62 protein-coding genes and 1 other RNA gene (1 of these 63 only partly in view) are annotated in these 57,671 nt (G+C 40.2%); 30 read left to right on the forward strand and 33 right to left on the reverse strand.

Going from position 1 to position 57,671, the window contains the following annotated elements:
* The 11 genes from HII17_RS05670 to HII17_RS05720 all read left to right on the forward strand — a co-directional run.
* A partial coding sequence (locus tag HII17_RS05670) for a thrombospondin type 3 repeat-containing protein (RefSeq protein WP_211185266.1) occupies nt 1-462 on the forward strand: 462 nt, incomplete at its 5' end.
* A gap of 120 nt (nt 463-582) precedes the next feature.
* Complete coding sequence (locus HII17_RS05675) at nt 583-852, forward strand: hypothetical protein (RefSeq protein ID WP_169074393.1); 270 nt, start codon at nt 583-585, stop codon at nt 850-852.
* 272 nt (nt 853-1,124) lie between these two features.
* Nucleotides 1,125-1,382 carry a hypothetical protein gene (locus tag HII17_RS05680; RefSeq protein ID WP_169074394.1) on the forward strand — a complete coding sequence of 86 codons (258 nt, stop codon included), beginning with the start codon at nt 1,125-1,127 and terminating at the stop codon, nt 1,380-1,382.
* Nucleotides 1,383-1,493: 111 nt separating this feature from the next.
* Complete coding sequence (locus HII17_RS05685) at nt 1,494-1,694, forward strand: hypothetical protein (protein WP_169074395.1); 201 nt, start codon at nt 1,494-1,496, stop codon at nt 1,692-1,694.
* A gap of 134 nt (nt 1,695-1,828) precedes the next feature.
* Nucleotides 1,829-2,350 (forward strand): hypothetical protein, encoded by a 522-nt coding sequence (locus HII17_RS05690; RefSeq protein WP_211185267.1) that lies wholly within the window; start codon nt 1,829-1,831, stop codon nt 2,348-2,350.
* Between the two features lie 120 nt (nt 2,351-2,470).
* Nucleotides 2,471-2,926, forward strand: coding sequence for a hypothetical protein (locus HII17_RS05695; RefSeq protein WP_169074396.1), 456 nt, complete (start codon nt 2,471-2,473; stop codon nt 2,924-2,926).
* A 126-nt stretch (nt 2,927-3,052) separates the two neighbouring features.
* Nucleotides 3,053-3,322: a hypothetical protein gene (locus HII17_RS05700; protein ID WP_169074397.1), complete on the forward strand. Its 270-nt coding sequence runs from the start codon at nt 3,053-3,055 to the stop codon at nt 3,320-3,322.
* Nucleotides 3,323-3,377: 55 nt separating this feature from the next.
* Complete coding sequence (locus HII17_RS05705) at nt 3,378-4,163, forward strand: DUF2071 domain-containing protein (RefSeq protein WP_169074398.1); 786 nt, start codon at nt 3,378-3,380, stop codon at nt 4,161-4,163.
* A 114-nt stretch (nt 4,164-4,277) separates the two neighbouring features.
* Nucleotides 4,278-4,898 carry a LysE family translocator gene (locus HII17_RS05710; protein WP_169074399.1) on the forward strand — a complete coding sequence of 207 codons (621 nt, stop codon included), beginning with the start codon at nt 4,278-4,280 and terminating at the stop codon, nt 4,896-4,898.
* Nucleotides 4,899-5,012: 114 nt separating this feature from the next.
* The gene (locus tag HII17_RS05715) at nt 5,013-5,588 is read left to right on the forward strand and encodes a hypothetical protein (RefSeq protein WP_169074400.1); all 576 of its coding nucleotides are present in this window, start codon (nt 5,013-5,015) and stop codon (nt 5,586-5,588) included.
* Between the two features lie 132 nt (nt 5,589-5,720).
* Nucleotides 5,721-6,509: a trypsin-like serine protease gene (locus tag HII17_RS05720; protein WP_169074401.1), complete on the forward strand. Its 789-nt coding sequence runs from the start codon at nt 5,721-5,723 to the stop codon at nt 6,507-6,509.
* 47 nt (nt 6,510-6,556) lie between these two features.
* Here the strand turns inward: HII17_RS05720 and HII17_RS05725 are convergent, their stop codons facing one another.
* From HII17_RS05725 to HII17_RS05740, 4 genes are read right to left on the reverse strand one after another with little or no spacing between them, the layout of a single operon-like run.
* Nucleotides 6,557-6,991 carry a DUF3291 domain-containing protein gene (locus tag HII17_RS05725; protein WP_169074402.1) on the reverse strand — a complete coding sequence of 145 codons (435 nt, stop codon included), beginning with the start codon at nt 6,989-6,991 and terminating at the stop codon, nt 6,557-6,559.
* Between the two features lie 33 nt (nt 6,992-7,024).
* Nucleotides 7,025-7,318, reverse strand: a complete 294-nt coding sequence (locus HII17_RS05730; protein ID WP_169074403.1) for an antibiotic biosynthesis monooxygenase family protein — start codon at nt 7,316-7,318, stop codon at nt 7,025-7,027.
* Nucleotides 7,315-7,710, reverse strand: a complete 396-nt coding sequence (locus tag HII17_RS05735; protein ID WP_169074404.1) for a DUF4019 domain-containing protein — start codon at nt 7,708-7,710, stop codon at nt 7,315-7,317. Before HII17_RS05735 ends, HII17_RS05730 begins: the two co-directional genes overlap by 4 nt.
* Nucleotides 7,711-7,727: 17 nt before the next feature.
* Entirely contained in the window at nt 7,728-8,288 is a 561-nt protein-coding gene (locus tag HII17_RS05740; RefSeq protein WP_169074405.1) for a GNAT family N-acetyltransferase, read from the reverse strand.
* Nucleotides 8,289-8,346: 58 nt separating this feature from the next.
* Here HII17_RS05740 and HII17_RS05745 point away from each other — a divergent pair, with 58 nt between their 5' ends.
* Both HII17_RS05745 and HII17_RS05750 read left to right on the forward strand, forming a co-directional pair.
* Complete coding sequence (locus HII17_RS05745) at nt 8,347-9,012, forward strand: SDR family oxidoreductase (RefSeq protein WP_169074406.1); 666 nt, start codon at nt 8,347-8,349, stop codon at nt 9,010-9,012.
* A gap of 16 nt (nt 9,013-9,028) precedes the next feature.
* Nucleotides 9,029-9,379 carry an MGMT family protein gene (locus HII17_RS05750; RefSeq protein ID WP_169074407.1) on the forward strand — a complete coding sequence of 117 codons (351 nt, stop codon included), beginning with the start codon at nt 9,029-9,031 and terminating at the stop codon, nt 9,377-9,379.
* An 18-nt stretch (nt 9,380-9,397) separates the two neighbouring features.
* On the opposite strand, the gene HII17_RS05755 is transcribed toward HII17_RS05750, so the two are convergent.
* The 7 genes from HII17_RS05755 to HII17_RS05785 all read right to left on the reverse strand — a co-directional run bounded on the left by HII17_RS05755 (nt 9,398) and on the right by HII17_RS05785 (nt 16,353).
* Nucleotides 9,398-10,747 (reverse strand): FAD-dependent oxidoreductase, encoded by a 1,350-nt coding sequence (locus HII17_RS05755; protein ID WP_169074408.1) that lies wholly within the window; start codon nt 10,745-10,747, stop codon nt 9,398-9,400.
* On the reverse strand, nt 10,744-12,021 hold the full coding sequence (gene kynU, locus HII17_RS05760) for a kynureninase (protein ID WP_169074409.1): 1,278 nt from the start codon (nt 12,019-12,021) through the stop codon (nt 10,744-10,746). The genes HII17_RS05755 and kynU overlap by 4 nt, the downstream gene beginning before the upstream one ends.
* Before the next feature lie 11 nt (nt 12,022-12,032).
* A complete protein-coding gene (locus HII17_RS05765; protein WP_169074410.1) occupies nt 12,033-12,872 on the reverse strand; it encodes a cyclase family protein in 840 nt (279 codons plus the stop codon).
* 6 nt (nt 12,873-12,878) lie between these two features.
* Complete coding sequence (locus HII17_RS05770) at nt 12,879-13,391, reverse strand: 3-hydroxyanthranilate 3,4-dioxygenase (protein ID WP_169074411.1); 513 nt, start codon at nt 13,389-13,391, stop codon at nt 12,879-12,881.
* Nucleotides 13,392-13,405: 14 nt separating this feature from the next.
* Nucleotides 13,406-13,834: a RidA family protein gene (locus HII17_RS05775; protein ID WP_169074412.1), complete on the reverse strand. Its 429-nt coding sequence runs from the start codon at nt 13,832-13,834 to the stop codon at nt 13,406-13,408.
* A gap of 267 nt (nt 13,835-14,101) precedes the next feature.
* Nucleotides 14,102-15,553 (reverse strand): aldehyde dehydrogenase, encoded by a 1,452-nt coding sequence (locus HII17_RS05780; protein ID WP_169074413.1) that lies wholly within the window; start codon nt 15,551-15,553, stop codon nt 14,102-14,104.
* Between the two features lie 11 nt (nt 15,554-15,564).
* Nucleotides 15,565-16,353 (reverse strand): SDR family oxidoreductase, encoded by a 789-nt coding sequence (locus HII17_RS05785; protein ID WP_169074414.1) that lies wholly within the window; start codon nt 16,351-16,353, stop codon nt 15,565-15,567.
* 193 nt (nt 16,354-16,546) lie between these two features.
* On the opposite strand from HII17_RS05785, the gene HII17_RS05790 reads away from it, so the two are divergent.
* Nucleotides 16,547-17,320 carry an alpha/beta fold hydrolase gene (locus HII17_RS05790; protein WP_169074415.1) on the forward strand — a complete coding sequence of 258 codons (774 nt, stop codon included), beginning with the start codon at nt 16,547-16,549 and terminating at the stop codon, nt 17,318-17,320.
* 28 nt (nt 17,321-17,348) lie between these two features.
* Entirely contained in the window at nt 17,349-18,290 is a 942-nt protein-coding gene (locus HII17_RS05795; RefSeq protein ID WP_169074416.1) for a tetratricopeptide repeat protein, read from the forward strand.
* A 79-nt stretch (nt 18,291-18,369) separates the two neighbouring features.
* Here the strand turns inward: HII17_RS05795 and purL are convergent, their stop codons facing one another.
* Complete coding sequence (purL, locus tag HII17_RS05800; RefSeq protein ID WP_408033877.1) at nt 18,370-22,296, reverse strand: phosphoribosylformylglycinamidine synthase; 3,927 nt, start codon at nt 22,294-22,296, stop codon at nt 18,370-18,372.
* A gap of 216 nt (nt 22,297-22,512) precedes the next feature.
* Here purL and mltF point away from each other — a divergent pair, with 216 nt between their 5' ends.
* Nucleotides 22,513-23,928, forward strand: a complete 1,416-nt coding sequence (gene mltF / locus HII17_RS05805) for a membrane-bound lytic murein transglycosylase MltF (protein WP_169074417.1) — start codon at nt 22,513-22,515, stop codon at nt 23,926-23,928.
* 98 nt (nt 23,929-24,026) lie between these two features.
* Entirely contained in the window at nt 24,027-24,149 is a 123-nt protein-coding gene (locus tag HII17_RS19185) for a hypothetical protein (protein ID WP_268969134.1), read from the forward strand.
* Nucleotides 24,150-24,184: 35 nt separating this feature from the next.
* On the opposite strand, the gene HII17_RS05810 is transcribed toward HII17_RS19185, so the two are convergent.
* The 5 genes from HII17_RS05810 to HII17_RS05830 all read right to left on the reverse strand — a co-directional run bounded on the left by HII17_RS05810 (nt 24,185) and on the right by HII17_RS05830 (nt 28,900).
* Complete coding sequence (locus HII17_RS05810) at nt 24,185-25,858, reverse strand: YHYH protein (RefSeq protein WP_169074418.1); 1,674 nt, start codon at nt 25,856-25,858, stop codon at nt 24,185-24,187.
* Between the two features lie 178 nt (nt 25,859-26,036).
* Nucleotides 26,037-26,519 carry an arginine repressor gene (locus tag HII17_RS05815; protein ID WP_169074419.1) on the reverse strand — a complete coding sequence of 161 codons (483 nt, stop codon included), beginning with the start codon at nt 26,517-26,519 and terminating at the stop codon, nt 26,037-26,039.
* A 100-nt stretch (nt 26,520-26,619) separates the two neighbouring features.
* The gene (tadA, locus tag HII17_RS05820; protein ID WP_169074420.1) at nt 26,620-27,147 is read right to left on the reverse strand and encodes a tRNA adenosine(34) deaminase TadA; all 528 of its coding nucleotides are present in this window, start codon (nt 27,145-27,147) and stop codon (nt 26,620-26,622) included.
* A gap of 2 nt (nt 27,148-27,149) precedes the next feature.
* Nucleotides 27,150-28,301, reverse strand: coding sequence for a radical SAM family heme chaperone HemW (gene hemW / locus HII17_RS05825; protein ID WP_169074421.1), 1,152 nt, complete (start codon nt 28,299-28,301; stop codon nt 27,150-27,152).
* A 14-nt stretch (nt 28,302-28,315) separates the two neighbouring features.
* Complete coding sequence (locus HII17_RS05830; RefSeq protein ID WP_169074422.1) at nt 28,316-28,900, reverse strand: XTP/dITP diphosphatase; 585 nt, start codon at nt 28,898-28,900, stop codon at nt 28,316-28,318.
* Between the two features lie 180 nt (nt 28,901-29,080).
* Here HII17_RS05830 and HII17_RS05835 point away from each other — a divergent pair, with 180 nt between their 5' ends.
* Nucleotides 29,081-30,001, forward strand: coding sequence for an EamA family transporter (locus HII17_RS05835; protein ID WP_169074423.1), 921 nt, complete (start codon nt 29,081-29,083; stop codon nt 29,999-30,001).
* 498 nt (nt 30,002-30,499) lie between these two features.
* Here the strand turns inward: HII17_RS05835 and HII17_RS05845 are convergent, their stop codons facing one another.
* The 4 genes from HII17_RS05845 to HII17_RS05860 form a co-directional block, all read right to left on the reverse strand.
* Nucleotides 30,500-30,952, reverse strand: a complete 453-nt coding sequence (locus HII17_RS05845; protein ID WP_235938661.1) for a DUF4426 domain-containing protein — start codon at nt 30,950-30,952, stop codon at nt 30,500-30,502.
* A 58-nt stretch (nt 30,953-31,010) separates the two neighbouring features.
* Nucleotides 31,011-31,559, reverse strand: coding sequence for a YggT family protein (locus tag HII17_RS05850; RefSeq protein ID WP_169074425.1), 549 nt, complete (start codon nt 31,557-31,559; stop codon nt 31,011-31,013).
* A gap of 96 nt (nt 31,560-31,655) precedes the next feature.
* Nucleotides 31,656-32,465 carry a pyrroline-5-carboxylate reductase gene (gene proC / locus HII17_RS05855; RefSeq protein ID WP_169074426.1) on the reverse strand — a complete coding sequence of 270 codons (810 nt, stop codon included), beginning with the start codon at nt 32,463-32,465 and terminating at the stop codon, nt 31,656-31,658.
* A gap of 27 nt (nt 32,466-32,492) precedes the next feature.
* Complete coding sequence (locus HII17_RS05860; protein WP_169074427.1) at nt 32,493-33,164, reverse strand: YggS family pyridoxal phosphate-dependent enzyme; 672 nt, start codon at nt 33,162-33,164, stop codon at nt 32,493-32,495.
* Between the two features lie 39 nt (nt 33,165-33,203).
* Here HII17_RS05860 and HII17_RS05865 point away from each other — a divergent pair, with 39 nt between their 5' ends.
* The 3 genes from HII17_RS05865 to HII17_RS05875 all read left to right on the forward strand — a co-directional run bounded on the left by HII17_RS05865 (nt 33,204) and on the right by HII17_RS05875 (nt 36,138).
* Nucleotides 33,204-34,247 (forward strand): type IV pilus twitching motility protein PilT, encoded by a 1,044-nt coding sequence (locus tag HII17_RS05865; protein WP_169074428.1) that lies wholly within the window; start codon nt 33,204-33,206, stop codon nt 34,245-34,247.
* An 89-nt stretch (nt 34,248-34,336) separates the two neighbouring features.
* The gene (locus tag HII17_RS05870; protein ID WP_169074429.1) at nt 34,337-35,476 is read left to right on the forward strand and encodes a PilT/PilU family type 4a pilus ATPase; all 1,140 of its coding nucleotides are present in this window, start codon (nt 34,337-34,339) and stop codon (nt 35,474-35,476) included.
* 119 nt (nt 35,477-35,595) lie between these two features.
* Nucleotides 35,596-36,138 carry a DsrE family protein gene (locus tag HII17_RS05875; RefSeq protein ID WP_235938662.1) on the forward strand — a complete coding sequence of 181 codons (543 nt, stop codon included), beginning with the start codon at nt 35,596-35,598 and terminating at the stop codon, nt 36,136-36,138.
* Nucleotides 36,139-36,165: 27 nt separating this feature from the next.
* On the opposite strand, the gene HII17_RS05880 is transcribed toward HII17_RS05875, so the two are convergent.
* The 7 genes from HII17_RS05880 to HII17_RS05910 all read right to left on the reverse strand — a co-directional run bounded on the left by HII17_RS05880 (nt 36,166) and on the right by HII17_RS05910 (nt 42,716).
* A complete protein-coding gene (locus HII17_RS05880; protein WP_169074430.1) occupies nt 36,166-37,107 on the reverse strand; it encodes an AEC family transporter in 942 nt (313 codons plus the stop codon).
* Between the two features lie 21 nt (nt 37,108-37,128).
* Nucleotides 37,129-37,572, reverse strand: coding sequence for a Holliday junction resolvase RuvX (gene ruvX / locus HII17_RS05885; protein WP_211185268.1), 444 nt, complete (start codon nt 37,570-37,572; stop codon nt 37,129-37,131).
* A 23-nt stretch (nt 37,573-37,595) separates the two neighbouring features.
* Nucleotides 37,596-38,150 (reverse strand): YqgE/AlgH family protein, encoded by a 555-nt coding sequence (locus HII17_RS05890; protein ID WP_169074431.1) that lies wholly within the window; start codon nt 38,148-38,150, stop codon nt 37,596-37,598.
* Between the two features lie 18 nt (nt 38,151-38,168).
* Entirely contained in the window at nt 38,169-39,125 is a 957-nt protein-coding gene (gshB, locus tag HII17_RS05895) for a glutathione synthase (protein WP_169074432.1), read from the reverse strand.
* An 8-nt stretch (nt 39,126-39,133) separates the two neighbouring features.
* Complete coding sequence (gene rsmE / locus HII17_RS05900) at nt 39,134-39,862, reverse strand: 16S rRNA (uracil(1498)-N(3))-methyltransferase (protein WP_169074433.1); 729 nt, start codon at nt 39,860-39,862, stop codon at nt 39,134-39,136.
* 105 nt (nt 39,863-39,967) lie between these two features.
* A complete protein-coding gene (locus HII17_RS05905) occupies nt 39,968-41,320 on the reverse strand; it encodes a sensor histidine kinase (RefSeq protein WP_169074434.1) in 1,353 nt (450 codons plus the stop codon).
* A complete protein-coding gene (locus HII17_RS05910; protein ID WP_169074435.1) occupies nt 41,310-42,716 on the reverse strand; it encodes a sigma-54-dependent transcriptional regulator in 1,407 nt (468 codons plus the stop codon). Before HII17_RS05910 ends, HII17_RS05905 begins: the two co-directional genes overlap by 11 nt.
* 180 nt (nt 42,717-42,896) lie before the next feature.
* Here HII17_RS05910 and HII17_RS05915 point away from each other — a divergent pair, with 180 nt between their 5' ends.
* Genes HII17_RS05915 through HII17_RS05925 form a run of 3 tightly spaced genes read left to right on the forward strand, consistent with a single transcriptional unit; the run spans nt 42,897 to nt 47,417 of the window.
* Nucleotides 42,897-44,201 (forward strand): efflux RND transporter periplasmic adaptor subunit, encoded by a 1,305-nt coding sequence (locus tag HII17_RS05915; protein ID WP_211185269.1) that lies wholly within the window; start codon nt 42,897-42,899, stop codon nt 44,199-44,201.
* Between the two features lie 13 nt (nt 44,202-44,214).
* A complete protein-coding gene (locus HII17_RS05920) occupies nt 44,215-44,895 on the forward strand; it encodes an ABC transporter ATP-binding protein (RefSeq protein ID WP_169074436.1) in 681 nt (226 codons plus the stop codon).
* Nucleotides 44,896-44,909: 14 nt separating this feature from the next.
* On the forward strand, nt 44,910-47,417 hold the full coding sequence (locus HII17_RS05925) for an ABC transporter permease (RefSeq protein WP_169074437.1): 2,508 nt from the start codon (nt 44,910-44,912) through the stop codon (nt 47,415-47,417).
* A gap of 74 nt (nt 47,418-47,491) precedes the next feature.
* On the opposite strand, the gene metK is transcribed toward HII17_RS05925, so the two are convergent.
* Entirely contained in the window at nt 47,492-48,679 is a 1,188-nt protein-coding gene (metK, locus tag HII17_RS05930; protein ID WP_169074438.1) for a methionine adenosyltransferase, read from the reverse strand.
* Nucleotides 48,680-48,804: 125 nt separating this feature from the next.
* Complete coding sequence (gene murI / locus HII17_RS05935) at nt 48,805-49,593, reverse strand: glutamate racemase (protein WP_169074439.1); 789 nt, start codon at nt 49,591-49,593, stop codon at nt 48,805-48,807.
* Nucleotides 49,594-49,712: 119 nt separating this feature from the next.
* Here murI and HII17_RS05940 point away from each other — a divergent pair, with 119 nt between their 5' ends.
* Nucleotides 49,713-50,966, forward strand: coding sequence for an MFS transporter (locus HII17_RS05940; RefSeq protein ID WP_169074440.1), 1,254 nt, complete (start codon nt 49,713-49,715; stop codon nt 50,964-50,966).
* Between the two features lies 1 nt (nt 50,967).
* Here HII17_RS05940 and ssrS read toward each other — a convergent pair.
* The 3 genes from ssrS to HII17_RS05955 form a co-directional block, all read right to left on the reverse strand.
* A non-coding RNA gene (ssrS, locus tag HII17_RS05945) (6S RNA) lies at nt 50,968-51,149 on the reverse strand.
* Nucleotides 51,150-51,249: 100 nt separating this feature from the next.
* Nucleotides 51,250-52,455 carry a hypothetical protein gene (locus HII17_RS05950; protein WP_169074441.1) on the reverse strand — a complete coding sequence of 402 codons (1,206 nt, stop codon included), beginning with the start codon at nt 52,453-52,455 and terminating at the stop codon, nt 51,250-51,252.
* A gap of 6 nt (nt 52,456-52,461) precedes the next feature.
* A complete protein-coding gene (locus tag HII17_RS05955) occupies nt 52,462-52,764 on the reverse strand; it encodes a cell division protein ZapA (protein WP_169074442.1) in 303 nt (100 codons plus the stop codon).
* Nucleotides 52,765-52,938: 174 nt separating this feature from the next.
* On the opposite strand from HII17_RS05955, the gene HII17_RS05960 reads away from it, so the two are divergent.
* From HII17_RS05960 to gcvT, 5 genes are all read left to right on the forward strand, one after another.
* The gene (locus tag HII17_RS05960; RefSeq protein WP_169074443.1) at nt 52,939-53,505 is read left to right on the forward strand and encodes a UPF0149 family protein; all 567 of its coding nucleotides are present in this window, start codon (nt 52,939-52,941) and stop codon (nt 53,503-53,505) included.
* Between the two features lie 20 nt (nt 53,506-53,525).
* Entirely contained in the window at nt 53,526-54,854 is a 1,329-nt protein-coding gene (locus tag HII17_RS05965) for an aminopeptidase P N-terminal domain-containing protein (protein ID WP_169074444.1), read from the forward strand.
* Between the two features lie 15 nt (nt 54,855-54,869).
* Nucleotides 54,870-56,090 carry a 2-octaprenyl-6-methoxyphenyl hydroxylase gene (gene ubiH, locus HII17_RS05970; protein ID WP_169074445.1) on the forward strand — a complete coding sequence of 407 codons (1,221 nt, stop codon included), beginning with the start codon at nt 54,870-54,872 and terminating at the stop codon, nt 56,088-56,090.
* Nucleotides 56,091-56,115: 25 nt separating this feature from the next.
* A complete protein-coding gene (locus tag HII17_RS05975; protein ID WP_169074446.1) occupies nt 56,116-57,324 on the forward strand; it encodes an FAD-dependent monooxygenase in 1,209 nt (402 codons plus the stop codon).
* Nucleotides 57,325-57,621: 297 nt separating this feature from the next.
* Nucleotides 57,622-57,671 carry the 5' end (the start) of a glycine cleavage system aminomethyltransferase GcvT gene (gene gcvT, locus HII17_RS05980; RefSeq protein ID WP_169074447.1) on the forward strand. The gene runs 1,036 nt beyond the window's last position, so the window shows 50 of its 1,086 coding nt (coding positions 1-50); the start codon lies at nt 57,622-57,624; its stop codon lies off the right edge, out of view.

Here is a 57,671-nt window from a genome sequence, read left to right on the forward strand (position 1 = left end):
AATGAATCAGTAGACACCGATTCAGATGATATCGGCAATAACGCAGATACAGATGATGATGGTGACGGAGTTGAGGATAGTGCTGATGCATTTCCATTGGATCCTAATGAATCAGTAGATACTGATAATGATGGCATAGGCAATAATGCTGACACCGATGATGATAACGATGGTGTTTTAGATAGTGACGATGCTTTTCCATTAGATTCAAGTGAATCAACAGATACTGATTCAGATGGTATAGGGAATAACGCTGATACAGATGATGATGGTGACGGAGTTGAAGATAGTGCTGATGCTTTTCCTTTAGATTCATCACGTAGCTCTAATTTGAGTACAACAGGTAATTCAACTTCATCAGATAATTCTGGGGGTGGAGGAAGTATGTATATTTTATTGTTTCTTTTGTTTTCAATTGCCCTAGTAAAATTGAAAACAAGAAATACATTTAAAATAAATTGAACACTTGTTCTGCTTACACGGGGTCTACATAAAATCAATATAAATAATTAAGTGTTTGTTATTTGGTGTTTTATTTTTTTGATTATTTATAATAAGCTGTTAGAACACTATAGGAATCGAGTGAGCTGGGATAATATAGAATCTGAGACAATTACCGCATTATTCTTGCCATTTGTCATATGGATATTGACTAAAATTGCTCCTGCAAAAAGAGAAGAAGTTAAAAAACCGATAGATAGTTTGGAAGATTTTATACTATGCATTTTGTTTATTGGTGGCTTTTTCTTCGGTGTCTATTTTTATTCTTGGCCATCCGTAGATGAAAACGCAGTTTGGCCAATATCTGTAAGCCTGAACTTGTCGCTTTTATTGCCTAGCATGTATTTATAAATTAAATACGAAAGCTTATTGGTTGGCTTAAGATCTGTTTTAGCCCAAAATGCACATGAATTATCAAGGAATGTCTTAAAGTATATTATGACTTTCTATTCAGCATGCGCGTTCCTTAGTACCTTATTTGTTATACATGAACACGTGTTCTAACAAGCTGTTCAAGCGGGACTGCTAAAGCTTGGCTCGGTTCCGCTGCGCTACACAGTTTAGCCAAGCATTTATCAGCCCCTTAACAGGGCGTTATATTTCACTTAGGGATTGGAGTTCAAATGGAAGATGGTTTCGTAAATTACGATCGACTCAAAAGTAAAAAAGGTCCATGCCCCAATTGTAAATTACATATTTGTGTAGGTGAATCATCATGTGTTCATTGCAATCATCAATTAACCGATATTGAATTAGCATCAATAGCTAAATACGCCAAAATGCAAAAATCGAAAGGTGTTAAAAAAGGACTAATCTTTTTTCCAATTATTCTGTTTATTCTCTACTTAATATTTGCTTTGGCTCAGTACAACGAAATATAACAAGGCAATCAAATAGTGGGCACGTAAAGCTTGCTCGGTTTCGCTACGCTTCACATTTTAGCAAGCAATTATCAGCCTCTTATTGAGGCGTTATGTATACAAGGAAGTTTTGTGAAAATTAATAAGATTTGGACTTTTTTAGGTTTTCTCCTGTTAGTTACTGGCGCAAATGATATTATTTTTTATTGGCCTGAAAGTGTTGAGTTCTGGGTGTTTTTAATCAAGAAGATACTGTACATATTGGTTGGCTCATTTTTAATTTGGGATCATTTAATTAAACCAATACACACAAATACCCGCAGTACCGATTAACTTATCAGTATACATAACAAGTCAATTTTGGATGGGACGTCTAAAGCTTGGCTGGTGCCCATTCTTCGCTATTTGTAGCCAAGCTTTTTACACCCCATATTGAGGCATTATGTTTCTCGGAGAACTTAGTTTAAATGGAACCTAAATATCAAGAGTACACGCTTGATGAACTTCATGAAGTGTATGACAGTATTGATCGAGAGAAATATCCTGACCGTTTTAAAAGAATTTGTGAAGAAATTGGTTCAAGAGAGCCGGTTCAAATCGAAACTAAAAATAAGCCTGACGATGATTGTAAGGCTCCGGTCAGGCAGGTCGATGAAAATGATAATTACATTCCTAACCAAATATCTGCTATCGACAGGCTTTGGAATATACTATTCGCTATAGGCTTTATATCATATGGAGCATATGGAATTTATATAGATGACTTGTATATTCCTTCTAAAAGAGGTGGCATACATCTAAGCGGAGAGTCTGCTTGGATAATGTACGCAGCTTTAATTTGTGGTTGTCTTTACTTTCTTTCAATAGTTGTTGATCACTATGATAAACGTGACAATGAGTTAAAGTATTATATGTTTGGTAAAAACGTTAAATATTTAGGCATAGGGATAGCAATAGTTGCAATATTTTATCCGCTGTTTCAGGGGTAAAGAAACATAACAAGAAAATTAACAAGGACAGTTGGCTTTTGCTCGTTCCTCGCTTATTTTAGCCAACAATTTTTCGCCGCATAGCAAGGCGTTGTATGTTCAATTAAAAGGAGTTTAAGAATGATAAATAGAATAATTATAGCTATCTTGGTTCTCTTATTTGCGAATGCTTCATACGGGGCATTAGGGTGTGATAGCAATGGTATTAGAAATCAGACAGTATATGCCACAGAAGGAAATACACAGATTGGGTCTTGGATGCCTGGAGAGGAAATTTACAAGCTGACACTCAAAAATGAATTTAATCTAGGAATAAAAATTGAAGCTGTACCATCAGAGTATTATGCAGCTAAATTTAAGGAACATGAGTATGTGCCAGAGTTGGTGAAAATCACTCTTTATGACTTAGATTCAACTAATCCAAAAGAGTTAACTCATACTTATGGTGGTGCTAATTCTGTGCAAGGATTTAGCGCGATTGGCGGTGCTGATAAGGTAGTCGAACTTGGCGAGGCGGGTTTAACTTTAAACTTAATAAAGCATGTGTGTGTAAAAGTCGGTGCTAAGAATATTTAACAAGCGCATTAAGTTAAGAGACTGCTAACTGCTTGTTCCGCTTAGCGTCACATTTTAGCAAGCTATTATCAGCCCCTTAACAGGGCGTTATATGTATTAGTCGCCAACAAAATATGGAGATTTTAAATGGCTAGGATATTTGTTAGCACTTCACCAAAGGAATTATCAGATCTAGAGCTCGCTGAACATGCAAATGAACTAAGTGGATATATCAAGGGTAATAAAATAGTTGGGGCACTAATGCTAATCTCTGGTGGAGTATTGGCTTATTACACAGGCTCAATTAGTTACTATTCATGCCTGTTTGGTTTAGGTAGTGGTTTCTTTATGGCTCAAGGTCGTTTATCTGTTTTAGCTGAACGTATTAAAAGATTAGAAAAGCAATTAGAATATTAAAATACATATAACAAGCTAATTAATAAGTGCGTTATATTTCAAGGAAGATTCGGCGTTGGAATCACTAAAGTTAAAAAATTTTTTTCATCCAAGACCTTCTCCAAAAGGGATTGATGTTCTCTGCAAATTGCAGCATTTTGCGATCATCACTTACGCAGTAAATCCTTCAAGGTTTGATGGGCTTTTTCCAGATCGTTTTAAACTAGATACTTTAGTAATTAATGGTGAAGAGAAAGCTTTAATCTCTGTTGTTCCTTTTATCGATGTTGATTTTACGTCAGCGGTTTTTCCATTTCCTAAGTTCACTATGGGGCAAACAAATTACCGAATTTATATCGTAGATAATGAAACAAACGAGCGATGTGTTTGGTTTCTCGGTACTACTTTAGATTCATGGACACTTGCTGTGCCAAGACTTTTTTGGAACTTACCTTGGTATAGCGGTGAAGTTAAATTTGATTGTGAATATGATGAAACACAACAAATATACCGTAAATACAAAATGACTACAGAATCTACGTGGGCTCCGGCAAGTATAGAGCTATCTCAAGTAAAAGGAGCACCTATAGAGTTAGTTGGTTTTCCTGATAATGAAACAGGGTTAGTATATTTAACTCACCCCCTGGCTGGCTTTTATCATCGCCGAGATGGCAAACTGGGTACTTATCGTGTTTGGCACAAGCAGTTGGAGGTTTCTACCGCAAACATTAAATCTGCAAATTTTGGCTTATTAAGTCGCTTAGGGTTAGTAACTCCAGAAGAGCAACAAGTAGCGCATAGCGTACTTATTGAACCTATTAATGAATTTACTATTTATTTACCGCCTAAAGTGGTCAAATAGAAATACAATAAGCCAATTAAGTGTGGGAGTGCTAAAGCTCGGTACCGCTTCGCTTCACATTTTAGCAAGCAATTATCAGCCTCTTATTGAGGCGTTAGCCATATAGGAGGTAGCGTGGCGTTCGAAATTTGGATTTCATTTTTAGCAGCATCTTTGCTCTTATGCTTTTCGCCTGGACCAACAGTGTTCTTGGTTATCGCACAAGCACTAGAGCAAGGTAAAAAGTCTGTTCTCCCTTTAGTGTTAGGAACGCTTTCTGGTGATGTTATTGCTATGACCTTTTCATTCTTAGGTATGGGGGCCATACTCGCTACATCAGCTACGCTTTTTTATGTTTTGAAATGGGCTGGGGCGCTATATTTAATATATTTAGGTTTCAAAGCTTTTCGGAGTAAAGCAAGTAGTTCAGGTGAACAATTAAAACCAATAAAAAAAGGCTCTGTGTACGTCAGCGCGTTAATAGTTACAGCCTTAAATCCTAAGGGTATCATTTTTTTCATGGCATTTTTTCCATTGTTTATCGATGCTAATTCTCCTTTGTTGCCTCAGATGTTAATTATGTCGACTACCTTTCTATTTGTTTCAACGATAAGTGTATCTACTTACACTTTATTTTCGGCTGTTTTACGTAATAAAGTAAGTTCTATTAAATTTCAAAATACTTTTAACAAACTAAGTGGTGGTATGTTAGTTAGTGCTGGTTTGGTTACGGCATCACTGAAACATAATGGCTAAAAAACCAATCAAGCGGGACTGCTAAAGCAAGGCTTGGTTTCGCTTAGCTACACAAGTTTAGCCAAGCATTATCAGCCCCTTATTGGGGCGTTATACATCAATCAAGGAGTAGAGATGGAAGAAAGTGTCGAACAACTAGACATGCAAGAGCCTGTTACAACAACTGAAATGGAATTTTATGCTGTATCGCAGAAAAAATTTTTAATTATGTTCTTAGGGACATTCGGAATTTATTCCATTTACTGGTTTTACAAACATTGGAGTCTATACAAAGAAAGTGAAAATGAGGCTATGTGGCCAGTAATGAGAAGCATTTTTCAGGTCTTCTTCACTCATTCGTTATTTTCACTTTTCGAAATGAAATACCAGATAAAAACAGGAGAGGCACCTAAGAGCATTAATCATATCGCGACTATATTCGTAGTTACTGCAATTATTGGAAATATAGGTAGCAACCTATCTGAAAGAGGTTATGGTATACCTTTTACGTATTATTCTTTGTTAATTGCATTACCTATTACTTGTTGGTGCTTATACCAAGCCCAATCACTTGCAAACTACGCAAGCGATGATGTTGAGGCTAGTTCAAATAATAAACTTACTTCATTAAATTATATTTGGTTAGCCTTAGGTGCAGTAATTTGGCTGCTAAATATTGTTGGTTTATTCGTTGTAGCGTCCGGAGCCTAACGTCGTGCCAACAAGGTAATTAAAGTCGGACACAAAATAGTTGGCAGTGTTTACTTCGCTTACTATTTTAGCTAAATAATTATCAGCCCCTGAATGGGGCGTTAATTACTCGTTAATGAACATGGACGTAATATGAAAGTTTTATTTATCTTATCTATTATTTTCTTTTCTACATACGGCAATGCTGTAGTGAAGAGGCACGATGTTCCTCCTGAAAAATATGTTCTTGAAAAAGCGCCTGGATATTTAATTGATATGCCTCATGAAGGACACGGTGTGTTAATTAATGCTCAGTGGGTGTTAACGGTAGCCCACACTATTTTTTATGATTATGTGGGCAAAAGTATAGAAATTGATTCGAAATCTTATCAAATTAAAAGTGTTCATAAACATGCTGATTATGCTGAACCAAGTAAGGCTTTATTGAAAGGTGATTTAGCGCCTTTAATGACATTTTTGTACGCGAGAAGCGATATTGCGTTAATTGAATTATCGTCACCAGTTAGCAATAGAAAGCCAATTGATATTTATACAAACGATGATGAAAAAGGGCAGCGAGTGACTGTGTTTGGCCGCGGCGCGACAGGAAATGGAATAACGGGTGAAAATATAGAGTCAAAATCACTTCGTGAGCTGAATCATTTTGAGAACATTATTGAAAGCGCAGAAGCTCATTGGTTAGCATTTAAATTTGATGAGCCAGTAAATGCATTACCACTTGAAGGTATGCATGGTTCAGGAGATAGTGGTGGAGCTTCTGTGATAATCCAACAAGGAGTCCCTTATCTTGTAGGTTTATCAAGCTGGCAATTGGCACATGGTGACATATCTACTTTTCAAGGTGGATTGTATGGTACAACTGCTTATCAAGTTAGGGTGTCTAGTTACCGTAATTGGATATTTGGAATATTGTCTCAATAAGCCAATTAATATGTAGTGCAACTAAACATTAGTGCCATTTTTTCATTCTAATAAAGCTTTTTAAAACTAAAGGCTTGCTCACTTTCTCCGTGTTGTTGAAGTTGCGCTAACTTGTCTTTTGCTTCAGCAAGCGTAGGCGTATGGCCTTCATCAATCCACCATAGTACATAAGTAGCTTTGGTTGGCTTTTCAAACCACTGTGCTTTACGTTTGAAAAACTTAATGTGATCGGTTTTAAACATAAAGTTCTTCAGTGCTTCAGCATCTTGCCACACTGACATGTTGGTAATCGTTTGTGGGTTATCGAATAATTGAATGTCAGTCGCATTCCCTGTTTCATCTTTTAGTCGCCAAATAAAACCGGGTGATTGCTCGGCAATTCCATTGATATAGTCTAGGTTATCAACAAAGTCTTTTAATTGCGGGCTATCGATAGGGGCAAGTGCCGTGGCAATATTAAGCTGGGCCAAAACTTTGGTCATGATACTTCCTTGTAAAAAATCGTTTAGTGTTAATTATTTTGACTGATAGTCACGCAAAATTTCGGTGACTTGTACTCGATAAGCTTGATACCACTTCTCGCCGCCTAACTTTTGGGCGTACAGGTGGGATGTGTTGGCTTTCCAGTTTGCAATATCTTCAAGTGATTGCCAATAAGAAACAGCAATTTCTTCATTACCTTCGCTGTAGGCGATAAACTCTTGGCAATTGTATTGTTCAAATGCCAACTTTCTCAGCTGTTGAACCATGTCGTCGTAATCTTTATCGAGCTTGTTTATTGTTGCTCTAAATATCACCGCATAAGTCATTTGATAAAGTACCCAATTGTTTGCCAACCATTTGCTGTTTTCTGTAAGGTGAGCGTTTCTATAGCTTGCTTTTTGTTGGTGAAAGAAGTGCTAAAAATCAACACTTTATAATTTCCGTCAGGTGCGCCAGGTAAACTGGTGTGTGCCGAGTTGTCGATTAGTTTACGGGAAATTACGTCATTTAACGGCGTTCTAACTGCTGTTAAGGTGGTATGCCACTTCTCTTTCGTTATTTGCTGTTGAAAATAAGGCGCGGTGTCTTGCCAACTCTCTTTATATTGTCCGCTGTCAACTTTCTCTAACCAAGTATTTGCCGCATCGATATTGCCAGCATGAGAAAACGTGAAGCTACTTGAGAGTATGCTAAGTAACACTACAAATATAAACTTCATTATTTCTTTCCTTGAGTTTATTGGTTGGCCTGATGATTGACGAGTCCGTAGCAGTAGCTGTCGTACCAAACGTCGTTAACATGAAAGTCGCTTTTTAACTCACCTTCTCGAAGTAAGCCTAGTTTTTCCATGACTTTCCAACTTGCTATATTTTGTATAGCACAGTTAGCGATAACTTTCCTTGCCTGTAACTGGTTAAAAATAAATTCGAGCAATGCGTTAGCCGCTTCAGTGATGACCCCTTTACCTTGCGCTGCTGGCAATGCCAAGTAACCAATTTCAACTCGCTGACTGTCTTGATCTTGTAGTAAAAAGCCAACACTGCCACAAAAGACTTTAGTATCTTGATCAAATATTAGAAAGGTAAACCACTGGCTCAAATCTTCAAGGCAGTTTACACGCGCTGAAAACTTCTCTTTTAACGCTCTTTCTTCAAGTATTGGCCCGATAAAGGTCATCAATTCGGGGTCATTTTGCAATTGCTTAAAATATTCAAAGTCTTGATTGGTCATCAATCTAATTGTAAGACGGTCAGTGGTAAATGCTAAATTTTTAGCATTGAGCGTAGATAAGTCCATTTCAAACACACTATAATTTAAACGGTTTATAACACTAACAAAACTAAGGAAGAAAACAATGGCGTTACAAGTAGTTATTACAGGAGCTAACCGAGGAATTGGTTTGGCTATGACTCGCCTTTTTATCGAACAGGGTTGTCAGGTATACGGCTTATGTCGCCAATCTTCTGAAGCGCTTGAACGTAGTGGTGCCAAGGTGGTTAGTGGCGTAGATGTCGCCACTGACGAAGGTATCGAGGTTATGGTTAATGCGTTACAAGGTGTAGCAATTGATGTACTGGTTTGTAATGCCGGTATCTTAAGGGATGAAAATTTATCACAGTTCAACCTTGATACCATGCGAGAGCAATTTGAAGTAAACACCTTAGCGCCGTTAAGAGTAGTACATGCATTGGAAAGTCAGTTGTTGAACGGGGGCAAAATAGCCATGATTACCTCTCGGATGGGATCTATAGCTGATAATGGCTCTGGTGGGCGCTTTGGTTACCGAATGTCGAAAGCTGCACTCAATGCTGCTTCCGTGTCGTTAAGTGTTGATTTGGCGGACAAAGATATAGCGGTTGGTATTTATCATCCCGGTTATGTACAAACCGATATGGTTGGTGGTCGTGGCGATATTTCGGCCCATGAAGCGGCGAGCCGTATTGTTGGTTTGATTAACGAATTAGCTATGAGTGATACTGGCGTTTTCAAACACTCAAATGGCCAAGTACTTCCTTGGTAATAGCGTTAAAGCTCCGATGAAAGAGAATTATTTAAAAATTTGGCGAACGGTACAGCTTATTCCTGCAGGTAAGGTCGCCAGTTATGGGCAAATTGCTGATTTAGCGGGGTTGCCAGGGCGTGCCAGATTAGTGGGCAAGTGCTTAGGTTACGTGCCTGATAGCGGGGTTGATGGAAAGCTGGTGCCGTGGTTTAGAGTGATAAATTCTGCAGGGAAAATTTCTTTTCCAATAGGTACAGAGCACTTTGAAAAACAAAAACACCACCTGCAAGAAGAGCAGGTGGTAGTGATAGGCGCTCGAATAAAGCTTAAAGAATTTCAGTGGCAGCCTGATTTAGGTGAGCTGCTATTTAAGCTTGAGTACTAAACCCAATAATAATGCTGGCTAAAGCTGATATTTATCAAGTAGCTCTTTGACTATATCGCCATTTAATTGTGTAGGGCAGCTGTAGGTGTCTGATAATTCAGATAGCAGCTGCTTATGTTTTTTCCCGAGTTCAAATGCTTCACTGTATGGTCGGTGTTCAAACATTACCATGGCATAACGTGGTGTGAATCGCTTTGGAAACCACTGCTGAATTTTAAAGGCAAATTGCTTTTGTAGTAGAAATTCATGTTGGCGTACACTATCGCGCATTTCAATATAGTTTTCTAGCGCCATATCGGCAATGGCGTCGCTATTGATTTTCCTTACTTGCTCTACTTCACCGAACAGTGCTTGCCAGTCGCTGTCTTTGGCATTGTCTGCTGCTGGGAATAACTCAGCTATTGCATTACAGTCTTCAAAACCGCAATTCATTCCTTGGCCATGAAATGGTACCACCGCATGAGCAGAGTCACCGACAATTAAGGCTTTATCTTTATAGTGCCAAGGTGAGCACTTTATTGTTGCTAAACGACCCGTTGGGTTGTTCTGGTAGCTGCCAATTAAATCATCCAATAATGGTTTAATAGATGTAAAGTGGGCATCAAAGAAGTGGTGTATTTCTTCTTTAGTATTCACACTGTCAAAGCTAGTGAAACCATGGTTTGGCATAAATAACGTCACGGTGAAGCTACCGTCTAAATTAGGGAGGGCGATTAGCATGAACTCGCCTCTTGGCCATATGTGCAAAGCATTGGCATCTAATTTATGTTGACCATTTTCATCAGGTGCAATGGTTAGTTCTTTATAACTATGATCGAGTACAGCTTCACTATCTTGTTTAGATTCTTGACTTAGGATCGCTTGTCTAACGGGGGAGTTCGCTCCATCAGTACCAATGATGCGATTAAAGTTAATTGATTTTTCAGTGCCAGCGACATTGGCGGTAAAGGTCATCTTCTCAAAATCAATATGACTTACTCTATGTTCGAAGAAAAATTTAACTTTTCCTGTCGCTTCTGCTTTAGTCATTAGAAAACTATTAAGCTGGCCGCGAGAAATAGAATAAATAACATCGTTAGTTGTTTGTCCATAAGGTTGAAAGTTTGCTGGTTCACCTTCTGGATGAACCATTCTGCCTTTCATTGGAATAAGCATTTCGTTAATTTCATTCATCAAGCCTAATGCTTGTAATGGCTTTATTCCTCTATTGGCAAGAGCCAAATTGATTGAACGGCCAGCCGAAATATTTACTTTCCGCATATCTTCACGAGATTCATATACGTCTACACTATAGCCTTTGCGTGCCAAAACTAACGACAAAAGAGAGCCAACAAGTCCACCACCGATAAGGGTTATTTTTTCGATCATGCTAGGCACTCCTTTAAGATTCTGACAAAGTGAAAACAATCTTCATAGCTATTGTATAACGGTACGGGCGCTGCTCGAATTACATTGGGTTCGCGCCAATCTGTTGTTACTCCTTTGGCTTCAATGGCATTGAACATTGCCTTGCCATCTAGGCCTTCAACGTTAATCATTAACGATAATTGGCTACCAGATTGCCCAATTGCTTCTGGCGTAATAATAGTGACTTTGTCACCTAATTCGGCTTGTAAAAGTGAGCGAAAATACTGGGTTAACTTTATCGATTTTTCTCTTAGTTTTTTCATGCCTCCGGCTAAAATGACCGTTTCGTATGCGCCGCGTACAGCAGCTAAACTGAGCACTGGTGGGTTAGATAGCTGCCAGCCTTCTGCCGTCGGTATGGCGTGAAATTCATTGGCCATTTTAAATCGGGTTGATTTATCGTGCCCCCACCAGCCGGCGAAACGATTTAATTGGGTGTTGGTTGCGTGTTTTTCATGGACGAAACAGCCGGCGACAGAGCCTGCGCCACTATTTAAATACTTGTAACTACACCAGCAGGCGAAATCGACTTGCCAGTTGTGTAATTCCAACTCGATATTTCCTGCGGCATGAGCGAGATCGAAACCGACTAAAATGCCTTTGGCGTGTGCTTTTTCGGTAATGGTTTTCATGTCGAGCACTTGGCCGGTGTAGTATTGAATACCTGGCAGGAGAATGAGTGCAATTTCATCGCCTTGTTGCTCTATGATTTGATAAAGGTCGTCGTGATTGAGCAACTCTTCACCGTCTCTTGGTTGCCATGTCATCATATGCTCTGCTGGATTGAGTTTATGATGTTTAATTTGCGACTCAACGGCATAGTGATCTGATGGGAAAGCATGATCTTCGATCAAAATTTTACATCGCTTACCTTGCGGTTGATAAAAACTGGCCATCATCAGATGCAGGTTAACGGTCAAAGAATTCATCATGACAACTTCTTTGTGCTGTGCACCAACGATTTGGGCGGCGAAGTCAGTAATAAACTCATGATAAGGCATCCAAGGGAATTCCCCTTCAAAGTGACCTTTTACACCGTGCTTGCCCCAAGCATCTAACAGTTCCATAACGGCTTCTTTCGCTAAAATCGGCTGAAGACCGAGCGAGTTGCCAGTGAAGTAGTATTCATTTTCGCCATTTGCTTGCTTTGGGATCGCGAAATGGTCGCGCATATGAGCTAACGTGTCTTGTTTATCAAGTGATTGTGCGTAATCTAAAGTAGTATCTTTTAACATAATCATTGTCTTTATTTGTTTATTGCATGTGCTGAATAGAGAACTGGGCGACTGGGTGCTGCATCATTAACAAATGCAGGAAGTTGCAAGTTCATAAAATAAAAACCATCGTCAATTTGCTGATCGAAATATGCCAGTTCAGTGATAGTTTTATTGATTAAGCTATTAGTTGTCGCCTGATGAGCGCCTTCTATGACTTGCCAAAACAAGTGATGGCAAGTTAACAAGCCATCATCGTGTAGGCGATCAATCGATGGTATATCTACGACTAAGTGCTCAACGCCGCGCTCATTGAGGTATAAGATTGCCTCACGCGTAAAAAACGGCGGTTGATTGCTTTGATTATATTCAGCGCTTAATTTGTCAGGAGTATTGGGTAGCGTGCGAATAGCTGCTACCTGCAACTGTGCGTTACTGTAATTATCAAGTTGCTTGGCTAGTGCTGACCGGGTTATCACCTTGTCTTTTGATTGCAGACTAGGCGAATAGTCTTCTTTGCAGTCGCTCGCTTGAGACGGTGTTATCGACACTAAGACGCAAGGCATTAGTGGTGAAATGCTGATGTCTGCGACAGACAAAGCCAGCTCACTGCTTTTATCGCATATATGACGTATGGTTTCGGTGTGAGTGCCGTTGCAGTGCGGATTAATCCGTAGTTCATTCACGTTACAGCTGCCACCTTGTTCGGTATCACCTATAAAACCATCTGCTTGCATAGGAACACTGGTGGCTCTGTTTGAACCAAAGTGATTAGGCTGCGCTTGGTTAAAGGCTAAGTTGATAGAACAGTTCAAGGCAAAATCAGTATTAACCTGATATTGGATATCTGCTATTTCGATTGTGACTAACATTAAAAACTAACCCTTAGTTGTTACCGTTTGACACTGGCTACACGTGCAGTTATCTAAATTCTGGTAGAAATTTTCAAAGACGATAGGTAGGTCTGTTTCAATATTGTCTAAGCAGAAGCTTTCTTGATAAAGCTTATGTTTGCAAGACGGGCAAAACCACACTAACGCGTCTGCTTGATTCGGTGCACGTTTTTGTTCAACCACCATGCCAACGCTACCAGCCATCCGTTGAGGGGAGTGGAGCATTTTCGGTGGTAGCAAAAATATTTCGCCAGCCTTGATTGAAATGTCTTTAAATTCGTCGTTATCGATAACTTTAAGGACCATTTCTCCTTCAAGTTGATAGAATAGCTCAGGCGTTTCATTGTAATGGTAGTCTGTACGGTTGTTAGGGCCGCCAACAATCATGACAATAAAGTCATCTTGTTCAAAAACTTGTTTATTACATACCGGCGGCTTTAGTAGGTGGCGATGATCTTCAATCCACTGATTTAAATTAAAGGGCAGTGCAAATGACATAAATCCTCCGGTAATTATTCAGATAAAGCTGCAATACATTTAAGTTCGATTGCAATAGGTGTCGGCAGTTTATTTATTTCAACGGTTGTGCGACAAGGTTGGTTGTCAGCAAAGTACTCTGCATACACCTTGTTATAAATGGCAAAGTCGTCATCCATATTGGTTAAAAACACTGTGACATCAACTAAGTCCATCCAGCTAGCACCTGAGGCTTCTAAAATAGTGCGAACGTTGTCAAATACGCTTCGACATTGGGCTTCAATATCATAGCTGGCGATTTTTCCATGTTCGTCTAAATCGACCCCTGGTATTTTCGTGGTGCCAGCTTGTCTAGGTCCTACGCCAGAAAGAAACAGTAAATTACCTACTTTTCTTGCATGTGGATATAAGCCAACAGGTTTTGGTGCTTTTTCGGTATTAAATTTATCGGTTGTTATTGTCATTATTCTTGTCCTTAAACCTTGTGCAGTTGCACAGTTCGACAGACACAATAGTGTCGTAATAATTGTAGAAAAATATTGAAATTTTGCGTTACGCAAACGCAATTATGCCTAGCAAACTTAATCAATAGTTGTTGCTAGGTTTTTACTAAGAAAAGGTTAAATCAATTGCCATTTGCAGCCTTGCTGGCTGGCGAAAATGGCACCTGATGATTTAAATTTGTAGCAAGTTAAACTCATTATTCTTGTAATTTATTCGAGTAACATTGTTTAGGGCGTATTGTATTTTATACAGACATTTTTAGGCTCGGTAAAGAAACGCATAGCTTCTAAACCACCTTCACGACCGACACCTGAATGATTCATACCACCAAATGGGGTTCGTAAATCACGATGTAACCAGCAGTTAACCCATACGATTCCGGTATTAACTTGCTCAGCCAAGTGGTGCGCTCTATTTAAATTGCTAGTCCAAATTGTAGCAGCAAGGCCATATTGGTTATCATTGGCTAGTGTGATTGCTTGTTCGTCACTGTCAAAAGGTTGCAAAGTCACCATAGGGCCGAAAACTTCTTCTTGGTTACAACGAGTCTCATTAGTTAATCCTTCGATAACCGTCGGTGCAATAAAATAACCATTTTCGCAACGCTCGCTAAGTGAAACTTGATGGCCACCAGTAAGTATTTCGCCACCTTCTTGCTTAGCTAACGCTATATAACTGAGCACTTTGTCGAAGTGCGCCTTTGATACTATGGCCCCTAAATTGCTGTCTTTAGTGAGAGGATCTGCCACCGCCAATTGTTTTACTTGCTCAACAAATGCTTGTTTAAATTGCTCGTAAATAGAACGCTCTATATAAAGGCGTGATGCGCACAAACAAATTTGTCCTTGGTTAGCAAAAGATGCGCGAACCAATTCAGCAACCGTTTTTTCCAAATCGCAATCGGCGAATACTAGGGCGGGGTTTTTACCACCGAGTTCTAACGATAGTTTTTTAAATTTAGGAGCGACTTCTTTGGCAATTGCTGCGCCTGTCGCTGTGCCTCCAGTAAATGAGATAGCTTTTACGTCTTGGTGATTGCATATTGCATTGCCCACTTCACTGCCTCGGCCATGCAAAATATTAAGAACGCCATTTGGTAGTCCTACTTTTTGACAAATCTCGCCTAACATAGCGGCTGTTTTTGGTGTGATCTCAGAAGGTTTGGCAATAACACAGTTTCCTGCAGCTAGTGCAGGTGCTATTTTCCAAGTAAATAAGTAAAGCGGTAGATTCCATGGAGATATACAGCCAACAATGCCTAGCGGTTGACGTAGCGTGTAATTAATTGCTTGTGTTGCCATTGCATGTGACTCGCTAGCAAATTGATTAGCGGCATGAGCAAAAAATTTAAAATTGCTGGCAGCTCGAGGAATATCAACGCTTGTGGCTAGTGATAATGGCTTACCGTTGTCAATTGATTCTGCTAATGCGAGCTCATCAATTCTCGCTTCGATTTCTTGGGCAAGCGCATAAAGTACATCTGAACGCTCCTCCAATGGCATTGCTTGCCAGCTTGGCATCGCCTTTTTTGCTGCCGCGACGGCAAGCTCAACATCATTTGCGTCGCTGTCAGGAATCAAACCATAGGCCTGTCCTGTTGCGGGCTCTATGTTTTCAATATAGAGATTATTTGACGGGGCGATATATTCACCCCCAATAAAATTCGCCAGTTTATCCATGAGCTTGCCCGTTATAAGCAGGTCGTACGGCCGCCATCGACCGGTAAATTAATACCTGTGATATATCCGGCCGCTGGAGACGCTAGGAATGCCGCAGCGGCAGCGAATTCAGCAGGGTCAGCAAAGCGACGCATTGGAATTTGTGCCTTTTCATTTTCCGTTGCTTGAGCAAGTGAAATGTTTTGTTTCTTCGCTTTACCTTCAATGATTGCATCTAAGCGCGCGGTTGCAGTAGCTCCTGGTAAAACATTATTCACTGTAATACCAAATGGCCCCAACTCATTCGCTAATGTTTTAGCCCAACTTGCTACAGCACCTCGGATGGTATTCGATACACCTAAACCAGGTATTGGTTGTTTAACTGATGTAGAAATGACGTTGATAATTCGCCCATAGCCTGTTGCTTTCATATGCGGCAAAAGTGCTTGAACTAAATGGTGATTTGACACTAAGTGTAATTCAAAGGCATTAATGAAATTACTCACATCGCTTGTATGGGCAGGGCCAGGAGCCGGGCCTCCGGTATTATTGATTAAAATATCAAAACCATTACTTGGGTTAACATGGCTTTCAATAACTGTTTTTACCTGAGCTGGTTGGCTAAAATCCGCCACTAAAACACTATGCGACTGGCCTTCTTTGCAAGGCAATTCTGCTTTTACAGCCTGTAAGCTTTCTTCATTACGTGAAAATAAGGTGACTTCAGCACCTAAAGATGCCAATTCAATTGCGCACGCTTTACCTATGCCTTGGCTACTGCCACATACTAAGGCTTTTTTACCGGTTAAATCGATATTCATAACAACCCTTGTTTATTCTTAATTAGTTATTTGGTTGAGTGTGCTGATGTTTTATCACATTAAAATTTTTAATGTCAGCAATTTCTAATGATCAGATAAAAGGCATGAGTAAATATATTTTGACAATGAACAAAAGCCTAGCATAATAGGGCGATTGATTTATTTGACACCCTGTCAGATTGTGGAGTGTTTAATGTTACCTAAAGGTGTTTTTGTTTCAGGAACTGGACCAGCAATTATATTTTTACATAGCTCGTTAAGTTCATCTCGCCAGTGGTTTCCATTGGTAAAACAACTTGAATCTAATTTTACTTGTATCAACATTGATATCTTAGGATATGGTGTTGCTGATAAAGTACAGGATGTTAATAATTATGACTTTTCTGTCGAAGCTAAACGAATTAACCAAGCAATTGAGCATGTTGTTGGTGATGGCCAATATCACTTAGTAGGTCACTCATGTGGCGGTGCTATTGCACTTAAGATAGCTGTTGAAGCACCAGAGAAGGTGCTAAGCATGTCTTTATACGAGCCGGTAGCATTTCATTTATTACCGGAAGGTAGCGAAGAGCAAAAAGCAGCATGTGATTTTGCACAATATGTTGATATTGAAGATACGTATAAAGCGGCAGCTGTTTTTACTGATTTTTGGAACAAAGAAGGGTTCTTCGAAGCCCTACCCGATAAGATGAAAGCATTAATGGCAGCCGACATGCCTAAAGTAAACCTAGATTTCAAAGGGTTAATGTCTGAAAAATACACACTTTCTGATCTTAAAACGATTACAGCCCCTTGTTTGATGATCACAGGAAAGCTCAGTCCGCATCTGAGTCACTACTTAGCAAAGCACATCATAGCGAGTCTACCTGCCGCTGAACACAAGCAAGTTGCTGCTGGTCATATGGCGCCTGTTAGTCATAGTGAAATCGTGCTACCTTTAATAGGTGAATTTATTTGTCACCAGTGAAATAAAAAGAAAAACTAAGGGATATGCATTGAATAAGCTAAGGCAGCTAAAACAAAAATTGAGTAAAGGTGCTATTTTTGCGTCTTTGGCTATCGCCGCATTTCCTTCTCTTGGCCAAGGGAACCAAGATATTCATTCAACCTGTGCCAAGTCACCGCAACAATGTTTAGAAGTTATTGGTCAATACTTAACGAGCGAAAAAACAGAAAGTAGAATTTGGTTTCAATATAAAATGTACCAAATTGATGCGTTGTTTCAATTAGTTAAGTTTGAGCAACTTGCGAACGAAGTTTCACCATGGGTTGAGCGTAAAGACATCCCCTTAAAATTCAAAATTAGCGTTCTTATTTATTACGCGAAAATACTTTCAAGCCAAGGCAGTGATGCAATTGCCGCTAACTATATGAATCAAGCGCTTGACGCTATTAATGATGTAAACAGTGTAGCCTTTGATCCACTGTTAGTTGTGCAAGTGGCAAATGGTTTGAACCACATTGGAGAGTACCAAAAAGGGTATGATTTGCTCATACCTTTAGAAAAAAAATATCGAAATAGGCCAATGGCCAAGTTCAAGCATGAGCTTTATGAAAACCTTGGACACTTTGCGTTAAGGTTAAAGCAATTCCAGGAACATTTAGGTTATCGTTTACAAGCGCTAGAATGGGCCAAAGAAGTGGGTAATGATAACCAAACTGCCATTTCGTTATATAACGTTGCTAGGGCTCACCAAATACTTGAAGATTATGAGCGGGCATTTCATTATTTTGAGTTAGCGGAGCAGTTAAATGCGATGGGGCCAAGCGACCAGAATATGATTAATTATCGCCGAGCTGAAATGTCGTTAGTAATGAACGATTTGGTCAATGCTCAGGGCTATTTTGACCGAGTAAATCGTAATACAGAGTTTGAGTCGTATATCGATATGTTCGACGCTTTAGAGCAAAAACTACTCCAAGCAAAAACTAAATAAAATAAGCGACTATTCACTAATATAAAAAAGCCCGCTATTAGCGGGCTTTTTTATATTACGTTGTTTAATAAACCGGTGCTTAGCCAATAAACTTACGAGCGTTGCGGAACATACGAACCCAAGGAGAGTCTTCTAACCACTCATCAGGGTGCCATGAGTTAGCAACCGTGCGGAATACACGCTCAGGGTGCGGCATCATAATCGTTACACGACCATCTGTAGTAGTTAATGACGTAATACCATCTGGTGAACCGTTCGGGTTAGCTGGGTATGTTTCAGTGACGTCACCGTAGTTATTTACGTAACGCATTGACACTGTGCCTGAATCGTTAGCGACATCAACTGCTTCGTCTGAAGTAAATTCCGTGCGGCCTTCACCGTGAGAAACCGCGATTGGCATGCGTGAACCTTCCATACCTTTAAAAAAGATTGACGGGCTTTCTTGAATTTCAACTAATGAGAAACGAGCTTCAAAGCGCTCTGATTCGTTTTGTACGAATCGCGGCCATGCTTCACTGCCTGGGATGATTTCTTTTAAGTTTGAAAGCATCTGACAACCGTTACATACACCTAGTGAGAAGGTGTCTTCACGGTGGAAGAATGTTTTGAACATTTCACGAGCGTTGGCATTAAATAATATTGATTTCGCCCATCCTTCACCAGCACCTAATACATCACCGTAGGAGAAACCGCCACAAGCGACTAAGCCTTGGAAATTTGCAAGATCAGTACGACCAGTCAAAATGTCAGACATATGAACGTCGATGGCATTAAAACCTGCGCGATCAAATGCTGCCGCCATCTCTACGTGAGAATTAACACCTTGCTCACGCAAGATTGCCACTTTAGGACGAGAATTGTTTTGTGCGTCTTTAGCAATTAGATCTGCCACAATATCTTCGTTAAGGTCGAACGTTAATTCTGCATTTAAGCCAGGATCTTCAGTATCGAATTTAACATCAAACTCTTCTTGTGCACATTCTGGGTTGTCGCGCATTGCTTGCATTTTAAGTGTTGTTTCAGCCCACACGGTACGGAAGTATGTACGTGAGTTTTCTAATACAACATCTTCATTACGTGTGAATGTGATCATGTCAGTATCATTGATACGTGCAACATCAGCACAGTAATCTAGAATACCGTACTCTGAGAAAATGGTGTGAATTGCATCTACATCTTCTTCACGAATTTGAATAACAGCACCTAACTCTTCGTGGAATAGCACTTCTAAATCTGAGCCTTCAAATACACTTAAGTCAACGGTAACACCAGTGTGACCCGCGAATGCCATTTCGGTAATGGTCGTAAATAAACCACCGTCACTGCGATCGTGATAAGCAAGTAATTTGCCTTCTGCTACAAGTGTTTGCATGGCATTAAAGAAGCCACGTAATACGTGTGATTCGTCTACGTCAGGTGTTTCAGTACCAAGTTGCTTATAAACTTGAGCTAAACATGAACCGCCTAAGCGATTTTTACCGCCAGAAAGGTCTATAGCTACGATGCGAGTGTCACCCATATCAGTACGAAGTTGAGGAGTTACCGTTTTGCGAATATCCTCAACTCGACCAAATGCGGTAATGATTAATGACATAGGCGCCGTTACCGCCTTATCTTCACCATTTTCTTCCCACTTGGTTTTCATCGACATTGAGTCTTTACCTACCGGGATTGTTAAGCCAAGTTCTGGACAAAGCTCTTCACCTACAGCTTTTACTGCTTCGTAAAGACCCGCGTCTTCACCCGGGTGACCAGCTGGTGACATCCAGTTTGCAGAAAGCTTAATGCGATTTAAGTCACCAATATCAGCGCCAGCGATATTTGTTAATGCTTCTGCCACGGCAAGACGAGCAGACGCGCCATAGTTAAGTAAGGCAACCGGTGTACGTTCACCCATTGACATTGCTTCGCCGTGATATGAATCAAGTGATGCAGCAGTTACGCCACAATCAGCTACTGGAACCTGCCAAGGGCCAACCATTTGGTCGCGAGCAACCATACCTGTTACTGAGCGGTCACCAATCGTGATAAGGAAAGTTTTTTCTGCGATTGTCGGTAAACGCAGTAAGCGATCAGCGGCGTCGGCAACGCTAATGTTATCAAGTGATAACGTGTCGCCTTCAGCTTTGGCTGTTGTAACGTCTTTGATAATTTTAGGTGTTTTACCTAGTAAAACATCTAATGGTAAATCGATAGGTGTATCTTTATCGGTACCTTCAAAATGCGCATCAGTAACCGTTAAGTGTTCTTCTTCAGTTGCTTTACCAACGACAGCAAATGGTGCACGTTCACGTTGACAAATTGCTTCAAAAATTGGTAACTGTTCATCAGAAACTGCCATTACGTAACGTTCTTGAGATTCGTTACACCAAATTTCATGAGGCGCCATACTACGCTCGTCGTTTGGTACATTGCGCAGTTCGAAGTTACCACCACGGCCACCGTCTGATACAAGTTCAGGGAAGGCATTTGATAAACCACCAGCACCTACATCATGAATAAAAAGAATTGGGTTGTCGTCACCTAGTTGCCAACAACGGTCGATAACTTCCTGACAACGACGTTCCATTTCAGGGTTTTCACGTTGTACTGACGCAAAATCTAAGTTTTCAGCAGACTGACCAGATGCCATAGAAGAAGCCGCACCGCCGCCAAGGCCAATATTCATTGCTGGACCACCTAAAACGATTAGGTTGGCGCCAACATTGATTTCGCCTTTTTGTACATGCTCTTCACGAATGTTACCAAGGCCACCAGCAATCATGATTGGTTTATGGTAACCACGTACTTCAACACCGTTAAATGAGTTTACTTGCTCTTCATAAGTACGGAAGTAACCCAAGATAGCTGGACGACCAAATTCGTTATTGAATGCTGCGCCACCAAGCGGACCTTCTTTCATGATATCAAGTGCTGTCACAATTCTATCGGGCTTACCGAAGTCAGTTTCCCAAGGCTGTTCAAAGCCTGGAATACGTAAGTTCGATACAGAGAAACCAGTTAAACCTGCTTTAGGTTTCGAACCAACACCTGTTGCACCTTCATCACGAATTTCACCACCTGAACCTGTTGCTGCACCAGGGTATGGCGAAATAGCAGTAGGGTGGTTGTGTGTTTCTACTTTCATTAGAATATGGATGTTTTCGTGATTGTAGCCATACTCTTTAGTTTCTGGGTTAGGGAAGAAACGTCCACCTTCTGAACCAACCATTACCGCTGCGTTATCTTTGTATGCAGATAACACGTAGTCTGGGTTTACTTCATGGGTGTTACGGATCATTTTAAATAGCGATTTCTCTTGCTTAACACCATCGATAGTCCAATCCGCATTGAATATTTTATGACGACAATGTTCAGAGTTTGCTTGAGCAAACATATATAATTCAATGTCGTGTGGGTTACGGCCTAATTTTGCAAAATTGTCTGCTAAGTAAGTAATCTCATCTTCTGCTAATGCTAATCCTAAATCTAGATTCGCTTTAGCTAATGCGTCGCGACCACCGGCTAATACGTCTACTGAGCCAAATTCGCCTGGCTCGGCTGTCGCAAATAATGCTTGTGCGTCATTAAATTCAGGGAAAATTGATTCCATCATTCGATCGTGAATGAAATTGTTCAATACTTTTTCTTGTGCTTGAGTTAATGCATCGCCTGTTACGTAGTAAGCAATGCCGCGCTCTAAGCGGATAACTTTTTCTAAACCACAGTTGTGAGCAATATCCGTCGACTTAGAAGACCAAGGGGAAATAGTACCAGGGCGAGGCGTCACTAATAATAAAGTACCTGCTGGTTCGTGTTCTTCAATGGTTGGGCCGTATGTTAATAGTTTAGCTAGTACGTCTGATTCATCCGCGTTAAGTTCAGCAGATAAATGTGCAAAGTGGGTAAACTCTGCATAAATGTCATTAACAGGAAGGCCTGCGTCACTGCACTGAGATAGTAGTTTTTGAATACGAAAATCAGATAGTGCCGGAGCGCCACGAAGGGTTTGGATCAACATCGCCATTTGTTTACTCACTAGTAAATTAGTTATTTTTACTGACCAGAAAGTTAAGTTTTTCAGCAGTAAAAAGCATGGGGTAAAAATCGCGCGTATTATAGTGGAAAGAGACGCTTTTGATAAGCAAAAGATTTGCTAATTAATGGATGAAATAATTCATTCACTGAGTATTAACAAAAAAGTGCTTTATCTATAAATCAATTCGCGACACAATGAGTTGGTATGAACATAAAATTTATAAAAACCAACCAATTGTTCAAGTTTTTTCAGCTATCGCTTGTAGTAGCTGTTATTGCTATTTCTGGCTGTAAAAAAGAAACTGACCATCCCAGTTTAAAACGTATTTTGTCTCGCGGTTATGTTGCTGTTGGCACTCTTTATGGACCCAATTCATATTACCTAGGCGCTGACGGTGCTGCTGGTTTTGAATATGAATTAGCGCAAAAATATGCTGATTCATTAGGTGTTGAGCTGAAAATATTGCCCAGCTATAGCTTAGATGAGCTGTTCCCGCGCTTAGATTCAGGAGAGGTCGACTTTCTCGCGGCTGGTTTATCTGTAACACCTAATCGTTTGAACCAGTATGAATTTGCTCCGAGCTATGACAGTGTTAGCCAAAAGTTAGTGTTTAAGCAAGGTAATAAACGGCCTAGAAAATTAGCCGATTTAACGGGTTTGTTAATGGTAACGGCTAACTCGAGTCATACTGAAAATTTAGAAAAGTTAGCTGTACAAAACCCAGAGTTGACTTGGCAAGGAAGTAGTGAGTTTGATAGCGAAGAATTATTGCTAAAAGTACTCGCAGGTGAAATTGACTACACTATTGTCGACAGTCATGTGTTGGCGATAAATCGCCGATATTATCCTGATATCAGTATTGGTTTTACAATTAAAAAGCCTGAGCCGTTAGCTTGGATTGTCAATAAAGACAGTGACGACTCTATTTTAGGAAGTTTGATTGAGTTTTTTGGGCAGGTACATCATGACGGTACTTTGTTAGCATTAGATGACAAATATTACGGCCATGTTGAGAAGTTTAATTACGTTGATACACATGCATTTCTTTCGGCCATTGATAATAAACTGCCAAAATATCAACCGCTTTTCGAAAAGTATAGCGAAGATATTGATTGGAAATTGTTGGCCGCAATTAGTTATCAAGAGTCTCATTGGAATCCTAAAGCCCGTTCTCAAACCGGTGTTAGAGGGTTGATGATGCTGACATTGCCTACGGCCAAGCAAATGGGGGTGAAGAGTCGATTAGATCCTGAGCAAAGTATTGCTGGCGGTTCTAAATATTTTAAGAATCTAATCGATCGCATTCCAGATCGCATACCGTTTCCTGATCGAATGTGGTTTGCGCTTGCGTCTTATAACGTCGGTTTTGGCCACGTAAATGACGCGAGAATTATTACGCAACGCCAAGGTGGGGATGCAGACAGGTGGGTTGATGTTAAGTCACGTTTACCACTGTTAAAGCAAAAAAAGTATTATAAAACAGTTAAGTATGGTTACGCGCGTGGTGACGAACCTGTGCATTACGTAGAGAATATTAGGCGCTATTATCACACATTGTCTTACTTCGATGAAAAGGTGCGTAAAAATAATGTTACAAATAAAGTGGTAGAGACTGAGTAATATTGTTGACTACCTAGTCAGGTTTTGTCATAAAATAGTCATAATTCTTCGGTATACTGCCGCTGAATTTATTTTGATAAACCGATAGGAGGTTGTTTATGTCGCTTAATCGCCGCAGAATTCAACTCAGTATTCAACGAAAACGAATGCTACGAGATACGCAACGAAAGATTAGTAATAGACGTTCAGCGTATTACAAACAAAGCCTGATGGAACAATAGCCCTCAGGCTTTTTTGTTTGTGGATGCTGATAAAACTAATGGCTATGTGTTTCACCGGCATGGCTATGTGAACGCCGCTCCAATTCTTCTGAGCGCGCGAAACTATTATTTATTTGTCCTTTAAAGCAATTTATTACCCAAGGAAAAGTATTTGTAACGTAGTAACCATATTTACCATCTACAGTCATGCCGTTACATTGATCTAAATCGCCAGTTCCTTGCACATACTCCCAGTCACCACGGAATTGACCATCGTAATTATTACTAGCAATTAAACCAACACCAGCTTGTGGTGTTTGATAACCTACGACCTCTTCGCGTGGACCACCATTATTTTTGAGTGCATAGCTTGAGACAGCTTTTCGTATTTCACCACTACTAGGATCAGTAAAGCAACTGCCATATATAGGGAAGCCATCGGCGGCGAAACCGATTACAGGTGATGCGACAGCATTTTCACAGTTTTGCGCAAACATAGCGACTGGGTTTGCATGATAATGGTACTTACCATTTGGCTGGGTATGCGCATTGTGACTGTCAGTACCAAAGGTATTAAGTGGAGACATAGGATCATATCGCCATGGGTTGTCATTTTGATCTGGGCCACAGCCAATCTTTTCTCGCCCTAAAGGTTCGTCACCTACGCCGTAACAAGCGGCAGGTAATATGTCTAAGGTTACACCATTTAGCATGACAGCTTCTGCTACGCCAAGCTCAAGCGCTGTATCAGTTCCACTAAATGCTGGCGCAATATTGATACGATAACTGTCGATAACTTCGCCGACGTTGGTGGCGAATGCGGCACTTTGATCATTGAAACTGTGATTAGGTATTTGGTTAATATCGATTGTGCATTCTGTGCTGTTGCTGCTAATACTAACATTGCCATGAAAGCTAATACCGCGCTTTATATCGTCTACATTTGACTGATAAGTACCAACATATTCACTACAGCTAGTTGAACGCTCTACAAATATTTTGTCGGTAATATCGAGGTTATTTGCGCTTGCATTAACAGTAACCATGGCAGTGTTACTTGCTAGGCCATCGTTAACTTCAAGCGTCAATAAATATTCGCCGGTGGCATCGGGTGTAAATGAAATATTTTGTTGGGAAAAATCATCACCATCAAACTTGACTAAACTGCCATCTGGTTTACTGGTTACCGTCCAAGTAAAGCTCAAAGGATCGCCGTCAGGATCAAAACTATTTTCTGCAGTAAGGTTTACTATTTCATCAACATTCGTGTTTTGAGCCGCACCAGCGTTGGCGACAGGAGCTTGATTGCTAGTACTTTCGGGGGTCACTGATATAACAACTTCATCAGGTGCTGAATTAACAGTGCCGTCATTTACTGTCAATGAAAACACATAGTCACCAATTATATCAGGCGACAGGCTTAGTTGTTCTAGTGTGTTATTTTCAATTGTTAGTACGCTGCCTTCAGGCACTGAGGTAAGTGACCACTCAATAGTTAGTGTGTCGCCATCTGCATCTGAGCTTTGGCTTGCAGATAACTCGAGTACACTACCTAGTTGGATTGTTTGATCGCTTCCTGCATTGGCAACGGGAGCACTATTGGTTGGTACAACGGCTTCATTATCAGTATTTTGATTCGATGATGAAGAAGAACCGCCGCCACAGCCAGCAACTAACACTAACGTTATCGAAGAGAGACTGAAAATTTTTATGGATTTAGAGAGAAGCATACTATCCCACACAGCTTTTATATTAAACAACAGCCTTAATTGTTGCTGGTAAATAGTTAAATAGAAAGTCTAGTAGTGGCTTCTTCACATTACTTTACTTATCTTTACTTAATTTTCTTAATAAAATTAGCGGGTTAATCTTTATGGTAAAGATAAGTAAAATTTAATTAATGGCAGATTAACGTTGAGTTGGGATGTCGAGCATTTCAATGATTGCTTGAGAAATGCGTTCGATTTGGTCGATGTCTTCAGGAATAATGAGTACGGTATCATCGCCAGCAATGGTTCCTAAAATGCCAATAGATTCTTCAAGTGAATCTAACACTCTTGCCATTAAAGGCGCACCACCAGTTCCCGTTTTTAAGATGATTTGATAATTATTGTGTTTTAAATCGAGGGCAATGGTTTCGATAGGGTGCTTAGTTTTAGGCACGATTAACGCATCAGGCAGGTTGTAGCAAATTTCGTTTTGGCTATTGCGAGTTTTAACCGCGCCGAGTTTTGCTAGCATTCTCGATACTTTAGATTGTGATATGTTTTCATAGCCACGTTCGGCAAGTGCATAAGCTAATTCTTCTTGCGAACGGTAAGTGCCTTGTTTGATTAAGGATTTAAAAATTTGAAGTAATTCTTGTTCTTCTTTCTGCTTATTTTGTGTCATTACTTTAGTTTTCTTTGCTTAATGGCTATTGAACAGGTTAAACGTGTTGGCTTATTTTACCTAGCTATTTCTATTTGTCATTGCCTTGTTGCTTAAGTGTTTACTTAGCGTTTTGTTTAGCGGCTTGTTTTGCTGCTTTAATCTCTTTTCTACGCCGTTTAAAAAAATTAGATAACATAGTTGCGCATTCAGCTTGCATTAGGCCTTCATTAACGTTTATTTGATGATTTAGTTTTTCATGTTGCGTTAAATTGAAAACACTGCCAGCAGCACCTGTTTTTTCATCCTTTGTCGCGAAAATCACCTTGTCAATTCTGCTATGTACCAGCAGTCCCGCACACATAGGGCATGGCTCTAACGTTACATATAAGGTGCAATCTATTAACCGGTAGTTTGCTATATTTTTGCCTGCTTGGCGAATGGCCATCATTTCCGCGTGCGCCGAAGGATCGTTGTCCATAATCGAGCGATTATACCCTTCACCGATGATTTCCCCGTGATAAACCACCACTGCGCCAACCGGGATCTCATTGTGGCTTTCAGCGATTTGAGCAAGTTCTATTGCCCGAGACATAAACTTGTGGTCTAGTGCTGAAAATTCTGGACTTAATGTGTTAATTTCGTTCATCGCTACAAAAACATCTCTAATAAGTCGTTTAGATATCTATGCCCTAAAGGCGTTACCTGCCATGTATTGTTATGTGCGTGCAAAAGCCCTTTATTTTTAGCGAGTAGTAACTGAGTTTCTACCGTTGCTAACGGTAAACCTGTTGTGTGCTCAAACCTTTCGATAGGAAAAGCTTCTCTTAACCTTAATTGATTCATCATAAATTCAAAAGGTAACTCTTGTGCGGTCACCGAATTGACTTGATAGAGTGCTGCACGGTTTTTTTCTAAATAGCCTTTTGGGTGTTTTACTTTTACGGTACGGTGAATTGTGTTGTTTGCGACATCCGTGAGCTTGCCGTGAGCGCCACAACCTATGCCTAAATAGTCACCAAACCGCCAGTAATTTAAGTTATGCATGCTCTGAACATTTGGCTGGCTATATGCTGAAATCTCATATTGCTGGTAGCCTGCGCGACTTAGTAACTTAATGCCTTGTTCTTGAATATCCCACAAGGTTTCGTCTTCTGGTAATTTAGGCGGCTTTGAACCAAATGCGGTATTAGGTTCAATAGTAAGTTGATACCAAGATAAATGATCAGGTTTAAGTGCAATGGCTTGTTTTAAGTCATCTAACGCGTTTGCTATTCCTTGGTTAGGTAAGCCATGCATTAAGTCTAAATTAAAGCTTTTTACACCACAGGTTTTGGCCAATTGCGCAGCGCGAATTGCTTGTTCGTTGTCATGAATTCGACCAAGCTTGATCAGTTTATCTGACTCAAAGCTTTGCACACCAATAGACAATCTTGAAACACCAGCTTGAGCGAATGCCTCAAATTTATCTGCTTCTACCGTACCAGGATTTGCTTCAAGCGTAACTTCAATATCTTCTTTTTTATCAAAGCGAGCAAACACTTGATCCAATAAGTCAGTTATTGCTGCACCTGAGAATAAACTTGGCGTGCCACCACCAATAAAAATGCTGTGTAGTTTTCTATTGGTTAACTTAAAGCGTTTAATATCGTCGTCTAAATCTTGAATAAGCGCTGCGACATATTCCTTTTCTGGGATGTCATTTTTTAGCTTGTGCGAATTAAAGTCGCAATATGGACACTTTTGGACACACCATGGAATATGGATATAAAGCGATAACGGCTGTTGAACCAATAAACTCATATTTGTCTCTGCGACTAAAAGTGTTTAACTAGCTGAGCTAAAGCCTTGCCACGATGACTGAGCTTATTTTTCTCTTCGCGAGTTAATTCTGCCGAGCTACATTGGTGCGATTCAACCCAAAACAATGGATCGTAACCAAAGCCTTGCTCACCGCGAATTGCTGTCAGTATGCTGCCTTCCCATACACCGTGACAAATAATTGGAGTTGGATCGTCTGCATGTCGCATATACACTAATACACAATGAAATCGTGCACTACGTTTTGGTGATGCTACATCATTAAGTTCCGCTAATAATTTCTCATTATTACGCGCATCTGTTGCATCAATGCCTGAATACCGTGCTGAAATAACGCCGGGCGCACCATTTAAGGCATCTACCTCTAATCCAGAATCGTCAGCAATGGCAGGAAGGCCAGTAATTTTGGCAGCGTGTCTTGCCTTAATAATGGCATTTTCAACAAATGTAGTCCCCGTTTCTGGCACGTCTGGTACATCAAATTGACTCTGTGGGAGAATATCTATTTTGTGATCGCTAAGCAGCTTTGCTAATTCGGCTACTTTACCTTGATTACCAGTGGCTAAAACGATGGTTGTCATGAATGTCTTACTTCTTGGGTGGTGTAATAGGAAATTGCACGCATTATAACGCCATTATACGTTAAGAGGTAGCTGCAAGCGCTATACAAAAATGTGGTTTTATTTCTGATTAACTGTGTATGTCCACTAGGTGAAAAAATTGCTAATTTATCTGCAGTCTCTACCTGTTAAGGAAAACGAATGTCACTTAAAGATACTTTACTCGCACTGATTATTGTTTCTATTTGGGGGTTTAACTTTATCATTATTGCTTGGGGGGTAGAGCAAATGCCGCCACTAATGATGGGAGCAGGGCGCTTTATCTTTGTGGCATTAATTGGTTGTTGTTTTATTAAGAAACCCAATATTCCGTGGCATTTAATGGCACTCTATGCCGGTACATTGTGCTTTGGTCAGTTTGCCTTGTTATTTTCTGCCATTGCTTTTGGTATGCCAGCAGGTTTGGCCTCATTAGTGCTGCAATCCCAAGCGTTATTCACCATTATTTTCTCAGCTCTTGTATTGAAAGAAGCCATTAAAGCACCGCAATTAGTAGCCATGATTGTTGCTGGCATAGGCCTAGCCATTATAGGTAGTAGTGAACAAGCAACTCATATGACTGCACTTGGTTTTTCGTTAACGATTGCTTCAGCAGTTTCTTGGGGTTTTGGTAATGTTGTTAACCGAATGATCAATCAACGAGGCTATCGAGCCGACATTGGATTAGTGGTTTGGTCGTCGTGGTTTGCTATTATTCCGTTTGCTTTAACGAGTTATTTTGTCGAAGGTAGTGAAGCGATTGTCTCGGCGATAGCCAATTTTAACTGGATTGGCATAAGCGTTTTACTTTATTTAGCAATTGCTGCGTCAATGTTGGGCTACAGCTTATGGAGCTATTTGCTCGCCCATTATCCTGCTGGACAAGTTGCTCCGCTTACACTGGCGGTTCCTGTTGTTGGTTTATTATGTGCAATGTTCTTCTTAGATGAACAAATTTCTTCAGGTCAATTTTTCGGTATTGTCGTGGTGATGTTGGGGCTAGTGATTAATGTAAAAGGGCAATGGTTGTTTCGTAAATTTGACGGAATGATAAGAAGTAAATTAGTTAAAGGGGTTAAATAAAGGTCTTGTGAAATGACTAGTTTGTCTCTTTTTGCTTTCAACAATCAATAAAATTATCGTGACTTTAAAGTAGAGTTAGTTACTTTTGTCGCGGTGGCGACAGCAGCCCAAGGGACGCTAGCGCCGTTGTCCCCTTGGAAGCCCATTGCGCAGCTAGTACATGCTTTTTCTTCATTGCTGTTATTTAATCTCGATGTACCAGCAATGAACGTGCATCCTTACATTACATTGCTTTTGCCATCACGCATGATGGCAATACATGGTTAAATAAAGTCAATTCAGGTATTTACCTAACAGGTTGATGTTTCGTTTAAATTTGTTTGAAAGCAAGTGCTTGTCTCTACGTATTTCTCTTTTAGTTTTATGCTGAGCAGGGCGTTGGAGGAATTCTAAAGGGCGGCACCGCGATACGCCGCCCTTTGGGTGCTGCGGCCACTGCCGCAATATAATGAGGAAGCTTATTCAGCCTCGAAAGTATTTCGTGCTAAAAATAAATAATCAGTCAACATAAAACGTTTGATCAAACACTAATTCATGTGTCTCTGAACCATCTGTGATCGTCAACTCAAACTTAACCTTTTCTTTATCACGGTAATTTAACTGCGCTAAATAATAAATCGCTTGCCCTTCTCGTACTTCTTCAAAGTCGAGACGTTTATATTGCCCCGTTAAATTCAGTGCAGTTCCTGAAATAGATACCGCTTTGGCTGGTTTACCTTGCTGAGTGTTGTCTAGTACAGAAATATTGATCAACGCATTATATTTACTGCGTTCAATGCCATAGGCCTTGGCAACTTGAGGCGTTAAAAATGTTGCGCCAATGGCCATATAGTGCACATCCATGTTGCCTAATGTTTTCATATTTTGCGCGCTAGCAAGTGGCGCACTAACAATAGCTAATAACAACAGTAATATTGCTGCGCTTATCCATACTTTGGTGGCTTTCATCATCGTTCTATCCTCAATTGGCGAACTTATTCATAGTATAGTAAATATCAATAAATTCGCTTTAAAGCATGTGCCAATAAGGAATAGCACTACCTAATAAAATGTTAATCACATTGAGTAATAAAAATGCAACTAAAATTGAAAGGTCTAAGCCGCCAATCACTGGAACTATACGACGAATAGGGCGCAAGAAAGGCTCTGTTAATTGTTGGAAAATAACCATAGTAGGGTTATAGCCTTGTACCACCCAACTCATAATAGCCATTACCAGCATGATGATGAATAGCAAGAAACCGACTTGCTTTACGAGTGCTAATAAGCCGAAATATGCCGCTGCCAAAATATCGACTGGACCGCCGTTAATAACAGGGATCACAATAAATTCTAGGGTAGAGAAAATTAGCGCTATTAATACGGTTGCGATATCGATTCCGCCAAAACCAGGTATAAAACGACGAAAAGGTATAACCAAAGGGTTGCTGACTTTTACGATAAATTGGCTAAGAGGGTTATAAAAATCTGCTTTTACAAGTTGTAGCCAGACACGAAGAATTAGCACAATCACGATTGCGTCGAAGAAAAACCTCAGCAAATAATTAATTGCTTCCATTGAGTACTCCTAAATTGATTCGGCTAAATCATAGGCGAGCTAAGCGACATGATCGAGCCTTAATCGATAAAAACTGTAAATATTATTAATAAATGCTTATTTGTTTGCCATTTCTTTGGCACGAGCTATGGCTGCTTGCATCGCAGTGCTAACCAATTCAGGTAGCCCACCGTCTGTAAATGCTTTTAGCGCTGCTTGTGTTGTACCGCCTTTAGAGGTGACATTTTCTCGTAGTTTGGCTATCGAAATATCATTCTCTACTACCATGTTTGCAGCGCCCAGTGCTGTTTGTTGTACTAACTGTCGTGCTTCTTGCTCACTAAAACCTAGCTTTACTGCTTCAGCAGCCATTGACTCCATAAATAAGAAAAAGTAGGCAGGACCCGATCCAGAAACGGCAATGATGTGGTCTATTTCTGATTCTTCGTCTAACCATTTAACAATACCGGTGGCTTTCATTAAAGTATCGGCATACGCTTTTTGTGCTGGAGTTACTTGTGGCGAAGCAAATGCACCTGAAACACCCAACCCTAGTTGTGATGGCGTATTAGGCATTGAGCGAATAACCGATTTGTTACCACCTAAAGCCGCTTGAATTTGTGCCATCGTAGTGCCAGCAGCTACAGAGATAAAGCACTTTTCGTTAACCGGCAACGCAGAGGCTAACTCTTTACATACCGATTCGATAAGGTGAGGCTTAACTCCTAATACGATAACGTCAGCATCTTTTGCTGCGTCAATGTTGTTGGCTGTTTGTTTGATGCCATAATCTTTAGCTAATGCTTCACGTTTTTCAGGCGACGGATTCGATACTGTTATATCGTTGGCGCTAACGCCATTATTAATTAAGCCTAGGATTATGGCGCGGTTCATATTGCCGGCGCCAATAAATGCTACTTTATTCATATGTAAACCTTAAGTTATTTAGCCATGTTAACTACGTTGGCCAAAAATCGCGGTGCCAATTCGTACCATAGTTGAGCCCGCTGCGATGGCTGGCTCCAAATCGTTAGACATACCCATTGATAAGGTATCTATGGTTGAATATTGCTTTTTCAAGTCTGTAAATAATTGATTCATTTGATTAAACACAGAAATCGGCGCATTTTTTTGTGGAATGGCCATTAGGCCGCGTAATTTCAAATGTTCGCAATTGCTAACATATTGAGCTAATTGTGGAAGTTCCGATAAATTCACACCAGATTTTGCTTCTTCTTCACTAATATTCACTTGTAAACAAATGTTCAGGGGAGTATCTTGACTAGACCTTTGATCATTAAGACGAGTGGCAATTTTTATTCGGTCGACACTATGAACCCAAGAAAAGTTTTCGGCAATCAACTTTGTTTTGTTTGATTGAATAGGACCAATAAAATGCCAACAGATATCCGACAAATGCGACAATTGAGCAACTTTATCTACCGCTTCCTGAACATAGTTCTCTCCAAAGTGGCGTTGACCTGCTTGATAAGCTTGCATTACCAACTCAGAAGGCTTCGTTTTGCTAACCGCAAGTAATTTTACTTGTTCTGGTGAGCGATTAGTTTGTTTACAAGCTTGTGAAATCTGCTGGTGAATTTGCGATAAATTGTCTTTAATGTTCATGGTTGATTATAAAATTATTACCCAGAATAAGAGGTTCTTATGGATATTACCGAATTATTAGCCTTTAGTGTTGATCATAATGCATCTGACTTGCATTTATCGACAGGTACTCCGCCGTCAATTCGTGTTGATGGTGAAGTTCGTAAACTAAATATTCCAGCCTTTGATGCCAAGGATGTTAATGCCTTAGTGTATGACATTATGAGCGATCGTCAGCGAAAAGAATACGAAGAAAGCTTGGAAGTGGATTTCTCTTTTGAAGTACCTAACTTAGCACGTTTCAGGGTAAACGCCTTTAACCAAGCGCGTGGGCCAGCAGCAGTATTTCGTACTATCCCTAGTAAAGTATTAACTTTAGAAGATTTGGGCTGCCCAGAGATATTTAGAGAAATAGCTGATACGCCTCGCGGACTCGTATTGGTTACAGGACCAACAGGTTCAGGTAAGTCGACGACGTTGGCGGCGATGATCGATTACATTAATTCGAATAAATATGATCATATTTTGACTATCGAAGATCCTATCGAATTCGTACACGACAATAAAATGTGCTTAATTAACCAAAGGGAAGTTCATCGCGATACCTTAAGTTTTGATGCTGCACTTCGCTCTGCACTACGTGAAGATCCTGATGTGATTTTAGTTGGTGAAATGCGTGACCTTGAAACGATTCGATTAGCGATGACTGCTGCGGAAACAGGTCATTTAGTATTTGGTACGTTGCATACCACGTCAGCACCTAAAACCATTGACCGTATTATTGATGTATTCCCAGCGGAAGAAAAATCTATGGTGCGTTCAATGCTTTCAGAGTCATTGCGTGCTGTAATTTCGCAGACGCTAGTGAAGAAAGTGGGGGGGGGCCGAGTCGCCGCACACGAAATAATGATAGGTGTACCGGCAATTCGAAACCTAATTCGTGAAGATAAAGTTGCTCAAATGTATTCTGCGATTCAGACGGGTATGTCTCACGGAATGCAGACGATGGATCAATGCTTATTAAATTTAGTGAACCGAGGCTTAATTACACGTCAAGATGCGGCAAGTAAAGCCGCTGATAAAAACCAGTTTCAAGGTTTTTAATTAACTGAAACAGTATTATTACGTATAAAAGAGTAAAGGGCCGAGTTGATTTTAGCAATTACTCGGCTTTTGTTTAGAAGGAGTAAAATATGGATTTTCATCAACTGCTCAATAAAATGGTTGAGGAAGAAGCATCGGATATGTTTGTAACAGCTAAGCTTCCCGTAAGCGCCAAAATAAATGGTGAGCTGCAACCAATCCATAGTGAACCTTTGTCTGCCGAGCAATCATTGGCGCTTGTTCATGATGCAATGAATGAAAAACAAAAAGGCCAATTTGACGAAGAAAAAGAGTGTAACTTCGCAATTTCTATTGAAAATATTGGTCGATTTCGTGTCTCAGCATTTTGGCAAAGAGATATGGCCGGAATGGTAATACGTCGTATTGTGACAGATATTCCTGATGCAGATGATCTTGGCTTACCACCAGTATTAAAAGACGTGGTGATGTCTAAGCGTGGTTTAGTGTTATTCGTTGGTGGTACGGGTACTGGTAAATCAACATCAATGGCGGCATTGATTGGCTATCGTAATAAAAATGCACGTGGTCATATTCTTACCATTGAAGATCCGGTGGAATTTGTTCATGAGCATGCCAAGAGCATGATTACTCAACGTGAAGTTGGCTTAGATACGGAAAGCTTTGATGCGGCGCTTAAGAGCTCACTTCGACAAGCGCCAGATGTTATCCTAATTGGTGAGATTCGTTCTCAAGAAATTATGGAACATGCGTTAGCCTTTGCTGAAACTGGTCATTTATGTATTGCGACACTGCATGCTAACAACGCCAACCAAGCAATTGACCGTATTATGCATTTAGTGCCTGCTGATCAGCATCAGAAATTACAATTTGACTTAGCGTTAAATTTACGTGGCATCATTGCACAGCAGCTGGTACCAACCAAAGATGGTAATGGTCGTGTAGCTGCCATTGAGATTTTGCTTAACTCACCATATATTGCTGAGCTCATTAAGAAAGGTGATGTTGGTAGTATTAAGGAAGTGATGGAAAAGTCGAACGAACTGGGAATGCAGACGTTTGACCAAGCATTATTTAATTTGTATCAACAGGGACTCATTAACTATGCTGATGCTCTACATCATGCAGATTCACCAAACGATTTACGCTTAATGATCAAATTACGCTCAAACGATCAAGGCGGCGTAGGCGGTTTATCTGGCGTTACGCTTGCCGGCATGGAAGGCGATGATGAAGATGGCGGTTTGTAACCTCCTTTTTATTAAGCAAGTTTGTATTGTTCAGAATAAGTATTGTTAAAAGGCTCAATTGAGCCTTTTTTTATTAACTACTGATAACTAAAAATTTTAAGTTTTGTTAAGAGAAACCTATGAAAAGTATCATTAATTTTATTGTTTTGATGTGTAGTTTATTGTTAATAACGGTAAGTGCTATGGCCACAGAGTTTAACGATGGCCCAATTATTAAAGGTTTTGGCAAGCACGCACCGGTTAATCAGAGTCGCCCTTTAGCGGGGAATGAAGTGTTTAAAGTGGTATTTGACGTTGCAAAGCAAACTGGCGAAGGAAAAGTTAATCGACAGTTTAATTCGCTAGCACGCTTTATCAACATGCATGTTGCAAACGGGATCAAGCCTGAAAATATTCATTTAGCGTTAGTGGTTCACGGTAAAGCAGGTCTTGATGTGCTTTCTGATGCCGCATATCAAAAACGTTATAAACAAGCGAACCCAAATCAACCATTATTAGCTTTGCTCCAACAAGCTAACACACAAATTTTTATTTGTGGTCAATCTGCCGCTTATTACAAAATAGCAAAAAGTGAATTATCTCAAGGGGTTAAAATGTCGTTATCTGCGATGACCGCGAATGCGCTTTTACAGCAGCAAGGTTATAGCGTAAACCCGTTTTAAAGCCCAGTTAAGCCCAGTTAAGCCCAGTTAAGCCAAATTTAACCAGTACATCCATAGCGGTAGGGTGAAAACAGAAGCAACGGTGCTTGCAACGACGGTACTAGCTACTGCTTTACGGTGCACTTGATGCAGTTGTGCGAGCAAATAAGCATTAACGCCTGTAGGGCATGCACTTAGTATTACCAATACTTGAACCACTAATAATTCTAATTTAAATAAATACGTCGCAGTAAAGTAAACTAAGCTTGGCAGCACCAGTAACTTGATAGCACTAGCTAAGGCGATAAATTTTCGTTCACCTCTAATATCATATTTTGCAATTGATGCTCCCAATGAAATTAAAGCTAATGGTATTGCTGGTTGTCCTAAAAATTGTAATGACTTACTGATAACATCTGGCAAGGTTATGCCTAATTTATTAATGGCTAATCCTGATAGAATTGCAACAATTAGTGGGTTGCTTAGGGTCTGTTTAATAAATGTTAACCAGCTGTTTTTTGTTTGGCTACTTTGTGCTTGAGTGCTAGCAATTGCGCTAGTAAGAGCAAACAACATCGCACTATGAAAAGTTACGATGAGAAAAATGATCGGTAGTGCTTTATCACCGATAAGTAGCAATAACACCGGCAAGCCGACTATAACATTATTGGAATAACTGCTGCCTAAGGCAAAAACAGCAGAAGCAGCCTTATTTTTCTTATGTTCGCTATGCCAAAAGTGATTGACGATAAACCCCAATGCGAAACATATCAGTACCGGTAAATAGAACGAACTAAATAAGTGAATATTCAACTGACTGTCTAAGTCAGCTGTAGCCATTCGATAAAACAAAAATGCCGGAATAAAAATTGCGAACGTTGCTTTGATCAGCCCTGCCAATTGCTGTTCTGACAACCAACTTTTTTTTGCAATAACAAAGCCCAGTAATGCTAGGAATATCAAAGGGCTGATAATAGGAATAATATTCATTATTTGAAGTGATATGGGCCCTTAGTCATAAAGTTGTTCGAAATAACTTTCGATAATTAGGCGAGCAGATTCGGCATCCACATTGTCTTTTTTCAAGTTACGATAGCCACCACTGGCAAATAAATTTTCTTTAGCTGAAGCTGTAGTAAGTCGTTCATCGTTGAATTCAACGTTAATCCCGAATCGTCCAAATACTCGATTACCAAACTTTCGAGCATCTTTGGTTAGTTGTTGTTCGCTGCCATCCATATTTAAAGGTAAGCCAACAACTATGTAATCAGGCAGCCATTCTTTTAGATATTTTTCCAATGCATCCCATTGAGGAATGCCATCTTTAGCTTTTACTGAGCCTAATGGAGTCGCGGTGCCGGTAATTTCTTGACCGACGGCTACTCCAATATATTTTTTTCCAAAATCAAAGCCGATAACGGTGCGTTCACCAATTGGTTTTTTTATTGTTGCCATTAACTATTATTCACTATGGGTTGTTAGGCGTGGCCAATATCTGTCGATAAGTGCGCTAAATCGATACCGAGCTGCTCAGTAGCTTTTTGCCAGCGCTGTTCAATTGGGGTATTAAACATAATGTCAGTATCGGCAGGTGTAGTAAGCCAAGAATTTTCACCAATTTCTTGTTCTAACTGGCCTGGGCCCCAACCGGCATAGCCCAAGGTTACCATAAATTCTGGTGGGGCTTGCTCGGTACCTAGTGCCATTAGAATGTCTTTAGACGTGGTGATCATTATTTCACTGCTCAAGGATAGCGAACTACTCCAGCAATTTTGAGGACTGTGAAGCACAAAACCACGCTGCTGTGCGACAGGACCACCAGTGAGTACTTGCTGTTCAAGTGATTCCACTTTAGGTTTGTCAGCATCAATTTGTTCCAGTAATTCATTAAGTGTCAGATTGACTGGCAAATTGATGATGAGTCCCATTGCCCCATCATCATTGTGCTCGCAAATATACGTTACCGTGCGACTAAAATAGGGATCACCCATCGATGGCATGGCAATTAAAAATTGGTTTTCTAAACTTTCCATCGATTACCTCTTAATATCTTATTGGCGTGCAGCTAAACGCTCTTCAATAGCGTCCATTAATTTACCTGAAATGTTAATTGAAAATGCCGCTTCAATTTCTCGAATGCAGGTCGGACTGGTGACATTTATTTCTGTTACCTTGTCACCAATTACATCAAGGCCGACAAAAATAAGCCCACGTTTTTTCAATTCTGGCGCAATTGTTTCAGCGACCAATTTGTCACTGGCTGACAATGGTCTTGGTTCACCACTGCCACCAGCGGCTAAATTACCGCGCGTTTCACCTTGCGCAGGGATGCGAGCTAAACAATATGGCATTACTTCACCATCAACGATGAGAATGCGCTTGTCGCCTTCTTTAATCGCTGGCATGTACTCTTGTACCATAGCATACTGACTGCCGTGGTTAGTTAAGGTTTCAATAATAACACCAACGTTGGCATCACCTTCTTTAATGCGAAAAATTGAAGAGCCTCCCATGCCATCTAGCGGTTTGATAATGACGTCATTTAACGATTTATGAAATTCACGAATTTGCTTGTCGCTGCGAGTCACTATGGTTTTTGGTGTTAATTCTGGGAACCAAGCTGTAAATAGTTTTTCATTACAGTCTCGCAAGCTTTGTGGCTTATTAACAATTAATGTGCCTTCAACTTCTGCACGTTCTAACATGTAGGTGGCGTAAATATATTCGGTGTCAAATGGTGGATCTTTTCGCATTAATACCGCATCAAGTTCACTAACGGCAATATCTTTTTCGTCGCCTAAGTCGTACCAGTGTTCGGTATTATCGTACACAGTGACAGGTTGTACATTTGCACGACATTGGCCTTGGCTTAGGTACAGGTCTTTCATTTCAATATAGTAAATTTCATAACCACGTTGCTGGGCTTCCAGCATCATTGCCATTGAAGAATCTTTCTGTACTTTTACGGTAGAAATAGGGTCCATAACGACCCCAAGTTTAATTGTCATATCTGTTCCTATAGATCACCAAAACGACATTGCAAAGCGGTAATTGCCGTTAGTGCTGCTGTTTCTGTTCTCAATACTCTAGGGCCAAGTAATACATCAGTATAGCCTGATGCTTGCGCCGATGTGATTTCTTCATCACTTAAACCGCCTTCAGGGCCAATTAATAAGCGAACACGTGTACTTTCAACTGGCAGTGTCATAATAGAATGCTCAGCTTTTGGGTGTAAATTTATTTTCAATGCGTTGGTTTCTTGTGTGAGCCAATCTGCTAACGAAATAGGGGCTCTCACTTCTGGCACTTGGCATCGACCACTTTGTTCGCAGGCGCTAATGACAATTTTTTGCCATTGTTCGAGTTTCTTCGCTAAGCGTTCACCACTAAGTTTTACACCGCAGCGTTCCGTAAATAACGGCGTTATGGTGTTCACACCTAATTCCACTGATTTTTGCAGAGTAAAATCCATACGGTCGCCTCGAGAAATTCCTTGGCCTAAATGTATGTTTAACGGCGATTCATTGCTAATTAGCTGTTCACTAATGATGAGAGCACTAGCTCTTTTTTTACTGACCTCGGTAAGTGTCGCCTGAAACTCTTTGTTTGTACCGTTAAATAGGGTGATTGCATCACCATTGTTTAAACGAAGCACTCTGACTACATGGCCAAAAGCATCGTCTGATAATAGCACCGTATCGCCGACATTGAACGACTGAGCTAAGTAAATTCGTGGATTACGCATTGAGCTGTAACACTCTGAAAATCAAATTGTTAGATTACTATGAACATAGGGGCACTATGCTTAAAAAACAAGGCAATATTTGTAAATAATCCTATCGCTAACGCATTAAAAAGTGAGGCTGAATTTACTGCCTTTCCCTTGGATGCTATGCAGTGAGACATGACCGCCATGAGCAAGCATTACTTGCCTAGTCAAAGCTAAGCCAACGCCAGACCCCTCTCTTTTGGTAGTAAAAAATGGAACAAATACTTTTTCTGCAACTTCTTCGCTAATACCAACCCCGTTATCACTAACGTCAATGACGATATGCCCCCTAAGATTTAGATATGCGGTTAATGATATTGCCGCAGAGTTGCATTCTTGCACTGCATGTTCAGCGTTTTTAAGGAGATTGATAAGTACTTGTTCAATCATATCTCTGTCCAACGTGACACTCAGTGATTTAGGTTCGATATTCGTTGTAATATCGATAGCTTTGTTAGGCCAATTTGTACAGGCGATACGTGTAACTTGGTCAAATAATTCGGTTAATAAAACTTGAGTTTTATTCGGCTCAGGAAGACGAGTAAGTTGACGATAACTGGTAACAAAATTCATTAAGCTATCACTGCGACGAGCAACGGTTTTTACTGCATCGCTGACATCACTTAATGAGTCTTTAAGTTCGAGCTGTTCATCAACTTGTGCTTTAACATCGTCAACTAGATCGGCGGCAGTATTAGCCAAAGAAGCAACAGGTGTGATGCTATTCATTATTTCATGGGTTAACACTCTGACAAGATCTTGCCATGCTTCCAATTGTGCGGCATCAAGTTCAGACTGGATATCTTGTAGACTGATTAATAGTTCTTTTTGACCGGCAATAACGATTTCTGTTGCGGCAATACTTAACTGGTGTTGCATATCGTCAATCACCATATTAATTAGTGATCGTTCACCCGGTGCCATGGCGAGTAATTGTTTAGGGAAATTACTGTTAAAGGCTGATAAGTCATCAATGTTGATGACGGGGTGTGTTCCAAACAAACGCCTAGCACTATTATTCCATAAAGTTACCTGGCCATCATTTTGAATACTCATTAATGGTACTGGTACATGTTCGACCACCGCTTTTACATGGCGTAGTGTTTCTTCTTGCTGATTTCTAGCAATTTGCAATCGACTAAGAATATCTCCAAAGGCCTTGCCCAACTCATCAAAACCTGAACCGAGTCGTGATAAGTCAAAGCGCTGTGAATAGTCAGCATGGCGAGCCGCTTCAAAAAAACGCACTAACTCAGCATTGGTTTTAGAAACAAAACTGACAAGCTCAGCAAGTTGCGCCGCAAGTAAAAGTGTCATAACAATGCTAGCAGCGTGATAGCCGGTATTTGTTAGGAAAAAGGAAAGTACCAATAAAGAAACCATCGCTAGTGCGGTACGAATGATGATGAAAAGAGAAAAACGTTTAAAGCCCATGTTTTTCCATCCTTCTATAAAGTGCAGCTCGAGTCAGCCCTAACTCTTTAGCGCTATGACTAATATTGTATCCATGCTTTTTAAGTGCTTGGCTAATTGCTTGTTTTTCGATGTCATCCAAGTTCAATTGTTTAGGCAAAGTAAAGTCTTGGCGATTGGCATCTGCAGACGAGTTCACCTTTGGCTGTAGTGGTGCAAGTTGAAAGTCATATTCTGTTAAGGTGTCTGATTGCGCTAAAATCACTGCACGCTCTACAGCATGTCTCAGCGCCCTTATATTGCCAGGCCATTGATAGTCAATAATGGCTGCAAGGGCACCAGGCGATAAGGCCATTTCGTTTTTTTGGTATTTTTTACAATAAAGTGAAATGTAGTATTGAGCGATCGGCTGAATGTCTTCGGTTCTAGCGCTAAGCGGTGGCAATTGGACTTCGACGGTATTTAACCGGAATAATAAATCTTGCCTAAACTTTAATTCATCACTGAGCACTGACTTATCAATATTAGTCGCAGCGACAATACGTACATTAAAAGGAATAGCTTTATTGCTACCAACGGGTGTAACTTCTCGTTGCGCTAGCACAGTAAGTAACTTCGCTTGTAAGTGCAGTGGTAAATTACCTATTTCATCTAAAAATAGAGTGCCGCCGTCAGCAGCCTTTATTTTGCCGACTCTATCTTGTTGGGCGCCAGTAAATGCACCCTTTGTATGGCCAAATAACTCACTTTCAAATAGTGTTTCAGTTAATGCGCCTAAATCAACCGACAAAAATACTTGTTCGCTGCGCTTACTTTGCTTGTGAATTTCTTTAGCGACTAGCTCTTTACCTGTACCGTTTTCGCCTAAGATTAATACATTGGCGTCAGTTGGTGCGGCTTTACTTATTATCGAATACACTTCTTGCATTGCAGCAGAGTTGCCAATAATGCTGTCATTAGTTGAAGAATCTTGAACGGCTTGAACTAAGGCTTGATTAGTGGCTTTCAGTTGTTGTGCTTCGTTGCGTGTGCGCTTTAACTCACATGCCGTGGTTACAGTCGCAATGACTTTTTCGTTATGCCAAGGCTTGGCAATGAAATCTGTTGCTCCCTGCTTAATTGCTTCTACGGCGACATCAATACCACCGTGGGCGGTTATCATAATAACAATGGCTTCAGGCTTACGCGTTAGTATCTGCTGTAACCAGTAAAATCCTTGTTCGCCCGAACTTTCGCCTGGACCAAAATTCATATCGAGTAAAATAACGTCATATTCATTGTCAGTTAATAAGTTTGGTAATTGCTCAGGACGATTACAAATGCTGACTTTTTCGAACTTTCGTTTTAGCAATAATTTACCGGCAACCAATATATCTTCGTCATCATCAACAATCAGAATATGCGCGTCTTGTTTCACAAGTTTTGTCCATTCATTTTATGTTCTTACTGTTCAATAACGTACACCTAGTGTTCGAATACGTACAGTTTTTTATGGGGTTTATCGTGAAAGATATGAAATTAGCAATAAAAACAGCTAGTTATAACTTGGAACGATAATTGTAAGTACTAGGCCAATGTTAACTTTAGTTTGTTGTTTATGAATAGTTCACTTAAAGCAGTATCCGATTCTCAAAAAGCTGTGACTGGTGCAGGGATGGATCGAAAAGTAGAAAAGCCTAATGTTAAATGGCCGAAGCTATTAGCGATTTTAGTGGTTGTACTGCTGATAATTGCTATGGCCTATCAGTTCATTAGCTCGCCATCAGGTAAAGCTTTGTCGATTAACAGTGATCGCATTGTGATTTCACACGTCACCAAAGGCACATTTGAAGACTTTATTCCGATAAGAGGTCGAGTTGCACCTGCTAAAACAGTGTTTCTAGATGCCGTTGAAGGTGGCCGCGTCGAACGTATCTTGGTTGAAGATGGTGTTGAATTAAAAGCGGGTGACTTAATTGTCGAACTTTCAAATGCGTCATTGCAGCTAAGTGTGTTAGGTAATGAGGCGCGAGTAGCTGAACAGCTAAACAATATGCGCTCTATTGAATTAAGCCTAGAGCAAAATCGCTTACGCCATAAAAGCAACATTATCGATATTGAATATCAAATTAAGCTCTTAACTCGTCAACTGTCACGAGAGCAGGAGTTGTTAACAACTGGCGCGATTACGCAATCCAAATTTGATGACACCCAAGACACGTTGGATTGGTATAAAAGCCAACTAGCGGTAACGTTAGAAAGCCAAGCGTCAGACACCAGAATGCAAGAGGCTCAACTGGCTTTTCTTAAAGAAACTAGTGAACGCTTAGAGAGTAATTTGGCGATATCTCGTCAAAATTTGGACAATATGAATGTTCGTGCCCCTGTCGATGGCAAGTTGTCCGGCTTTAATGTTGAAGTGGGTCAAAGCATTGGTAGAGGTGAGCGATTAGGTCAAATCGACACACCAAACGACTTCAAATTAACCGCGTTTATTGATGAATTTTATTTAGGGCGAGTTGATATTGGTCAGTCTGCCACTTATGACCAATATCCGTTAACAATCAGCAAAATTTATCCGCAAGTGCAAAACGGACAATTTGAAGTTGATTTCAAATTTGTTGGAGAACAGCCCAAAGGCATCCGTAGAGGCCAAACCGTACAAACCAAGCTGACGCTAGGCGATGCTTCTAAAGCATTGCTTATCCCAAATGGTGCCTTTTACCAAGATACTGGAGGCAATTGGATTTTCGTTGTTACCGAAGATAGCAGTGAAGCGGTAAGGCGTCCTATTCGACTAGGTAGAAGAAATAATCAATTCATTGAAGTGCTTGATGGCTTAGAGGTTGGCGAAAGAGTAGTGACCAGCCCATATACGAGTTATCAAGATATGCAGCGCTTAAAACTTACAGTACAGAATTAAAAAAGGAAGAAAAATGCTTAAATTACATAACTTAACTCGCGTTTATCAAACGGAAGACGTTGAAACATTAGCGCTTAATGAGGTAAATATTGAAATTGGTCAAGGTGAATTTGTTGCCATTATGGGGCCGTCAGGCTGTGGGAAATCAACACTGTTAAATACCATAGGTATGTTGGATTCACCTTCATCAGGGCAATACTTGTTTCTAGATGAGGATATTTCTAATTACTCTGAAGCCAAGCTCTCAGAAATTCGTAAGCGTAATATAGGCTTTATTTTTCAAAACTTTAATTTAATCGATGAATTAACTGTTGAAGAGAATATTGAACTGGCATTGCTATACCACAACATCCCGTCTGCTGAGCGAAAATCACGAGTCGCTAAAGTTATGGATAGAGTTGGAATTGCTCATCGAGCTAAACATATGCCTAGCCAATTATCTGGTGGGCAACAACAGCGTGTTGCGGTTGCGCGTGCTGTCGTAGGCGATCAAAAAATGATCCTAGCTGATGAGCCTACGGGTAACCTAGACAGTGCCCATGGTCAAGAAGTAATGGAAATGCTTCAGTCACTTAATGACGAAGGTACAACAATCATTATGGTAACTCATAGTCCTGCTCACGCTGATTATGCCAAACGTGTTATTAATTTATTTGATGGCTCAGTAGTTACTGAAAACATTCGAGCAGCCTAACGAAGGGGTAAATTATGTTTAAAAATTACTTAATTACCGCTTGGCGGAATATCATTAAAAACGGCATATTCTCAGCAATTAATATCTTTGGTTTATCAGTAGGTTTGATGAGCTGCTTATTAATAATGTTGTTTGTTCGAGCAGAATCAGGATATGACAAGTGGTTGACTGATTATGAGCGTGTAGCACGCATTCATACTGCGTTTACCATGCCAAATCAACCGCCATTTTTAACGGTAAGATCGGCGGGCCGAATGATGGAAGCCATCCGAGATTATGCGCAAAATGAAGTTGAAACCGGCGTGCGTCTTATCCAGTGGAACTTAACGGTACGCAAGGGAGAAGATGCTTTTGATGAAGCAATGACCATGGCAGATGGTAGTTTTTTTGATGTTTTTGATTTGCCGTTTGCTCATGGTGATAAGGAAACTTCTTATAGCCAACCTTTGAACTTAGTCGTAACAGAAGAGCTGGCACTTAAATACTTTGGTCGCACAAATGTAATTGGTGAAACATTAACTGTGTGTTGCGTAGGCCCTGAACCTGCAGAAGTTGCCATCACCGGTGTGCTAAAAGACTTGCCTGACGAAACTCATTTAAACATTAATATGCTGTTTTATTTGCAACCAGCATTATTTCAGCCTGGTAACGGTGTATTAGATACGTGGACCAGCGTCAATGTATATACCTATTTCAAGTTAAATCAAGGGATAGAGTTGGCGCAATTTCAAGAGCGCATGGAATACTGGCTTAACAATGAAAGTCCTCTGATTGAAATGAGTAAGCAATTTCTAGGTGACAAAGCTGATGGCAAGCAAGTAACTGACTTTGTCAGCTTAAATGCAATGAAGCTAGGTGACCTTCATCTTCATGCCAAAAAAGATGCTGGCAACATGGGGGATTTAACGCCAATGGGGGATGCTGAGATGATTCAAACATTTACCGTTGTTGCAATGTTGGTGCTTATTATTGCCTGCATAAATTTTATGAACTTATCTACAGCTAAAGCGAGTAAACGTGCTAAGGAAGTAGCAATGCGTAAGGTGTTAGGCGCTTCACGTGGTCAAGTCGCTATTCAATTTTTAAGTGAAGCAATTACCTTAGTGTTTATTGCACTATTATTTGCCGTAGCCGCTGCTGAATTAGTGCTACCGTTTTATAATGAAGTGATAGGTAAAGACTTGCAACTGCAATTATTTGACGATCCAAGTTTGCTACTGTTACTTATTATGATTGCAACCGTTGTCGGCATAGGCGCGGGAATCTATCCAGCAATGTATTTATCACGTTTTTTACCTGGTCATATTCTTAAAGCAAGCAAGAGCAGTGAATCAGGCAGTACCGCGAAAATGAGAAGCGCCTTGGTTATTTTCCAGTTTGCTGCGTCTATTATTTTGGTTGTTGCAACCATAGTAGTTTATGCTCAAACGATCTACTCAACTTCTGCTGATGTCGGCTTTAAAAGTGATAATAAACTAGTACTTAATATTCGAAGTACTGGTGATAATTTACAAAGTTTAAAGCAGGAATTATTAAACCTTCCAGAAGTAAAATCAGTGACGTTTTCGTCAGAAGCGCCTACTCAAGATAATGAAAATAACAATCAATTTACTTTGCTAGAAACTGACGAAAGCGGCAATAAAGTAGAGCCAGTGTTCTTTAATTACCACAATATGGATTATGGCTTTTTTGAGGCTTATCAAGTAGCGCCGCTTGCTGGTCGTTTGTTTAGTGAAGATTATGGTACAGACCAAATGACGCCTCTTGCAGAAGACTCAACCGAAATAGGGCAGGCAAGTGTAGTATTGAATGAAACAGCAATTAAGAAATTAGGTTTTACTGAACCAAAAAATGCCATAGGGAAAACGTTGGCCTTAGGTAGACATCATTTAACAATCATAGGTGTTATCCCTGATATTCACTTTAGATCAATTAAATTTGGTATTCGAGCTAGTGCTTATATGCTTAACCCAAGTCGTTTTCGTGTGGCAAATATAGAGTTCACTTCAAACAATCTGGCCAACTTAATGAGTAGTATTGAACAAGTGTGGAAACAGAACGTGCCGTTGCAGCCAATTAGTTTGCAGTTCTTATCGGAAATGATGGCAGCACAATATCAAGATGAACGGACTACTGCACAGTTATTTCTGTCTTTTTCATTATTAGCAATTTTAGTGGCATGCTTAGGACTTTATGGTTTATCGGCATTTACTGTTGAACGTAGAACTAAGGAAATAGGTATACGAAAAGTCATGGGTGCGAATGTAAGAGATATTGTTAGATTGCTAATGTGGCAATTTTCAAAACCAGTGATGCTGGCTAATATTCTCGCTTGGCCAATTGCTATCTATGCAATGGCGTCTTGGTTAGAAGCCTTTCCATATCGCATTGATAGCTGGTGGTTTATACCAATTTGCTTAGGCGTAGGGCAGCTGTCATTAATTATTGCTTGGGTAACTGTTGGTGGTAATGCGGCAAGAGTTGCACGTAAAAACCCAGTTCATTCATTACGGTATGAATAACTAAGCGTTTGATAATAAAAAACCGCAGACTTGTATAAGTATGCGGTTTTTTTTAATTTGAGAAAGTGACGCGCTTATAAACCAGCAGCTGCTTTTAATTCTTCAGCTTTGTCCGTTTTTTCCCAACTAAACGCTGTAAATGTTTCGCCGTTTACTGTTTTTTCATATGGCTCACGACCAAAGTGTCCGTAGGCTGCAGTTTCTTGGTACATAGGGTGTAACAAGTCTAACATTTTAGTGATGCCGTATGGGCGAAGGTCAAAGTGTTCACGCACTAATTCAACTAATTTTGCTTCAGATATTTTACCAGTACCGAATGTTTCGACGGTAATCGACGTAGGCTCTGCAACACCAATAGCGTAAGATACTTGAATCTCACAACGATCGGCAAGACCTGCCGCTACAATGTTCTTTGCTACGTAACGACCTGCATATGCCGCACTGCGATCTACTTTTGATGGATCTTTACCTGAGAATGCGCCGCCACCATGACGTGCCATACCGCCGTAAGTATCTACAATAATCTTACGACCCGTTAAACCACAATCACCGACAGGGCCACCAATTACAAAGCTACCTGTTGGGTTAATAAAGTATTTTGTTTTCTCAGTTAGTAATTCAGCAGGTAGTACATGCTTAATAATGTTTTCCATTACCGCATCGTGCAACATTTCTTGTGAGATATCTGGATTGTGCTGTGTAGAAAGTACCACCGCATCAATAGCCACAGGCTTGTTATCTTCGTAAACAAAAGTAACTTGAGATTTGGCATCTGGACGTAACCAAGGAAGCACGCCTGATTTACGCACTTCAGCCTGACGCTCAACAAGTAAGTGTGAATAATATAATGGAGCAGGCATTAATGTTTCTGTTTCATTAGTCGCATAACCAAACATTAGTCCTTGGTCACCTGCGCCTTGTTCTTCTGGCTTTGCACGGTCAACACCTTGTGCAATTTCTGAAGACTGCTGGCCAATTAAATTCATAATGCCACAGGTTTCACCGTCAAAGCCTACATCTGAAGAGGTATAGCCAATGTCACAAATTACTTTACGAGTAAGACTTTCTAAATCAACCCAAGCATTTGTCGATATTTCACCAGAAATGATGGCAACACCTGTTTTTACCATAGTTTCACACGCAACGCGGGCATGTTTATCTTTAGCGATAATAGCGTCTAAAACAGCATCAGATATTTGATCGGCAATCTTATCTGGATGACCTTCTGATACAGATTCAGATGTAAATAAGTGAGTAGACATAAAACCTCAACTAACAAGAAAAGTAATATCGCGAATGTAGTTCACGATTAATTTTTGGCAATTCTATAGCAATTTTATTTCGAAAGAAAGACTTTTACGTCTGGACGTCTAAATGGCTTTGTTTATTATGTGAAGTTAAACGTGCTAGGCCAAAAATGTGAAATAATTTCTTGCTGTAACAGTGTCAACTCTGTTGAAACAATTTGATGGCTTTTATTTGGACGTTTACTGCTAAGAAGCTGCAACTCGCTCAGTCTGCGTTTTAGCTCCTTAGTGACAGGTTCTGCAGTTTCAATAATGTTAATTTTATCGCCTGAGATCTGTTTAATTTGCTGGCTTATCAATGGATAATGCGTACAGCCAAGCACAAGCGTGTCAATCTCTTTTTTAATAAGTGGCGTGATAAAGCTATCAAGCAACTCGTTGCAATGCTCACTATCATGCTTGCCTTGCTCTATCTGTTGAACTAAACCAGGGCAAGGCTGAATCAATACACTGGAGCGACCTTTATATTGCTCTACCAGTGATAAGAACCGTTCATTAGTGGCAGTGGCACTAGTGACTAAGATACCAATACGCTTATTTTTGCTTTGTGAAGCAGCTGGTTTGATCGCAGGCTCTACGCCAATTACTGGAATATCGACTCGTGCCCTTAGCTGAACTATCGCATTCACTGTCGCAGTATTACAGGCCACCACTATCGCTTTTACTCCTTGTTGAATTAAATAGTCAGCTACGCAATTTACACGTTCGATGATTTGTTCAATAGATTTGTCACCATAAGGGGCATATTGGCTATCTGCAAAATATATGAGCTGTTCATTAGGCAATAGCTTATCTATGCATCTGGCGATAGAAATACCACCAATGCCAGAATCAAAAATGCCGATAGGAGAGTTAGGGGTAATACTCATTTAAAAATTGTTACTGTTTTTTTAGATTATGTGAATAAAAGCATTGCCGTTATAGGGGCTTTTCTATTTAATGTAAAGCCCTGCCATAAGTTTACCTTAGATCGCTTGGATTTTATTACATGGATAGTCATATTTCATTTAGTACAGCGAAAAAATTTCCACGTTTGATGTGGATAATTTTATTTGGTGATTTTATCACCCGTGGCAGCTTCTATATGGTTTGGCCATTTCTCGCGGTAATTTTATATCAAAAGTTTGGACTTTCAGCGACAGAAGTTGGTTTGATTTTAACAGGTGCGGCTGGCATATCTGTATTCATCGGCTTTTTTGGCGGTGCGTTGTCTGACTTGCTTGGCCGAAAGAAAGTGATGTTTGCCAGCGGCATAGTCTATGTACTGTCCTTTGTTTTATTAGCGTATGTTGATTTTGTGCTTGGTTATATTTTAGTCATTACTTTATGTTCATTATCAAAAGCAATCTGGGATCCTCCCACACAGGCGCTTGTGTCAGACATTTTACCTGATGTTCAAGTGCGTGAATTAGCACTACAAACACGATATTTTGTTGTTAATGTCGGTTGTGCCATCGGACCTATTATTGGGGTTTATTATGGTGTAACTGGCCAGCAATCCACCTTCTTATTAACTGCCGCTACTTTTGCTTTGTGGCTCGTTATGTTGGCATTTGGTATGAAATACCACGGAGGAATTGAAGAGCATACGCAAAAGTCACCCCAAAAGTTGAGCGCAACATTACGCGTATTATTTCAAGATAAGCTGTTGCAATGCTTAATTGTTGCCAACATTATTTGTTTGTTTGTCTATGCCCAAATGGACTCAACGTTAATCCAATATTTAACTCGTGCTGAAGTCCCTGAGTTGATGACATTAATATCCAGCATGATTTTGGCTAATGCGTTGGTCATAATTACTTGTCAGTTTGCATTATTAAAAATGATGGGGGGACTTACCCTAGCAAATCGCATACAAGTTGGCTTAGTGTTGCTTGCTATTTCACAACTTTGGATGGCATTTAACCCCGTTGCTGCCTTTTGGGGATGGATTGGGGCCGTGATTGTGATGAGTATTGCCGAGGCCATATTATTTCCTACGATGAATGTTCATATCGATAGAATTGCGCCAGCTCACTTGCGTGGAGCGTACTTTGGTGCCGCGTCTTTTTATTCTATTGGTTATGCATTTGCACCATTAGGTGGTGGATTTATTCTCGACTGGCTTGGCGGTCCATGGGTGTTTGCACTTGGTTCAAGTTTAATATTATTAGTGATGTATCTTTACAGCATTTTGGAAACAATGCCGAGACCAGATTTTGAGACTTCTTTAGTAAACGAAGAGAAAGTGCAAGAAAATTAAACCTGCTTCCAGAATGCCGTTGTCAACATTAGTCCTGAACACCGGGTGTTCAGGGCGGAGATTGCACAGAAACCGTAGGCTTCCCGATACGAGCCGGGCTTGCTCAATAGTTAATGATAAATCCCCTTAGGTAAAACTTATCGGCTCAGGGACATAGTTAACACACGAACATCCCAGAAGACAGGGAGTAATTATAGCAAACTCAATTGAAGAATTAAGTAATTTTATCGGGGAAACTTGCTGTTTGACCAGTAATTAAGCTAACTGTATAAATTTCGGTTAATTATTGTTGGCACGGCCGGTAGTCAGGGTTTAATGATTTGATCTTCGCTTCTTCGATTAGTGCATTAACGGCTGCTTGCTCACCAAATAGTTTGCCGTGTTCTATCCATGTGGTCATTAACTCGTCATCCCAAACAATTAATGACTGTGCATTTTGCCAATCAAGGTTAAACATTGCTTTATAACGTTGTTCATCAACTTTAATTTGGTTTGCAAGTGCTGTTTGATCGTTTGATTTTTTATAACTTTCTCGGCTAATGCCAGCTCCCATTGCTTGAAGCAACATATCGTCGGCATGAATTTGCATCGAACTGCCAAGTTGCTGACATATACCAAATAATGTTGTATTACTTGTGGGGACCTTTCCGCAATAGTTAATTACACTACTTATATCTGCGCTGCTAACTAAGCTGCTACCTAGTGTGTACACCTGATTAAATGGTAAATCAATCACGCCGTAAGCAGAATCAAAAAACAGCCCGATATATTCAAAGAAATAATTAGAAAATGAAGTTTTCTCTATCGCAATTTTCAAGTAGTGAGTAAATGCCTGCTGATTTTCTTGCGCTAACATAAGTGCCGCTAGCTGTAACCAAAGAACACCATTTTCCGGATCTGAATAGTCGATATTTTCTGCAAGGGTTTGATTACATTCTGTATCGTGAGGTAATTGTTTGCACGTATTTAGCAACTGCAGCACTGCTAACTTATCATCTGGTCTTTGATGTAGGTATTCATCTAAGAAAATTCTTGTATGGTGTGGAGACGTTTCTGAAGATAATTTGTTAAAAAGATAAGCGGTTTTTTGTAGCTCAGTATTATCAGCGTTAAGTAACTCGTTGGCAAAAGTTTCAATCGCTATGGCTTTTGCCTCATTCTCTTGTTCGCTTTCTTCTTGGTAGGCACAAGCAAGTATATCACTAGTCGTTTTTTCAAGCTTGGACTCTTTTGAGCTATGGCGTTGTTCCGGGTTTTCTTCAGATGAGAAAGTTTCTGAAAAATTCCCGGCTACTTTATCTCCCTTTTCAGCATTATGTTCGTTTCCTTGCCTAGCTTGGCTCTTTTGATTAGAAGACGTTGAACCGATAGGTTCTGAAGGAAGTGTTATTTTATTTTCGGTACTGCTTTGGCGTATAGGTTGGAATAAAAATTCATAAGCTAAAGCTAATGCAATAAAAATTACAACAAGCCAGATCTTACTTTTCATTGTTGATTACGCTGATTTATTCTGCTGTGCCATTGCTTGTTCGATCGTTTCTTGGAGCAATGCAATTTTACTTTTGGTTTCTTTACGTTCTTTTGATTGCGCTTGCTTTGTTTGTAATAAATCGTTGGCAAGATTTAACGCTACCATCATCATGGCTTGTTCAGGGGTATTTAATGAATCCGTTTTGCCAAGAGATGTCAGGCGGTTATCTAACTCAGTAGCCGCTGCGAATAATGCACTTTCTTGACCTTTTGGACACGCAATTTTTAACTTTCGACCAGCAATGGTTACTTCAACTTTATTGCGCATAGTCGGTGCGAATCCCTTTACTAATAAATACTTATCTCGGAACTATAACTATCTAGGATCCTTGATGCAAGCAATTCAGGCCTTATCGCCTGATTTTACTGTTTTTTACTGGTGTCAATTAGGGGGCAGTGTTAGGATCAATGACATCTAATACCCTGACATTAGTGAGTTTTTATGTCTGAACAATCTTTACTCGATTTTGCCCAATTTCAAGCAATTTTAAGCGCAGAAAGCGTACAAATACACGCAGCTGAAGTGCATGGCGTTTTAACTGGTTTAGTCGCTGCCGGTTATGAATTTGAAAATACAGACTACCTTGCCATGTTAAATGATATGTTTAATCAAGGTGAAGGCTTTCCTGTTGCAGTGAAATCTGCAATTAAGCAACTTTATAGCGAAGTGTGGCAGTCATTGTTAGATGACTCATTTAGTTTCAAACTAATGCTACCAGACGATGATGATACTATTGCTGAAAGAGCGAATGGGTTAGGGCATTGGGTACAAGGCTTTAATTTAGGATTTGGCTTACAGCAAAAAGACACGGCAATTGCCTCACAAGATGTCAAAGAAGTACTGTCTGACTTTAGCGATATTGCTAACTTGTCTGATGAAATTGATGAAGATGAAGCAACAGAGCAAGCTTATTATGAAATTGCAGAATATGTGAAAGTCTCTGTATTACTTTGCTTCTCAGAGCTGGGCTCGGCGCCAAGTACCGAAGATAAAAAAACTATCCATTAATGTAGAAGCATTACTAAATCATGTTAAAGAATACGCTATTACCTGTTGAAGAGTTTGCACAGCGTCGACAAGCATTTATGTCGGCTATGCCTGAAAGCTCTATTGCTATTGTTAAGTCTGCGGAAGAAATAACTCGCAGCAACGATACAGACTTTCCTTTCTGCCAGGACAAAAATTTTTACTACTTAACCGGCTTTCATGAGCCTGACGCGTTATTAGTGATGATAAAAGGCGAAGAAAACATCAGTATTTTATTTTGCCAAGAAAAAGATCCCTTGATGGAAGTCTGGCACGGCAGGCGTGTTGGGCCAGAAACTGCTAGCAAACAATTTGGTTTTGACAGCTCATTCGATAACTCCCTTAGAAAAGACAAAGTCCTTAATTATCTTGCGCAAGTAGACTCAGTGCACTGTTGTTTTAGTGACAGTGAGTTAATGGTGGAAATTACGGCCTGGATAGCTGATGTTGCTGCGCAAACGAGAATTGGTAAAAAAGCACCTGTTTCATTGCAAGACTGTAGTGAAACGATAAATGAATTACGTTTACATAAATCAGCACGTGAAATTGAGTTAATGCGCCGCGCTAACATCATTAGTGGTCAAGCGCATCAACGAGCAATGATTGAAACACGAGCAGGCAAGTTTGAATATCAAATTGAAGCCGAGTTATTACATGAATTTGCCGTTAATGGCGCACGTCATGCTGCATATGGTTCAATCGTAGCTGGCGGTGATAACGCTAATATCCTTCATTATAATGATAATGATGAGTCGCTAAGTGATGGTGATTTATTATTAATTGATGCAGGTGGTGAACTTGCTGGCTATGCGGCAGACATAACGCGCACTTTCCCTGTTAATGGCATTTTTTCAGCGCCTCAAAAAGCGATTTATCAATTAGTTTTAGACGCTCAAAATGCTGCAATTGAGGCGATAAAACCGGGAAATTCATTTTCCACATTGAATGATTTAGTCTGTGATATTTTAACTAAAGGCCTTTATGACTTGGGCATTTTAACTGGTGAACTGCCAACCTTAATTCAAGATAAGGCCTGTAAAAAGTATTTTATTCATGGTTTAGGTCATTGGTTGGGACTCGATGTACATGATGTAGGTGATTACCACGCGAATGATAAGCGCCAACAATTAAGACCATTTGCTCCTGGCATGATCATGACAATTGAACCTGGCATATACATTCCACTAGGTAGTGATGTAGATAAGAAATGGCAAGGTATTGGTGTGCGCATTGAAGATAATGTTCTTGTCACTGATTCAGGTCATGAAAACTTAACCATTAATGCGCCAAAATCTATCGAAGCAATTGAAGCATTAATGAAACAAGTGTAAGAAATTAATCCAACTATGAGTGAGTCAGAAACAACTTCAGCAGATAGCACAACGATTGCCTACGATGTCGTTATTGTCGGCGGCGGGTTATCAGGACTGCTAACTGCCGTTAGCTTGATTGAAAATAAATCGGATGCATCAAGCATAAAACTGGCGATTATCGAAGCCAATGCAATTAAACCAAGCCAGCAGAACGAGTTTGATGATCGCGTGTTAGCCTTATCACATGGCAGTGTTGAGTATTTGAAGTCACTGTCTGTATGGCAATTAATGGCTGGCGATGCGACACCGATTGAGCAAATACATATTTCTGATCGCGGGAATTACGGTAAAGCCAGGATCAAGGCAGCAAATCATAGTGTTGAAGCGCTAGGGTACGTCATACCACTTGCCAGTATTGCCAATGGTTTGTTAATTCACCTTGAGGCTATTGATGCTATCGATTGGTTGGCACCTGCAACAATAGAGGCAATTGACTATCAGCAAGAACAAGTTTCGATTCAATTAGTTGATGAAGCCACTATTAGCACTAAGTTACTCGTCGCATGCGATGGCGGGCAATCAATTTGCCGAAAAGCAGCTAACATTTCGAGTATTCAAACTGAATATCAGCAACATGCGGTAATTGCCAATGTAATTACTGAAAAACCTCACCAAAACCAAGCATTTGAACGTTTTACCGAGCAAGGTCCAATAGCTATGTTACCGATGTCTGGTAATCAATGTTCATTGGTGTGGACGCTTGAACCAGAGTTAGCTCAGAGCATTAGCAAACTAGATGAGCAGAGCTTTTGTTTGGCATTAGAACAAGCATTCGGTGGATGGTTAGGCAGCATAAAGCAATCAAGCAGAAGAGTGGTTTTTCCACTCGCTTTAATCGCGGCAGAAAGCCAGACTTTTCATCGCATGGCCTTAGTTGGTAACGCCTCACATACAATTCACCCAATCGCGGGACAAGGGTTTAATTTAGGGCTTCGAGATGTCAAAGTCTTATCAAGGCTAATTACCCAGGCATTAAATAATCAAGAAGATATTGGGGCAGGGCAGATACTCAACCAATACCAAGAGAGTCGACAACAAGACCAATCGGCAATTATTCGCTTAACTGATAGCATGGTTACCTTGTTTTCTAATGATTTGCCGCCGCTGGTAGCTGGAAGAAATGTCGGTTTAAAAGTAATGAATTATCTAACGCCGCTGCAAAAAGCGTTTGTCAATAAAACCATGGGTTACTAACAATGCAATTGGATAAAATTTAAAAATGCAAAAATACGATTTACTTATTGTTGGTGGTGGCATGGTTGGTTTAACACTGGCTTTAGCGGTAAGAAAACTTACCCAATTAACAGTCGCCATCGTTGAGCCCAATGAGCCAGAAGATCTAACTCTAGAACCTGAACTTAGGGTGAGTGCAATTAACGCTGCAAGCCAACAAATTTTTAGTGAACTTGATGTGTGGCAGTCTATAGTTGATGCTCGTGTTCAGCCATATCGACATATGCATGTATGGGATAAAGACAGCGTTGGAGCACTAGATTTTGATATTAGTGACCTATCTGCCGCTAGAGGCCGAGAAGCGTTAGGCTATATTATTGAAAATAAAGTCATTCGTAATGCACTATGGCAACAAGCCGAATTAGATAGTGGTATAAGTCTACATACAGGTGAACCGTTACAAAGTATCGCAATTGGCGATCATGAAGTTTTTGCAAGTTTTACACAGCAAAGTCCTATTATGGCGAAAATGGTGATTGGTGGTGACGGGGCAAATTCTTGGTTAAGAAAACAGCTAGAGATGCCGATGGCATTTCGTGATTATGACAATCATGCAATTGTTGCTACCGTAGATGTAGCACAAGGACATCAAAATACAGCCTGGCAAGTGTTTCTACCAGAAGGGCCGTTAGCATTTTTGCCCTTATTTAACGACAATCAATGTTCAATTGTTTGGTCTACCTCACCAGATAAAGCAAAGCATATTAATCAGCTTTCGTTTGAAGAGGTTGCGAAAGAATTGACTGCCGCTTCTGATGGTAAACTAGGAACTATTAGTGTGGCGAGCAAGTTGATGACTTTTCCACTAACAATGAGATTAGCCCATCAGTTTACTAAAGGCCGCGCGGTACTTATTGGTGACGCCGCCCATACTATTCACCCATTAGCAGGGCAAGGGGTGAACTTAGGTTTGCTTGATGCCGTAGCATTGGCTGAAAGTCTTATCGATGTGGACGTAAACGGGGACGTAACTCGACCGCTAGCTCATTATTCTCGTTGGCGACGTGCTGGCGCTGCAGATATGGTGGCGGCAATGGAGTTAATCAAACAGGCATTTGCGCCTCAAAACCCATTAATGAAATTAGCTCGAGGTATTGGAATGGCGGCAATTAGCAATATCGCACCAGTAAAAGAGCTGCTGATTAATCAAGCATTAGGTTTCAATGGCGACTTACCAAAACTGGCGAAAAAATAGATAAAAATTGACCATTTGTTCAGGTTAATTTTATTTCAAATAAAAGACGAAAGCGGCCTTAGGTCGCTTTTTTATTTTGTTTTATATTTTTAATACTGCTGATATAAAAAATATAATTCGGAAATAAAGGTTAACCACCTTTAAGTGTTCGGTTGGTTGGGTTTTTCTTGTTGAATCAATGGCGTGCTTAAAATATAATTTGCTCCAATTTTTGTAAATCACACGTCTTTGGCTACCTTTAGTAAGCTGGTTAACGATAGACAGAGCACAAAGACATCAACAAGAGTGACGCAAATCATGACAAGCAAAACTGTACTTCACGCTAAGCATATTGAAGCTGGCGCTAA

The sequence above is a fragment of the Thalassotalea algicola genome, assembly GCF_012932965.1.
In the GTDB taxonomy this organism is placed as follows: Bacteria; Pseudomonadota; Gammaproteobacteria; order Enterobacterales; family Alteromonadaceae; genus Thalassotalea_F; species Thalassotalea_F algicola.

Coding starts and splice junctions, on each gene's coding strand:
- rsmE (WP_169074433.1), bottom strand. CDS start 39,862: ATGCGTAATCCACGAATTTACTTAGCTCAGTCGTTCAATGTCGGCGAT.
- HII17_RS05905 (WP_169074434.1), bottom strand. CDS start 41,320: ATGGGCTTTAAACGTTTTTCTCTTTTCATCATCATTCGTACCGCACTA.
- HII17_RS05785 (WP_169074414.1), bottom strand. CDS start 16,353: ATGAATATCGATTTAACCGGTAAAAAAGCCTTAGTATGTGGCAGTAGC.
- HII17_RS05890 (WP_169074431.1), bottom strand. CDS start 38,150: ATGGAAAGTTTAGAAAACCAATTTTTAATTGCCATGCCATCGATGGGT.
- proC (WP_169074426.1), bottom strand. CDS start 32,465: ATGAATAAAGTAGCATTTATTGGCGCCGGCAATATGAACCGCGCCATA.
- HII17_RS05765 (WP_169074410.1), bottom strand. CDS start 12,872: ATGTTAGTCACAATCGAAATAGCAGATATCCAATATCAGGTTAATACT.
- HII17_RS05725 (WP_169074402.1), bottom strand. CDS start 6,991: ATGACCAAAGTTTTGGCCCAGCTTAATATTGCCACGGCACTTGCCCCT.
- HII17_RS05720 (WP_169074401.1), top strand. CDS start 5,721: ATGAAAGTTTTATTTATCTTATCTATTATTTTCTTTTCTACATACGGC.
- HII17_RS05880 (WP_169074430.1), bottom strand. CDS start 37,107: ATGAATATTATTCCTATTATCAGCCCTTTGATATTCCTAGCATTACTG.
- HII17_RS05955 (WP_169074442.1), bottom strand. CDS start 52,764: ATGCGCAATAAAGTTGAAGTAACCATTGCTGGTCGAAAGTTAAAAATT.
- HII17_RS05815 (WP_169074419.1), bottom strand. CDS start 26,519: ATGACACAAAATAAGCAGAAAGAAGAACAAGAATTACTTCAAATTTTT.
- hemW (WP_169074421.1), bottom strand. CDS start 28,301: ATGAGTTTATTGGTTCAACAGCCGTTATCGCTTTATATCCATATTCCA.
- HII17_RS05860 (WP_169074427.1), bottom strand. CDS start 33,164: ATGAACATTAAAGACAATTTATCGCAAATTCACCAGCAGATTTCACAA.
- HII17_RS05830 (WP_169074422.1), bottom strand. CDS start 28,900: ATGACAACCATCGTTTTAGCCACTGGTAATCAAGGTAAAGTAGCCGAA.
- ruvX (WP_211185268.1), bottom strand. CDS start 37,572: ATGGCAACAATAAAAAAACCAATTGGTGAACGCACCGTTATCGGCTTT.
- HII17_RS05965 (WP_169074444.1), top strand. CDS start 53,526: ATGTTAAAGAATACGCTATTACCTGTTGAAGAGTTTGCACAGCGTCGA.
- HII17_RS05740 (WP_169074405.1), bottom strand. CDS start 8,288: ATGGACTTATCTACGCTCAATGCTAAAAATTTAGCATTTACCACTGAC.
- HII17_RS05735 (WP_169074404.1), bottom strand. CDS start 7,710: ATGAAGTTTATATTTGTAGTGTTACTTAGCATACTCTCAAGTAGCTTC.
- HII17_RS05770 (WP_169074411.1), bottom strand. CDS start 13,391: ATGTCATTTGCACTGCCCTTTAATTTAAATCAGTGGATTGAAGATCAT.
- HII17_RS05780 (WP_169074413.1), bottom strand. CDS start 15,553: ATGGATAAACTGGCGAATTTTATTGGGGGTGAATATATCGCCCCGTCA.
- mltF (WP_169074417.1), top strand. CDS start 22,513: ATGAACATAAAATTTATAAAAACCAACCAATTGTTCAAGTTTTTTCAG.
- HII17_RS05850 (WP_169074425.1), bottom strand. CDS start 31,559: ATGGAAGCAATTAATTATTTGCTGAGGTTTTTCTTCGACGCAATCGTG.
- HII17_RS05835 (WP_169074423.1), top strand. CDS start 29,081: ATGTCACTTAAAGATACTTTACTCGCACTGATTATTGTTTCTATTTGG.
- ubiH (WP_169074445.1), top strand. CDS start 54,870: ATGAGTGAGTCAGAAACAACTTCAGCAGATAGCACAACGATTGCCTAC.
- purL (WP_408033877.1), bottom strand. CDS start 22,296: ATGGCGATGTTGATCCAAACCCTTCGTGGCGCTCCGGCACTATCTGAT.
- HII17_RS05875 (WP_235938662.1), top strand. CDS start 35,596: ATGAAAAGTATCATTAATTTTATTGTTTTGATGTGTAGTTTATTGTTA.
- HII17_RS05870 (WP_169074429.1), top strand. CDS start 34,337: ATGGATTTTCATCAACTGCTCAATAAAATGGTTGAGGAAGAAGCATCG.
- HII17_RS19185 (WP_268969134.1), top strand. CDS start 24,027: ATGTCGCTTAATCGCCGCAGAATTCAACTCAGTATTCAACGAAAACGA.
- HII17_RS05700 (WP_169074397.1), top strand. CDS start 3,053: ATGGCTAGGATATTTGTTAGCACTTCACCAAAGGAATTATCAGATCTA.
- HII17_RS05750 (WP_169074407.1), top strand. CDS start 9,029: ATGAAAGAGAATTATTTAAAAATTTGGCGAACGGTACAGCTTATTCCT.
- HII17_RS05845 (WP_235938661.1), bottom strand. CDS start 30,952: ATGATGAAAGCCACCAAAGTATGGATAAGCGCAGCAATATTACTGTTG.
- gshB (WP_169074432.1), bottom strand. CDS start 39,125: ATGACAATTAAACTTGGGGTCGTTATGGACCCTATTTCTACCGTAAAA.
- tadA (WP_169074420.1), bottom strand. CDS start 27,147: ATGAACGAAATTAACACATTAAGTCCAGAATTTTCAGCACTAGACCAC.
- HII17_RS05920 (WP_169074436.1), top strand. CDS start 44,215: ATGCTTAAATTACATAACTTAACTCGCGTTTATCAAACGGAAGACGTT.
- HII17_RS05810 (WP_169074418.1), bottom strand. CDS start 25,858: ATGCTTCTCTCTAAATCCATAAAAATTTTCAGTCTCTCTTCGATAACG.
- HII17_RS05790 (WP_169074415.1), top strand. CDS start 16,547: ATGTTACCTAAAGGTGTTTTTGTTTCAGGAACTGGACCAGCAATTATA.
- HII17_RS05940 (WP_169074440.1), top strand. CDS start 49,713: ATGGATAGTCATATTTCATTTAGTACAGCGAAAAAATTTCCACGTTTG.
- HII17_RS05730 (WP_169074403.1), bottom strand. CDS start 7,318: ATGACTTATGCGGTGATATTTAGAGCAACAATAAACAAGCTCGATAAA.
- HII17_RS05975 (WP_169074446.1), top strand. CDS start 56,116: ATGCAAAAATACGATTTACTTATTGTTGGTGGTGGCATGGTTGGTTTA.
- HII17_RS05715 (WP_169074400.1), top strand. CDS start 5,013: ATGGAAGAAAGTGTCGAACAACTAGACATGCAAGAGCCTGTTACAACA.
- HII17_RS05695 (WP_169074396.1), top strand. CDS start 2,471: ATGATAAATAGAATAATTATAGCTATCTTGGTTCTCTTATTTGCGAAT.
- kynU (WP_169074409.1), bottom strand. CDS start 12,021: ATGTTAAAAGATACTACTTTAGATTACGCACAATCACTTGATAAACAA.
- HII17_RS05680 (WP_169074394.1), top strand. CDS start 1,125: ATGGAAGATGGTTTCGTAAATTACGATCGACTCAAAAGTAAAAAAGGT.
- HII17_RS05755 (WP_169074408.1), bottom strand. CDS start 10,747: ATGATCGAAAAAATAACCCTTATCGGTGGTGGACTTGTTGGCTCTCTT.
- HII17_RS05960 (WP_169074443.1), top strand. CDS start 52,939: ATGTCTGAACAATCTTTACTCGATTTTGCCCAATTTCAAGCAATTTTA.
- HII17_RS05745 (WP_169074406.1), top strand. CDS start 8,347: ATGGCGTTACAAGTAGTTATTACAGGAGCTAACCGAGGAATTGGTTTG.
- HII17_RS05915 (WP_211185269.1), top strand. CDS start 42,897: ATGAATAGTTCACTTAAAGCAGTATCCGATTCTCAAAAAGCTGTGACT.
- HII17_RS05690 (WP_211185267.1), top strand. CDS start 1,829: ATGGAACCTAAATATCAAGAGTACACGCTTGATGAACTTCATGAAGTG.
- HII17_RS05950 (WP_169074441.1), bottom strand. CDS start 52,455: ATGAAAAGTAAGATCTGGCTTGTTGTAATTTTTATTGCATTAGCTTTA.
- metK (WP_169074438.1), bottom strand. CDS start 48,679: ATGTCTACTCACTTATTTACATCTGAATCTGTATCAGAAGGTCATCCA.
- murI (WP_169074439.1), bottom strand. CDS start 49,593: ATGAGTATTACCCCTAACTCTCCTATCGGCATTTTTGATTCTGGCATT.
- HII17_RS05865 (WP_169074428.1), top strand. CDS start 33,204: ATGGATATTACCGAATTATTAGCCTTTAGTGTTGATCATAATGCATCT.
- HII17_RS05775 (WP_169074412.1), bottom strand. CDS start 13,834: ATGACAATAACAACCGATAAATTTAATACCGAAAAAGCACCAAAACCT.
- HII17_RS05925 (WP_169074437.1), top strand. CDS start 44,910: ATGTTTAAAAATTACTTAATTACCGCTTGGCGGAATATCATTAAAAAC.